The 57,051-nt window shown below is 69.6% G+C and carries 49 protein-coding genes and 9 pseudogenes (1 of these 58 only partly in view); 15 read left to right on the forward strand and 43 right to left on the reverse strand.

Translation table 11 applies throughout. From position 1 onward, the window contains the following. Positions 1–304 precede the first annotated feature (304 nt). A complete protein-coding gene (locus M4J07_RS04645) occupies positions 305–835 on the forward strand; it encodes a CGNR zinc finger domain-containing protein (RefSeq protein WP_255967467.1) in 531 nt (176 codons plus the stop codon). Between the two features lie 183 nt (positions 836–1,018). Here the strand turns inward: M4J07_RS04645 and M4J07_RS04650 are convergent, their stop codons facing one another. The 6 genes from M4J07_RS04650 to M4J07_RS04675 all read right to left on the reverse strand — a co-directional run bounded on the left by M4J07_RS04650 (position 1,019) and on the right by M4J07_RS04675 (position 8,704). Further along, a complete protein-coding gene (locus tag M4J07_RS04650; RefSeq protein WP_255967469.1) occupies positions 1,019–1,909 on the reverse strand; it encodes a DUF1963 domain-containing protein in 891 nt (296 codons plus the stop codon). Between the two features lie 703 nt (positions 1,910–2,612). Further along, positions 2,613–4,292, reverse strand: a complete 1,680-nt coding sequence (locus tag M4J07_RS04655; RefSeq protein ID WP_255967471.1) for a glycoside hydrolase family 13 protein — start codon at positions 4,290–4,292, stop codon at positions 2,613–2,615. 97 nt (positions 4,293–4,389) lie between these two features. Beyond that, positions 4,390–5,286 carry a carbohydrate ABC transporter permease gene (locus tag M4J07_RS04660; RefSeq protein ID WP_255967473.1) on the reverse strand — a complete coding sequence of 299 codons (897 nt, stop codon included), beginning with the start codon at positions 5,284–5,286 and terminating at the stop codon, positions 4,390–4,392. Beyond that, the gene (locus tag M4J07_RS04665; protein WP_255967475.1) at positions 5,283–6,410 is read right to left on the reverse strand and encodes a carbohydrate ABC transporter permease; all 1,128 of its coding nucleotides are present in this window, start codon (positions 6,408–6,410) and stop codon (positions 5,283–5,285) included. The genes M4J07_RS04660 and M4J07_RS04665 overlap by 4 nt, the downstream gene beginning before the upstream one ends. Beyond that, positions 6,407–7,648: a sugar ABC transporter substrate-binding protein gene (locus tag M4J07_RS04670; RefSeq protein ID WP_255967477.1), complete on the reverse strand. Its 1,242-nt coding sequence runs from the start codon at positions 7,646–7,648 to the stop codon at positions 6,407–6,409. The genes M4J07_RS04665 and M4J07_RS04670 overlap by 4 nt, the downstream gene beginning before the upstream one ends. Before the next feature lie 57 nt (positions 7,649–7,705). Next, positions 7,706–8,704 (reverse strand): LacI family DNA-binding transcriptional regulator, encoded by a 999-nt coding sequence (locus M4J07_RS04675; protein WP_255967603.1) that lies wholly within the window; start codon positions 8,702–8,704, stop codon positions 7,706–7,708. A 197-nt stretch (positions 8,705–8,901) separates the two neighbouring features. Here M4J07_RS04675 and M4J07_RS47800 point away from each other — a divergent pair, with 197 nt between their 5' ends. Together M4J07_RS47800 and M4J07_RS48450 are read left to right on the forward strand one after the other, a co-directional pair. Further along, positions 8,902–11,022, forward strand: a complete 2,121-nt coding sequence (locus M4J07_RS47800; RefSeq protein ID WP_305127270.1) for an amylo-alpha-1,6-glucosidase — start codon at positions 8,902–8,904, stop codon at positions 11,020–11,022. A 551-nt stretch (positions 11,023–11,573) separates the two neighbouring features. After that, positions 11,574–12,071 (forward strand): Scr1 family TA system antitoxin-like transcriptional regulator, encoded by a 498-nt coding sequence (locus tag M4J07_RS48450; protein WP_374214991.1) that lies wholly within the window; start codon positions 11,574–11,576, stop codon positions 12,069–12,071. Here M4J07_RS48450 and M4J07_RS04685 read toward each other — a convergent pair. Continuing rightward, a complete protein-coding gene (locus tag M4J07_RS04685; RefSeq protein WP_255967479.1) occupies positions 11,986–13,092 on the reverse strand; it encodes an Lrp/AsnC family transcriptional regulator in 1,107 nt (368 codons plus the stop codon). The genes M4J07_RS48450 and M4J07_RS04685 overlap by 86 nt on opposite strands. A gap of 143 nt (positions 13,093–13,235) precedes the next feature. Between M4J07_RS04685 and M4J07_RS04690 the strand changes: the two genes are divergently transcribed. Both M4J07_RS04690 and M4J07_RS04695 read left to right on the forward strand, forming a co-directional pair. After that, complete coding sequence (locus tag M4J07_RS04690) at positions 13,236–14,525, forward strand: MFS transporter (protein WP_255967481.1); 1,290 nt, start codon at positions 13,236–13,238, stop codon at positions 14,523–14,525. Positions 14,526–14,576: 51 nt separating this feature from the next. Then, positions 14,577–15,905, forward strand: coding sequence for an amidohydrolase (locus tag M4J07_RS04695; protein WP_255967482.1), 1,329 nt, complete (start codon positions 14,577–14,579; stop codon positions 15,903–15,905). A gap of 524 nt (positions 15,906–16,429) precedes the next feature. Here M4J07_RS04695 and M4J07_RS04700 read toward each other — a convergent pair. Further along, complete coding sequence (locus tag M4J07_RS04700) at positions 16,430–17,020, reverse strand: TetR/AcrR family transcriptional regulator (protein WP_255967484.1); 591 nt, start codon at positions 17,018–17,020, stop codon at positions 16,430–16,432. Between the two features lie 85 nt (positions 17,021–17,105). On the opposite strand from M4J07_RS04700, the gene M4J07_RS04705 reads away from it, so the two are divergent. Next, the gene (locus tag M4J07_RS04705) at positions 17,106–18,011 is read left to right on the forward strand and encodes an alpha/beta fold hydrolase (protein ID WP_255967486.1); all 906 of its coding nucleotides are present in this window, start codon (positions 17,106–17,108) and stop codon (positions 18,009–18,011) included. Positions 18,012–18,049: 38 nt separating this feature from the next. Here M4J07_RS04705 and M4J07_RS48175 read toward each other — a convergent pair. Both M4J07_RS48175 and M4J07_RS04710 read right to left on the reverse strand, forming a co-directional pair. Beyond that, a pseudogene (locus M4J07_RS48175) lies at positions 18,050–18,142 on the reverse strand (IS5 family transposase); the annotation flags it as partial. A 342-nt stretch (positions 18,143–18,484) separates the two neighbouring features. Next, positions 18,485–19,330, reverse strand: a complete 846-nt coding sequence (locus M4J07_RS04710) for an alpha/beta fold hydrolase (protein ID WP_255967488.1) — start codon at positions 19,328–19,330, stop codon at positions 18,485–18,487. 117 nt (positions 19,331–19,447) lie between these two features. Here M4J07_RS04710 and M4J07_RS04715 point away from each other — a divergent pair, with 117 nt between their 5' ends. Beyond that, a complete protein-coding gene (locus M4J07_RS04715) occupies positions 19,448–20,380 on the forward strand; it encodes a LysR family transcriptional regulator (RefSeq protein WP_255967490.1) in 933 nt (310 codons plus the stop codon). Between the two features lie 516 nt (positions 20,381–20,896). Here M4J07_RS04715 and M4J07_RS04720 read toward each other — a convergent pair. The 4 genes and pseudogenes from M4J07_RS04720 to M4J07_RS04725 all read right to left on the reverse strand — a co-directional run. After that, complete coding sequence (locus M4J07_RS04720) at positions 20,897–21,931, reverse strand: Lrp/AsnC family transcriptional regulator (protein ID WP_255967492.1); 1,035 nt, start codon at positions 21,929–21,931, stop codon at positions 20,897–20,899. Positions 21,932–22,092: 161 nt separating this feature from the next. Beyond that, a complete protein-coding gene (locus tag M4J07_RS48455) occupies positions 22,093–22,368 on the reverse strand; it encodes a carboxypeptidase-like regulatory domain-containing protein (RefSeq protein ID WP_374214993.1) in 276 nt (91 codons plus the stop codon). A gap of 39 nt (positions 22,369–22,407) precedes the next feature. Beyond that, positions 22,408–22,593, reverse strand: a pseudogene (locus M4J07_RS48460) (carboxypeptidase-like regulatory domain-containing protein); the annotation flags it as partial. Positions 22,594–22,629: 36 nt separating this feature from the next. Then, a pseudogene (locus M4J07_RS04725) lies at positions 22,630–24,408 on the reverse strand (DHA2 family efflux MFS transporter permease subunit); the annotation flags it as partial. A 382-nt stretch (positions 24,409–24,790) separates the two neighbouring features. Here M4J07_RS04725 and M4J07_RS04730 point away from each other — a divergent pair. Beyond that, on the forward strand, positions 24,791–24,970 hold the full coding sequence (locus M4J07_RS04730; protein ID WP_255967613.1) for a hypothetical protein: 180 nt from the start codon (positions 24,791–24,793) through the stop codon (positions 24,968–24,970). A 155-nt stretch (positions 24,971–25,125) separates the two neighbouring features. Here M4J07_RS04730 and M4J07_RS04735 read toward each other — a convergent pair. Together M4J07_RS04735 and M4J07_RS04740 are read right to left on the reverse strand one after the other, a co-directional pair. Continuing rightward, positions 25,126–25,191, reverse strand: a pseudogene (locus tag M4J07_RS04735) (hypothetical protein); the annotation flags it as partial. A 94-nt stretch (positions 25,192–25,285) separates the two neighbouring features. Further along, positions 25,286–25,516 (reverse strand): annotated as a pseudogene (locus M4J07_RS04740) (carotenoid oxygenase family protein); the annotation flags it as partial. Between the two features lie 204 nt (positions 25,517–25,720). Here M4J07_RS04740 and M4J07_RS04745 point away from each other — a divergent pair. Beyond that, entirely contained in the window at positions 25,721–28,564 is a 2,844-nt protein-coding gene (locus tag M4J07_RS04745; RefSeq protein ID WP_255967494.1) for a family 43 glycosylhydrolase, read from the forward strand. A 370-nt stretch (positions 28,565–28,934) separates the two neighbouring features. Here the strand turns inward: M4J07_RS04745 and M4J07_RS04755 are convergent, their stop codons facing one another. Both M4J07_RS04755 and M4J07_RS04760 read right to left on the reverse strand, forming a co-directional pair. Beyond that, positions 28,935–29,864 carry an ADP-ribosylglycohydrolase family protein gene (locus M4J07_RS04755; protein ID WP_255967496.1) on the reverse strand — a complete coding sequence of 310 codons (930 nt, stop codon included), beginning with the start codon at positions 29,862–29,864 and terminating at the stop codon, positions 28,935–28,937. A gap of 113 nt (positions 29,865–29,977) precedes the next feature. Next, positions 29,978–30,532: a DinB family protein gene (locus M4J07_RS04760; RefSeq protein WP_255967607.1), complete on the reverse strand. Its 555-nt coding sequence runs from the start codon at positions 30,530–30,532 to the stop codon at positions 29,978–29,980. Between the two features lie 855 nt (positions 30,533–31,387). On the opposite strand from M4J07_RS04760, the gene M4J07_RS04765 reads away from it, so the two are divergent. Further along, positions 31,388–32,056 (forward strand): ThuA domain-containing protein, encoded by a 669-nt coding sequence (locus tag M4J07_RS04765; protein WP_255967498.1) that lies wholly within the window; start codon positions 31,388–31,390, stop codon positions 32,054–32,056. After that, a complete protein-coding gene (locus M4J07_RS04770) occupies positions 32,041–33,153 on the forward strand; it encodes a Gfo/Idh/MocA family protein (protein WP_255967500.1) in 1,113 nt (370 codons plus the stop codon). The genes M4J07_RS04765 and M4J07_RS04770 overlap by 16 nt, the downstream gene beginning before the upstream one ends. Positions 33,154–33,381: 228 nt before the next feature. On the opposite strand, the pseudogene M4J07_RS04775 reads toward M4J07_RS04770, so the two are convergent. The 9 genes and pseudogenes from M4J07_RS04775 to M4J07_RS04815 form a co-directional block, all read right to left on the reverse strand. Continuing rightward, a pseudogene (locus tag M4J07_RS04775) lies at positions 33,382–33,754 on the reverse strand (AraC family ligand binding domain-containing protein); the annotation flags it as partial. A 261-nt stretch (positions 33,755–34,015) separates the two neighbouring features. After that, positions 34,016–34,197 (reverse strand): annotated as a pseudogene (locus M4J07_RS04780) (ISKra4 family transposase); the annotation flags it as partial. Positions 34,198–34,230: 33 nt separating this feature from the next. Next, entirely contained in the window at positions 34,231–34,485 is a 255-nt protein-coding gene (locus M4J07_RS04785) for a hypothetical protein (RefSeq protein WP_255967502.1), read from the reverse strand. 2 nt (positions 34,486–34,487) lie between these two features. After that, positions 34,488–34,943 (reverse strand): hypothetical protein, encoded by a 456-nt coding sequence (locus tag M4J07_RS04790; protein ID WP_255967504.1) that lies wholly within the window; start codon positions 34,941–34,943, stop codon positions 34,488–34,490. Between the two features lie 52 nt (positions 34,944–34,995). Continuing rightward, positions 34,996–35,823, reverse strand: coding sequence for a tyrosine-type recombinase/integrase (locus M4J07_RS04795; RefSeq protein ID WP_255967506.1), 828 nt, complete (start codon positions 35,821–35,823; stop codon positions 34,996–34,998). Positions 35,824–35,844: 21 nt separating this feature from the next. Then, positions 35,845–36,126: a hypothetical protein gene (locus M4J07_RS04800; RefSeq protein WP_255967516.1), complete on the reverse strand. Its 282-nt coding sequence runs from the start codon at positions 36,124–36,126 to the stop codon at positions 35,845–35,847. Between the two features lie 62 nt (positions 36,127–36,188). Further along, positions 36,189–36,359 (reverse strand): hypothetical protein, encoded by a 171-nt coding sequence (locus M4J07_RS04805; protein WP_255967518.1) that lies wholly within the window; start codon positions 36,357–36,359, stop codon positions 36,189–36,191. 89 nt (positions 36,360–36,448) lie between these two features. Continuing rightward, positions 36,449–36,661, reverse strand: a complete 213-nt coding sequence (locus tag M4J07_RS04810) for a hypothetical protein (protein WP_255967520.1) — start codon at positions 36,659–36,661, stop codon at positions 36,449–36,451. Between the two features lie 157 nt (positions 36,662–36,818). Next, the gene (locus M4J07_RS04815) at positions 36,819–37,118 is read right to left on the reverse strand and encodes a hypothetical protein (RefSeq protein WP_255967522.1); all 300 of its coding nucleotides are present in this window, start codon (positions 37,116–37,118) and stop codon (positions 36,819–36,821) included. A gap of 167 nt (positions 37,119–37,285) precedes the next feature. Between M4J07_RS04815 and M4J07_RS04820 the strand changes: the two genes are divergently transcribed. Continuing rightward, positions 37,286–38,641: a protein kinase domain-containing protein gene (locus M4J07_RS04820; RefSeq protein ID WP_255967524.1), complete on the forward strand. Its 1,356-nt coding sequence runs from the start codon at positions 37,286–37,288 to the stop codon at positions 38,639–38,641. Between the two features lie 87 nt (positions 38,642–38,728). On the opposite strand, the gene M4J07_RS04825 is transcribed toward M4J07_RS04820, so the two are convergent. The 3 genes and pseudogenes from M4J07_RS04825 to M4J07_RS04835 form a co-directional block, all read right to left on the reverse strand. Further along, positions 38,729–39,370 carry a hypothetical protein gene (locus M4J07_RS04825; RefSeq protein WP_255967526.1) on the reverse strand — a complete coding sequence of 214 codons (642 nt, stop codon included), beginning with the start codon at positions 39,368–39,370 and terminating at the stop codon, positions 38,729–38,731. A gap of 786 nt (positions 39,371–40,156) precedes the next feature. After that, positions 40,157–40,539: pseudogene (locus M4J07_RS04830) on the reverse strand (nuclear transport factor 2 family protein). Between the two features lie 147 nt (positions 40,540–40,686). Then, complete coding sequence (locus tag M4J07_RS04835) at positions 40,687–41,217, reverse strand: peptidoglycan-binding domain-containing protein (protein ID WP_255967527.1); 531 nt, start codon at positions 41,215–41,217, stop codon at positions 40,687–40,689. Positions 41,218–41,572: 355 nt separating this feature from the next. On the opposite strand from M4J07_RS04835, the gene lpdA reads away from it, so the two are divergent. Next, a complete protein-coding gene (lpdA, locus tag M4J07_RS04840; RefSeq protein WP_255967528.1) occupies positions 41,573–42,985 on the forward strand; it encodes a dihydrolipoyl dehydrogenase in 1,413 nt (470 codons plus the stop codon). Between the two features lie 83 nt (positions 42,986–43,068). On the opposite strand, the gene M4J07_RS04845 is transcribed toward lpdA, so the two are convergent. From M4J07_RS04845 to M4J07_RS04855, 3 genes are all read right to left on the reverse strand, one after another. After that, positions 43,069–43,239: a hypothetical protein gene (locus M4J07_RS04845; protein ID WP_255967529.1), complete on the reverse strand. Its 171-nt coding sequence runs from the start codon at positions 43,237–43,239 to the stop codon at positions 43,069–43,071. Continuing rightward, positions 43,239–43,397, reverse strand: coding sequence for a hypothetical protein (locus tag M4J07_RS04850; RefSeq protein WP_255967530.1), 159 nt, complete (start codon positions 43,395–43,397; stop codon positions 43,239–43,241). Before M4J07_RS04850 ends, M4J07_RS04845 begins: the two co-directional genes overlap by 1 nt. Before the next feature lie 119 nt (positions 43,398–43,516). Continuing rightward, entirely contained in the window at positions 43,517–44,203 is a 687-nt protein-coding gene (locus M4J07_RS04855; protein WP_255967532.1) for an SDR family oxidoreductase, read from the reverse strand. A gap of 138 nt (positions 44,204–44,341) precedes the next feature. Between M4J07_RS04855 and M4J07_RS04860 the strand changes: the two genes are divergently transcribed. Further along, on the forward strand, positions 44,342–44,956 hold the full coding sequence (locus M4J07_RS04860) for a TetR/AcrR family transcriptional regulator (RefSeq protein WP_255967534.1): 615 nt from the start codon (positions 44,342–44,344) through the stop codon (positions 44,954–44,956). Positions 44,957–45,224: 268 nt separating this feature from the next. Here M4J07_RS04860 and M4J07_RS04865 read toward each other — a convergent pair whose 3' ends face one another. The 4 genes from M4J07_RS04865 to M4J07_RS04880 form a co-directional block, all read right to left on the reverse strand. Continuing rightward, positions 45,225–45,665 carry an OsmC family protein gene (locus tag M4J07_RS04865; RefSeq protein ID WP_255967536.1) on the reverse strand — a complete coding sequence of 147 codons (441 nt, stop codon included), beginning with the start codon at positions 45,663–45,665 and terminating at the stop codon, positions 45,225–45,227. Positions 45,666–45,848: 183 nt separating this feature from the next. Next, on the reverse strand, positions 45,849–47,234 hold the full coding sequence (locus M4J07_RS04870) for a cation:dicarboxylate symporter family transporter (protein WP_374214992.1): 1,386 nt from the start codon (positions 47,232–47,234) through the stop codon (positions 45,849–45,851). Between the two features lie 298 nt (positions 47,235–47,532). After that, the gene (locus M4J07_RS04875) at positions 47,533–48,474 is read right to left on the reverse strand and encodes a virginiamycin B lyase family protein (RefSeq protein WP_445276297.1); all 942 of its coding nucleotides are present in this window, start codon (positions 48,472–48,474) and stop codon (positions 47,533–47,535) included. Next, a complete protein-coding gene (locus M4J07_RS04880) occupies positions 48,471–49,094 on the reverse strand; it encodes a CatB-related O-acetyltransferase (protein WP_305127272.1) in 624 nt (207 codons plus the stop codon). Before M4J07_RS04880 ends, M4J07_RS04875 begins: the two co-directional genes overlap by 4 nt. Before the next feature lie 259 nt (positions 49,095–49,353). On the opposite strand from M4J07_RS04880, the gene M4J07_RS04885 reads away from it, so the two are divergent. Then, entirely contained in the window at positions 49,354–50,247 is an 894-nt protein-coding gene (locus M4J07_RS04885) for a LysR family transcriptional regulator (protein WP_255967543.1), read from the forward strand. Between the two features lie 230 nt (positions 50,248–50,477). Here M4J07_RS04885 and M4J07_RS04890 read toward each other — a convergent pair whose 3' ends face one another. From M4J07_RS04890 to M4J07_RS04920, 6 genes and pseudogenes are all read right to left on the reverse strand, one after another. Further along, complete coding sequence (locus M4J07_RS04890) at positions 50,478–50,771, reverse strand: VOC family protein (RefSeq protein WP_255967545.1); 294 nt, start codon at positions 50,769–50,771, stop codon at positions 50,478–50,480. Between the two features lie 253 nt (positions 50,772–51,024). Then, entirely contained in the window at positions 51,025–51,333 is a 309-nt protein-coding gene (locus M4J07_RS04895; protein ID WP_255967547.1) for a type II toxin-antitoxin system PemK/MazF family toxin, read from the reverse strand. Positions 51,334–51,810: 477 nt separating this feature from the next. Then, a complete protein-coding gene (locus M4J07_RS04905) occupies positions 51,811–54,441 on the reverse strand; it encodes a valine--tRNA ligase (protein WP_255967558.1) in 2,631 nt (876 codons plus the stop codon). A 370-nt stretch (positions 54,442–54,811) separates the two neighbouring features. Next, positions 54,812–55,027 (reverse strand): annotated as a pseudogene (locus M4J07_RS04910) (dienelactone hydrolase family protein); the annotation flags it as partial. 101 nt (positions 55,028–55,128) lie between these two features. Beyond that, on the reverse strand, positions 55,129–56,661 hold the full coding sequence (locus M4J07_RS04915; protein WP_255967560.1) for a hypothetical protein: 1,533 nt from the start codon (positions 56,659–56,661) through the stop codon (positions 55,129–55,131). 37 nt (positions 56,662–56,698) lie between these two features. Then, positions 56,699–57,051 carry the 3' portion of a hypothetical protein gene (locus M4J07_RS04920; protein WP_255967562.1) on the reverse strand. Its footprint extends 208 nt past the window's final position, so 353 of the gene's 561 nt are visible here — the last part of the coding sequence; its start codon lies beyond the right edge, outside the window — the gene reads right to left on this strand; the stop codon is at positions 56,699–56,701.

A 57,051-nucleotide genomic window follows, 5' to 3' on the forward strand; every position in this document is an offset into this window, starting at 1 on the left:
TGAATCCACCGCGTGGCTCGCCGCGGCCGCACTCTTCGCCGTCACCACCGGCGCTTGGCTCATCCGCCGAAGCCGACGAGGCCGTGGACACCGGACGCACTAGTCGCACAGAGACATGGCCTGGGCCCGGCGCTGCACCTCGTGCGCCGGGCCCAGGCCATGTCGCCCACCAGAGCATCACCCCCTTCACACGGCACCCCGCCGGACCGTCTGGCTCACGGGCCCCCAGCGAGCCGAAAGGACCAGCGCTCCACCAGAAGAGTTCGCTGGGACAGCGCAGTGCGCTCTCCCGGATGGGTTAGCGGTGACGGAGGTTGCGGATCTGGTCAACCTGACCGCGCCGCCACCCCCTGAGCACCTGGAACCACTACTCGCCACGCACGGCGTGGTACAGCGCGCGCTGACCGCCGCGCAGGCCGAGACGATCTGGACATGGAGCCGGCGCCTGGCCGCGTGCTTCGGACCCCAGGACCTCGAAGAGCGGTGCCAGGAAATCAATACGCTTCTCGCCGACGCCTCCAGCCCCCCCCCCCGGATCTCCCTGCACGACGGCCGACCCCATCTGCACTACAGCGCCACCGGCGCCGACGCAGCCGCGCACATCCAAGCCGTCACCGCAGCCGGACTCGCCTACGTGGTGTGCTCCGCCGGCGCCGAACGGCTCGGGCGCTGCGCACGCCACGACTGCGGTCTGGCATTCGTCGACACCTCCCGCAACGGCCGACGCGTCTACTGCTCCGTACGCTGCGCCAACAACGACGCCGTCGCACGCCACCGCGCGCGGGCCCACGCCGACGCCCAGCCGTCGACCACGCGCAAGACCCGGCGAACGTAACCATCCCGGACACCGCCATTCCACGCCCCACACCCACGGGCGCCCCCGCAGACCTCGTTGGTCGCACCGGCCATGACCACCTCCCTCCTGGCCCGCCAGGGTTCGCCGACCATAGTCCCGTTCACCGACCCGGGCCTGGCCCGCTTCGGGTAGCGCCTGCCTGCAGCGCAAGGCCGAACCTGGTCACGGGGCCTCGAACCTCGTGACGGCCAGGGCCCTCTCCACCCGGGCCGCGGCAAGGTCGTCGTGGCGGATCACGAAGCTCGTGCAGTACTCCTCGTAGACCCTGGCTTCGCTGGCGAGCGACATCCATTCGTCCGTCAGCCGGTGCACTTCCTTCTCCAGGTGCGAATTCCAGTTCGCGACCGGAATGGCGGGGATCTCGCCTGCCTTCTCGCGTCCCGCGAGGACCTGCTCCGCGATGCTCTTGATCACGTCTTCACCGGCATACCCGCCGATGACAAGGCCGGCGCCAGACGGCCAGAGGTCGTGGGACAGCGCACGGAGCTCGCCCAGGTGTGGCAGGTCGCGCTCAATGTATTGGACCAGCTGCTGCTGGAAGGAAGACATGTCGTCCCATTCGAGATCCTCCCAGTACTCGTGCCAGTCCTCGTCCTCGCTCTCCTGGAGCCACAGGGGCAGCTCGGCCCTGATCTCGGCACTGACGTCGAACTGTTCACGGACATGCGCGGAGTCGGGGGCTTTTGCGACTGCGGTTTCGGTGCCGTTCGGTACCCACATCACCCGCGCGTACCTCCCGGTCCTGTCCCTGTGGTCCATCTCCTGGTCCACGAAGAAGAGCAGCGCGCCGTCCGCGGGCAGGCCGAAACCGTCGATTCTCGGCAGCGCCCCGCAGTCGACGGAAAGGAGAAACGGCAACGGGCTGTCCCCGGCGGACGGCCACGTCATGTCCACCGGTAGCCGGGGCTCCCCGCCGAACTGGCCGACCGGAGAGCCACCGGACGCCCTCGACAACCCGATCGTCAAACGAAGGTGCTGGCTGAACCTGCTGATCTCCTCGTCCGGGATGCCCAACTCAAGCGCTGCCCGGCGAAACTCTCCCCTGTGATCCATGCCCGAGAGAATAGAATCTTCTCAACTCTGCTCTGCCAGCGGCCTGTTACTGGGCTTGGGTGGCCCATACCCGCAGGCCCCGATCGAGGGACTCCACGATCGGGGCGGCGTGCGCTGCCACGGCTCAGCGCCTTCCGGCCGCCGCGGTGCAGGGGTGCTGCTGTCCTGTCGGGCGGCCGGGCGCGGGCATTCGTGGAGTCCGCGGCGGACGAGATCCTGGACCTCACCCGACGCGAGCACGGCACCCCTGGCCGACACGGTGCCAACGTCCCCGAACACACCCAGCCACCCGGTTCCTGGGACTGCCTCGCTGACGAAGGAGAACTCGGCAACGCCCGCGGTCACAGCCTGTGCCCGCTGCCGTGCATAGTGTGTCGCTGAGTGGTTCGCGATCACCCCAGGTGGCGTCTTCGCCCGTGGGTCCTTGTTCGCCGTGCGCGCCCAGGGTGTCGCTCTGCGACGAGTCGCGCTGATCAGTGTCGGAGTCCTGAGGGCCCACGGCAACGGGTCGCGGCGGGTCCGCCACCGCGACCGCCGGCAGCAACCGCTGTCCCTGTGCGGGACGTTGTCATTGCTCCTGCATGCGTCGTCACGTGATCGCGACCGCTATACGGTTGCCCCGTATGCAGTTGCGGGTCTGGCCCGCTTCGCCGGTGAGGTGGCGGTAGTGCTCGCGCCCAGCCATGGTCACGAGCACTACTCCCTACACGAGCCACCAGGCAGCGGAATGCGGTGGCTGCTTACCTTCCTCGAACTCCTCTACGGAGGACAGCAGCAGCGCCGCCGCCTCCGGGGCCGGCACCGGCGCGGGACCGCAGTTGACGGTGCACAGCAGTCGTCCGCGTCGGAAGGCGACGACGCCGTCCGGGCTGTCCGGGGGCCGGTGCCAGACCAGGTCATCGTGGCGGAGGTCCGGGAGCGCCGAGCGCAGCGCGAGCGCGGCCCGGTACAGGTGCAAGGTGGATTCGGCCCTGCCCTCCTGTTCATCGGCTCCGTACGACGCGAACCACCGCGGTTGCGGCAGCCATGCGGCCGGAGCCGAGGTGAACCCGTACGACGGGGCGTCCGCCTGCCAGGGCAGCGGGACCCGGCAGCCGTCGCGGCCCCGGCGCGCACCGGCCGAGCGGTGGTACATCGGGTCCTGCAACACCGACACCGGAAGGTCGACCACCTCGGCCAGGCCCAGCTCCTCCCCCTGGTACAGGTACACCGATCCGGGCAGCGCCAGCATCATGAGCAGGGCGGCCCGGGCCCGGCGCTCGCCCAGGGGCACGTCGCCCGCGTCGCCACCGGGCTCACCGCCCGCGTAGCGCGTCACGACGCGCGGCATGTCGTGGTTGTTGAGCACCCAGCTGACCGCGGAGCCGGACGCCGTGACGGCGTCCACGCCGCGCCGGATGACGTCGTGGAAGGCCGTCGCGTCCCAGTCGGTGCGCAGGAACTCGAAGAGGAAGCTCTGGTGGAGCTCGTCGGGGCGCTGGTAGAGCGCCACTTGGCGGGGGTCGAGCACGCCAATCTCCCCGACGAGGACGCGGGCGCGGCCGTCCCGCTCCTCGTACGCGTCGGTGAGCGCGCGCCACCGGCGCCAGACGTCGTGGACCTCGGGGCGGTTCCAGGCCGCGGAGTTGACGGGGTCGCCGGTGGTCTCGTCGAGCGCAGCCTGCGGGTCGTCCGGCAGTCCGGGCTGCTTGTGGAGGCCGTGGGCGACGTCGATCCTGAAGCCGTCCACGCCCAGGTCCAGCCAGAACCGCAGGACCGACTCGAAGTAGTCGCCGACGCGTGGGTCGGCCCAGTTGAAGTCGGCCTGTTCGGGGGCGAAGGAGTGCAGGTACCACTGGCCGGGCCGGCCGTCGGCCGTCGTCGTGCGGGCCCACGAGGAGCCGCCGAAGATGGAGCGCCAGTTGTTGGGAGGTTCGGCTCCGTCCGGGCCCTGGCCGTCGGCGAAGTGGAACAGGGCGCGCTCGGGGCTGCCGGGAGCGGCCGTCAGTGCCGCCCGGAACCAGGGGTGGTCGGTGGAGCAGTGGTTCGGCACGATGTCGATCATGACGCGCAGCCCCAACGCGTGGGCCCGGTCGATGACTTGACGCATCAGGTCCAGATCACCGAAGCGGGGGTCCACGCCCTCGTAGTCGGCGACGTCGTACCCGTGGTCGTGCTGGGGCGAGGGATAGAACGGGCTGAGCCAGATCGCGTCCACGCCGAGGCGGCGCAGGTAGGGAAGGCGGTCGAGGACGCCGCCCAGGTCACCCGTTCCCGTGCCGGTGGAGTCACGGAAGCTGCGGATGTAGATCTGGTAGACGACCGCCGTGCGCCACCAGGGATCGTCGCCCGGGGCGGACAGTGCGAGGTCGCGGGTGGCGGGAGCAGGTGCGGTGGTGCTCATGCAGGATTCGCTTGGCTCTCTGAGGAGTCTGAAAGGGGGCAGTGCGGTACGGGGGTCGGTCGCGTGGGGCGGCGCTGTCCGCCGCCCCACGGTGGGCTCACTCCTTGAGTGCTCCCGCGTTTCCGCCGCGCACGAAGTGGCGTTGGAAGACGAAGAAGACGATCGCGACCGGAACCGTCGCGAGCAGGGCGGCGGTGAGCTTCAGCGGGTACTGGGTGCCGGCTCCGAGACCGCCCGAGACGAACTGGGCCAGACCGGTGGTCAGCGTGGCGTGGTCGGCGGACTGGGCGGTGACCACGAAGTGGGTGAACTCGTTCCACGAGCCCTGGAAGGACAGGATCGTGAGGGTGATCAGCGCGGGCCTGGCCATCGGCAGTACCACCGACCAGTAGGTGCGCAGGATGCCGGCGCCGTCGACGCGGGCCGCCTCCTCGATCTCCCGCGGAACGGACTCGAAGAACTGCTTCATGACGAAGACACCGACGGCGTCCACCAGCAGCGGCACGATCATCGCCGTGTAGGTGTCGTAGATGCCCAGGTACTGCACCACCAGGAACTTGGGGATCATCAGGATGACGCCGGGCACGGCCATCACGGAGATGAGCAGCACGGTCAGCAGTCCGCGGCCGCGGAAGCGCAGCCGGGCGAGCGCGTAGCCGGCCAGCGAGTCGAAGAAGACCCGTCCCGCGGTGACGACCAGGGCGATGAACACGGAGTTGCCCAGCCAGGTCGGGAACGCCACGCCCTCCGCGCCGCTGAACAGCTGCCGGTAGGACGCCAGCGAGAACGGGTCCGGTACGAGACCGAGGGGCGAGGCGGCGGCCTGCGGATCGGTCTTGAACGACGTCGCCAGCTGAAGGACGAACGGCATCAAGTAGGCCAGCGCCACCGCCGACATCACCAGCGTGGCCACGAGCCGCGCGGTGCGCCGCCGCTCACCCGACCGGCTCCGCGCCGTGTCCGGTGCAGGCTTGGTCATCGTCGGAGCGGTCATCGGGCGGTCCTCCTCGTGCGGCGCCGTCCACGGCCGTCGCGCTCCCGCAGCACGAAGCGCTGGATCCCGGTCATCACGAGGATGATCGCCAGCAGGACGAAGGAGATCGCCGCGCCGGTCCCGTACTGCGCGTCCTTGAAGCTCAGGCTGTAGGAGAGGAAGGCGGGGGTCAGGGTGGTGTTCGCGGGCTGGCCCTGGCTCATCACGTACACCTGGTCGAACACCTGCCAGGTGCCGATCAGACCGAGCGTGATCACCAGGAAGAGGACGGGGCGCAGCGCCGGCAGGATGACGTGGCGCAGCGTCTGCCGGCGGTTGGCGCCGTCGAGGCGGGCGGACTCCAACTGGGCCTCGGGGATGTCCTGCAGGGCGGCGAGGAACATCAGCATGAAGGTGCCGGACGTCGTCCAGATCACCAGCAGGATGATGGTGCACATCGCGACGGACGGTCCGGACAGCCAGTCCCACCAGGACAGACCGAGCGCACCATGGTCGGCGAGTGCGGCGGGCGGGCTGTCCGGGTCGACGAGACCGATCGAGCCGAGCGCCACCCACACGAGTCCCCGTGCGTCGGTGAACCAGTTCGGGCCCTGGATGCCGACCCACTTCAGCAGACTGTTGACGGCTCCGCTGCTCTGGAACAGGAAGAGGAACACCGTGGACACAGCGATGGAGCTGGTGACGGACGGGAAGTAGAACGCCGTGCGGAACACGCCCTTGCCCTTGAGTCGCCGCTGGTTGACGGCGAGGGCCAGGCCCAGCGCGAGCGCCGTCTGCAGCGGGACGACCAGCAGCACGTAGTAGAGGTTGTTGCGCAGGGACGTCATGAACAGCGTCCGGGTCAGGCCCTGGTCGGCGAACAGGCCCTTGTAGTTGTCGAGGCCGACGAAGTCGGCGGCTCCGGAGAACGGGTTCGACTGGCCGTCCCAGTTCAGCAGGCTCACCCACAGGGCCATGACGACGGGGAGCGCCAGGAACAGGCCGAGCACCACGACCATGGGGCTGACGAAGGCCCAGCCCCACAGTCCTTGGCGGCCCTCGCGGCGCGATCGGCGCCGCACGGCCGAGGGGACGTGCCGTCCCGGATCGGTGCCCGATGTGCTGGTGGCGGTGACGGTGGTCATCGTGCGTTACCGCCCAGGACGCTCGCACCGTTCCTCTGCAGGTCGCTGAGCAGCTTCTTCGGTTCGCTGTCCGCGAGTTGCGCCAGGGAGGTGTTGAACTCCGCCATGACCTGCCGCATTCCGGGTGCGGTCACGGGCAGCTGGGCGTGGGCGGCGCCGTCGGCCCATGCGGTCGCCCCGGGGTTCTGCTGCTTGTACGTGTCGAGGAGAGTCGTCTTCGACGGCATGACGCCGAGCGTCTTGGCGAACTTCAACTGGGTCGCGTCGGCGGTGAGTTGCTCGATCAGGCTGACGGCGGCGTCGTGGTGCCTGCTCTTGGCGGCGACACCCCAGCAGTTGGTGAAGGCCATCGTGCCCTGGCCGCCGGGGCCCTCCGGCAGGGGGAGCACCTTGTACGCGGTGTCGGGGTAGTCCTTCTTCATCGCCCCGGCCAGCCAGTTGCCCTCGACGGTCATCGCGGCCCTGCCCTTGCCGAAGGCCTCGCCGCCCCACCCGGACCCCAGGTCCTTCGGGTACGTCAGGACGCCTTCGCCGAGCAGCTTCTTGACGAACGTCAGCGCTTTCACGTTGGCGGCGTCGGTGGCCGTCATCCTGGTCTGGCCGGGGTTCGTCAGCCATGACCCGGACTGCTTGAAGAAGGCGCCGATCTCGGCGTAGTCGGGGTTGAAGGAGAGACCCGTGACGCCCTTCCCGGTGAGCTTCCCAGCGACGCGTTCCAGCTCTTCCCACGTCTTGGGATAGTCGGCCTCGGTGAGCCCGGCCTTCTTCCACAAGGTGGTGTTCACCGCGAGCCCGAGGGTCGACTGGTCCTTCGGCGCGCAGTACAGCTTGTCGTCGTAGGTGAAGGCCCGGGTGAGGACGGGGCTGAAGTCGTCGCGGTCCTCGAGCTTGTCCCCGTAGGCGTACAGCGCGCCACGCTGGGCGTACGTGGAGAACTGGTCGCCGGATGTGTAGAACACGTCCGGCGGGTTGCTGCCCGCGAAGGCCTGGCCGAGCTGCTGGTCGATGTTCTGGGCGACGTCCACCGTGACGGAGTTGCCCGAGTCCTTCGCCCAGGCGGCGGCCGCCTCCTTCACCGCACTGGTCTCGGCGGGGCCGGAGGTGGCTATCAGGACCTTGATCTCCTGCTTGCCCGAGTTCTCCTGCCCGGAGCCCTGGTCGAATCCCGACGAGCAGGCCGTGGAGAGCAGACAGACCGACAGAACGCCGGCGACAAGAGGCAGTTGGGTGCGGCTCATGATCGTTCCTTTGATGAAGGCGAGTGCCGTGTGGCGACGGGGGAAGGGGCTGCGGGGTCAGGCGCCCGCGGCAGTGGGTCCGGAGCTGTCCCTGACCACGAGCCGGGGCGTCAACAGCCGTTGCCCATAGGGGCGCCGGGGGTCGGCGATCCGCTCGACGAGCATCCGCACGCATTCCGCGGCGGCCCCTTCGAGCGGCTGCTCGACGGAGGTCAGCGGCGGGTCGAGGAGCTCCGCGAAGGGCGAGTCGTCGAAGCCGGTCACCGCGACGTCCGCGCCCGGCCGTTGCCCGCGCTCCCGCAGCGCGTCGTAGCAGCCCAGCGCCAGCGCGTCACTCACGGCCACGATCGCGGTCACACCCTGGTCCAGCAGCGCGCTCGCGGCCCGGCGGGCGGCGTCGGGCCGGTTGGCGGCCGCCGCGGTGAGCCCCCGCACGGGCAGGCCGTGCCGCTTCATGGTGCGCCGCCAGCCCTCCGTACGGTCGTCACCGGTTCCACTGCCGGCAGGCCAGCCCAGCAGACCGATCTTCCGGTGCCCGGCCGCGACCATGTGCTCGGTCGCGGCCTCGATGCCCGCCGCGCCGTCGACGTCCACCCAGTCGCCGAAGTCCTCGTCGCTCCAGGAGCGGCCGAACGCGGCGAAGGGCACGGACCGGTCGTGCAGCCAGCGGTGGCGCGGGTCGTCGATGCCGGTGCGGTCCAGGACGAACGCGTCGACGGCCTGCTCCCCCAGCAGTTCGTCGTAGCGCTCGATCTCCTGCTCACGGGAGTCGACGGAGAACACCAGGAGCCGGTACCCGGCCGCGGCCGCCAGCGCGTGCAGGAAGCGGTCGTTGACCGCGTTGGAACGCCCGGCGACACTGCGTTCGAGGGCGAAGCCGATCGTCCGCGACTCACGCCGGCGCAACGAGCGGGCCGCGGTGTGCGGCCGGTACCCGAGCTCCTCGATGGCGGCCTTCACCCGGGCCAGTGTCTCGGGCCGCAGCAGCTCGGGGTTGTTGAGCGCATTGGACACCGTCTGCTTGCCCACCTCGGCACGGCGGGCCACATCGGCCATCGTCGGCGGCCGCGACCCCGATCCTGAACTCCCGCCGGGAACATCTTTGTTCATTTCAATCCATACAGAACGTCGGGTACGGTGTGGACACGAACCGAATTGGATCGATCCAACGCTTGATTGGATCGATCCAAGCACGATTTTCCGACACTGTACATGCCGTACACGGCAGCAACGAAGGTCAAGGTCCCGTCTCGATGACGCAGCAGATACCTCAGCAGACGCAGTCCCCGACGCACTCACCCGACCTTGCCGCGCCCGTCTCCGAGTCCGGCGGCCAGCCGTACGTCCACGACGCGACGCTCGTCCTGTCGGCGCCCTCCTTCGTGGCGTCACGCCCCGGCGGCGACCTCGCGGCGCCGGTCGACGGCTTCTACCACGGGGATCGCCGCTTTCTGCGCTCCTTGCACATCGCCGTCGACGGCGGCCGCCTGACCCCGACCAACTCCGCGCTGCAGAGCGCCGACCGGGCCACGTTCGACGCGGTTCTGCGCGGAACGGCGCAGCAGACCGCCGACCCCGCAGTGACCTTGCTGCGGGAACGCACCGTCGCACCGGGCCTGTTCACCGAGACGCTGTCCGTCACCAACCACGGATCCCTGCACGCCCGGTTGACCGTCGCGGTCAGCGCCGAGAGCGACTTCGCCGCCATGGACACCGTCAAGAGCGGGGCCACCACTGCCCCGTGCGAACCGCGCGGCGAGGACAGCCGTCTGACGTGGTCCGTGCACGACGCGCAGATGACGCTCACCGCCCGCACCGCTGCCCGGACCGACGTCTCCGTCCTCGGCCCCCGCGGCACCTTCACCTTCGAGGTCTCCCTCGCTCCGGGCGAGCACTGGACCTGCACCCTCGAAGGCCGCGCCATCACCGACACCCCCACCCCTTTCGGCCCGGCGGCGCATCACGACCGCCCCTGGGCGGACCTCCGGCTCGACAGCGCGGACGGCGACTTCACCCGCCTCGTCAGCCAGGCCGAGCAGGACCTCGCCCGGCTCCTGCTGTCCGACCCCGAGGCTCCCGGCGACCTGTTCGCCGGAGCGGGCGCGCCCTGGTACCTGACCCTGTTCGGCCGCGACTCCCTGTGGACCGCGCGCATGCTGCTGCCGCTGGGTACGGAACTCGCGGCCGGCACGCTGCGCACGCTCGCCCGCCGGCAGGGCCGCGACGTCGTGCCCGCCACCGAGGAACAGCCCGGCAAGATCCTCCACGAGGTACGCGCCGAGACGCAGGAACTCGACGACGGCACCCGCCTGCCCGCGCAGTACTACGGCACCATCGACGCCACCCCGCTGTGGATCTGCCTGCTGCACGACGCCTGGCGCTGGGGCATGCCGACCACGGAGGTCGCCGCTCTGCTGCCCCACCTCGAGGCGGCCCTCAACTGGCTGGTGGAGTACGGCGACCCGGACGGCGACGGCCTGCTGGAGTACATCGACTCCACCGGCACCGGCCTCGCCAACCAGGGCTGGAAGGACTCCGGGGACTCGGTGCGCTTCCGGGACGGCTCCCTCGCGACCGCGCCCATCGCGCTGTGCGAGGTGCAGGCGTACGCGTACGAGGCGGCCGTCGCCGGCGCCCGACTCCTCGACGCTTTCGACCGACCCGGCGCCGACCGCTACCGGGCCTGGGCCGGACGCCTCCAGGCGGCCTTCCGGCGCACCTTCTGGGTCTCCGACGAACACGGCCCCTACGTGGCCATCGCGCTCGACGCCGACAAGCAGCCGGTCGATGCCGTCACTTCCGGCATGGGGCATCTGCTCGGCACCGGCCTGCTCGACACCGAGGAGGAGGCCGCCATCGCGGATCGGCTCCTCTCCCCCGCTCTGGCCGACGCGTTCGGTCTGCGCACCTACGCGACGAGCAACGGCGGCTACAACCCGCTCGGCTACCACATCGGCAGCGTCTGGCCGCACGACACCGCCATCGCCGTGCAGGGTCTCGCCCGCGCCGGATTCCCGGACCACGCCCGGCGGCTCGCCGAGAACCTGATCGCGGCCGGGCCCGCCTTCGACTCCCGCCTTCCCGAACTCTTCGCGGGCACGGCCCGTTCCGCGTCCGCCCGCCCGGCTCCGTATCCGGCGTCGTGCCGCCCGCAGGCCTGGGCCGCCGCGTCGTCCTTCGCCCTGCTCCAGGCGCTCCTCGGCCTCCAGGCGAACGCGCCGGAAGGAACCCTGACCGTCCGCCCGGCCGAGAGCCGCCTGCTGCCGCTCACCGTCTCCGGACTGAGCGTGGCCGGGCACGAGTTGACGGTGTCGGTCGCCGCGGACGGCACAGTGCGCACGCGCACGTCGGCGCCGGTCGAGGTGACCGGCTGACCGCACCGTCCGACCGCGCCGCCTGAGCGGCCGCCCCTCGGACCAGGCACGAAGCACACGGCACAGGTCCATGTCCCCGCCGGCGGTGTGCTTCGTGCCTGCCCTCGCGCGGGTGGGTCGCATCCGCGCGAAGGGGTGCGCCGCGGAACAACTCTCCGCATCAGACGTGGCCGAGCGGCCCGCCGGAGCTGGTGCCGGACGGATAGCGCCTACGAGGGTCCCGCACGTCCCGCACCGGGGCATCACCCGACAACGCCTGCCCCCTGAGCCTGTGTTCGACTCCGGACAGGCCTGGCGATGGCGGCTGGGCACCTGCCGGGAGGCTCAGGGCCTTGCTCACCTCGCCGAATCCCCAGGTGACCGGCGGACCGCTCCGGCGACGGCACGCGGTCGGGAACTCGGCGGGCTTCGGCGTCGGCCACGTGCGGGAAGTCGAGGCCGTCCGCAGGCCCCAGCGTCGGATACGCCCGCGCGATCGATCGCACTCTCGGCGCCCAGGACCTGCTCGTCACGGTCGCCCGGACGTTCTCGGACAGCACCAGGCAACCCGGATGTTCCAGGACCACGCCGACACCGAGAAGCACGCGCGGCGCCCCGACAAGTACGAGACACAGGTGGTCCCCTGTCTCCTTCAGACCGCGGACTACGCTCGGTCCATCCCGTCTGCGCAGGTGCCCACACTCGACGACGAGAACGTGGAGCGGCGCCTCGCCCGCGGTCTCCGACGCCAGGAACTCCTCGAGCGCAGGCCCTTGCCGATACTGGGCTTCATCCTGGAAGTGGCCATCCTCCGGCGGCCCATCGGCGGCCGTGACGTACTCAAGGACCAGCTGAACCATCTCCACGAGTGCGCCCTGAGGAGGAACATCACGATCCGGCCGCGTCCGCAGCAGACGATGACAGCGCGCCGAGCCGGAACCTGCGTCGCACCGCTCCGATTCGGTGTCGTGCCACCGCCGTGCCTCATGACGTCTGGTGCGGGACCAGGGGGACATGACCCCGGGCCCGCCCAGCGTCGTCGAGGAGGCGGCCCATTCGTTTGGTGGTGAGGAGCGTGACGTCCCGGCGCAGGATTCGGGCAGCGGGGAGCCGGGTTCCGAGGCGGACTTCGAAGGCCGCCGATTCGCTCAGCGAGCTGGTCCAGGTCGAGACCAGCAGATTGGTCTCGCCGGTCACCGCCATGCACAGCCGGACCCCGGACAACCCGGCCACCAGATGTCCCGCGGCATCCAGTTCGGCGGACGGCACGGCGATGCGGTAGGTACTGATGACGGGGCGCCCCGCCGCCAGGTGGGAGACGTCGCAGCGGAGCCTGACCTGCCCCGAGGCCAGCATCCGGGCCACGCGGCGACGGACCGTCGCCTCACTGGTGCCGGTGTCTCGTGCCAGCTCGCTGTAGGGGCGACGGGCGTCGAAGGCGAGCGCGCGCAGGAGGGCCCGGTCGGCTCCACCGCGGTGCAGGCCCGACGCGCCGCCGACCCTGGCTGACGCCAGTCGGGAGCGTTGGCCGCGGTCGAGCGCGTGGACCTTCCAGTCGGCGCCCTCCCGGTAACTGTGCAGCATCACGGCGAGTTGGATGTCGCGTACGCCCGGCAGCTCGGCGAGTGGGCCGTCGGCGAGACGCGTCAGGGCCGCCGTGCTGGAACAGAACAAGGTGAGGAAGAGCGCGGCGTCTCTGCCGCTGGTGCCACCGGTGGTGCGTTCGACGCTGGCCACGCGCGGATCCGCGCAAGCGGCCGCCGTGGCGGCGGTCAGGCTGCCGGGAGCGACGGCCACTTCGGCGAAGGCGATACACAGCCCGTCCCGTGGCTCGTGCCGCTCCCACGTCTCGTACGCCGTGCTCCAGGCGAGGCCGGCGGCGCGCAGCCGGTCCCAACGGCGGGCAGCGGTGGTGGCGTCGATGCCGAGGACCGCGCCGATCCGTGACCAAGGGGCGCGGGGACTGGTCTGCAGGGCGTCGACGAGTGCCATGTCCATCTCGTCGAGCTCACGCAGGTCGGCGGTGGTGGAGACGGAATCCTGCACGCCAACGGCGATGGATTCCGGCATCGGTGCGGCAACGGGTGGCATGACGACCATTGTGGGGCCACTCACACCCGCTGGTACGGCGGCCCCGACGCAGGAGCGGACGGTCGCCGTACGCCTGCGCGCGCCTGCTCGAACAAGGTCCGGGCGTGCGCCCACCCCGTCGCGACACACACCGTGGAGCCGCCGTGAACGCTGCCTCGACACCGTCCCCGCCTCCTTCGCCCGCCCCGCACACCGTGCGTCCCGCGCCGACCGAGGGACGGGTTCGCCTCGACCGGGTCGCGAGGACGACCGTCGGCCTGCTGTTCCTGGCCTGGATCGTCGACTACATCGACCGGCTCGTGATCAACCTCGCGCTGCCGCACATCGGCGCCGAGTTCGGCATCGACCGCACCCAGCAGGGCCTGGTGCTGTCCGCCTTCTTCCTGACGTACGCGGCCTGCCAGATCCCCGGCGGGCTGCTCGCCGACCGGTTCGGATCGAAGCGGATCCTGCTGTGGGCGATGCTGATCTGGTCGCTGTTCACGGCGCTCACCGGAACCGCCTGGTCGTTCGCCGCACTGGTGGTGATCAGGGTGCTGTTCGGTGCCGGGCAGGGCATCTTCCCCGCTGCCGCGATGAAGACCGTCGCCGAGCGGACCAGTCCTCGCGAGCGGATGACGGCGAGCGGTTGGATCTCCTCGTCGAACTCCTTCGGCGCGGTCGTCGCGCCACTCATCGCGGGACCCGTCATCGCGCTGTGGGGCTGGCGCATGTCGTTCTACGCCGTTGCCGGACTCGGCGTCATGACCTTTGTCCTGGTGCAGTTCCTCCTCCCGCCGGCCCAGCCGACCGCCCGGGCGGAGGCCGCCACGGGTGGTGGCGGAACCCGTGCGCTGCTCGCCACCCCGGCCATGTGGCTCTATGTGGGGATGCTCTTCGGCTACGGCATGCTCGCCTGGGGGCTCAACTCCTGGGTGCCGTCCTATCTGCAGACCGAGCGCGGGCTCTCGCTGGAGAGCTCGGGCCTGCTCGCCGCGCTGCCGGCGGTCTTCGGTGGACTGGCCATGATCCTCAGTGGCCGGTGCGCGGACAGGCTGAAGGGCCGTCCCGCACTGCTGGTCGCCACCTCCATGTCGGTCGCAGGCGCGGCGGTACTGGCGATGACCCAGGCCGAGAGCCTGCCGGCCTTCGAGGCCCTGCTGTGCGTCGCCTTCGCCGCCTGCACGTTCTGCTTCACCCCGATCTTCGCCGTACCGCTGCGGACCCTGTCCACCCGGCTGAGCGGCGCGGCCTCCGGAATGATCAACTTCGGCGGTCAGTCGGCGGGCATCCTGGTGCCGGTCCTCATGGGATACCTCGCGGACACCTACTCGTTCACCGTCGCCTTCGCCGTCCTGGCCCTCGGGGCGGCCCTCACCGCTGTTCTGGCACTGATCGCCCCGCAGACCTCCGAGGCACTGCGCTCCCGGCTCGGCCCCGCCGTCCGGAACTGACACGGCCGTCCACCGCACCCACCTGTCCTGCCTCCGGCAAAGGAGTCTTGCATGACCCTCTCCACGTCCCCCGTCGCCGCCTGTCCGGTCGCCCCCGGCCAACTCGCGTTGCCCGCCGGCACCCCGGCCGCCGACGGCCTCGCGCAGCTGCTGCCCGCCCTGGGAGAGCTCTACCGGGACCTGCACGCCCACCCCGAGCTGTCCATGCACGAGACCCGCACCGCCGCGATCATCGCGGCCACGCTGCGCGCCCAGGGCTGGAAGGTCACGGAGAACGTCGGCACCACCGGAGTGGTGGGCGTTCTCTCCAACGGTGAGGGCCCGACGGTCCTGCTCCGCGCCGACACCGACGGGCTGCCGTTGGCCGAGGACACGGGCCTGCCGTACGCGTCGACCGACACCGCGATCGGCCCCGACGGCACCGAGGTGCCCCTGATGCACGGCTGCGGCCACGACCACCACGTCACCGCGCTGCTCGGCGCGACCGCCCTCTACGCGGCGGACCGCACGGGCTGGACCGGCACCCTGATCGCCGTCTTCCAGCCGGGCGAGGAGATCGCGGCGGGTGCCCGCGCGATGATCGACGACGGCTTCGCGGAGCGCTTTCCGCGGCCGGACGTCTGCCTCGGCCAGCACGTCAGCCCGCTGCCCACCGGCACGGTGGCGCTGCGCCCCGGCACGACCATGGCCGCCGCGGACAGCTTCCGGATCCGCCTCTTCGGCGCCGGGGGGCACGGCTCACAGCCCGAGTTGACGATCGATCCGATCGTGCTCGGCGCGCATGTCGTGACGCGGCTGCAGACGGTGGTCTCCCGGGAGATCGCCGCCCAGGACGCGGCGGTGGTGACCGTCGGATCGTTCCAGGCCGGCCACAAGGAGAACATCATCCCGGACAGCGCCGAACTCAAGGTCAACGTCCGGACCTTCGACCCGAAGGTCCGCGAGCGCGTCCTCGCCGCGATCGAGCGGGTCGTCCGCGGGGAGGCACAGGCCGCGGGCGCCCCGCGCGAGCCGGAGTTCGAGCCGCTGAACGCCTTCCCACTCACCGTCAACGACGACAGCGCCACCGAGCGTGCGCGCGACGCCCTGCGAAGCGTCTACGGAGAGCAGGGCGTGCAGCACATGGCGCGTCCGCTCTCGGGCAGCGAGGACTTCGGAGTCTTCGGCACGACGCTCGACTGCCCCTCGGTCTTCTGGATGTGGGGCAGCTTCGACCCCAAGCACTACGAGGACGAGGACCCGTCACAGACCCGGCCGGGCATCCCCGGAAACCACTCCCCGCGCTTCGCGCCGCAGGCGGAGCAGGTCATCGAGTACGGGGTGCGCGGGCTACGTGCCGTGGCCGCCGCATTCCACGAGCCGGGGGCTCGGCCGATCTGATCGTGAGCAGGGCTTTGCCGGGACCCGCTGCACGCCGTGGCCGTGGCCTGCGAGGGCGCAGCGGTCTCGGCGTGGCCGGTGTTCACACGGAGGTTCGCTCAGGTGTGCGCGAGGCCGCCGTGACCGACGGCGGGACGGGCGTGGATGCGGCGGCTCGGCACCGCCCTCCCCCGACGCGATGACGCTGGTGAGCAGGCCTGCGAGCAACCCCAAGAACGCGGACCCGATGCCGAGCAGCGTCACACCGGAGGCCGTGGCGAGAAGGGCTGGTGCCCGGTCTCGGCCACCGTATGGCAGCGCGTCGTCCGCCTTGTCCAGGCGCGCCTCCGTGCAGCAGCGGCTCCTGCAGCACAGCCTCGGCATCGAAGGCGTCGGGGAGCGGTGGGTGGCGGGCGGACAAGCTTCCCGCTGCCCGCGCGACGCCCTCCACGCAGTGGGCATCCGCTGACGGCCGCGGGGCAACGCCCGCGCGGGCGTTGCCCCAGCAGCTGGCCCTCTCCGCTACCGCCGCTGCCGTATGCCGGCTATCCGGCCGATCTCAGCGCCCGCGCGAGCGCGTCGATGGTCACGCCGACAATCGCCCGGAGTTGCTCCGGGCTCGACCCGGCCCTGCCCATCACCGCGAGAGACTGGTTCACGGCCGCTACGTGTACGGCGAAGTCCTCAGCGTTCTCGTCGGACATTCCGCCGGCTTTCAGCGCGGTGCGCAGGCGCGGGCGCTGGAGGCTGAACATCTCCTTGACGTGCTCTGCGACGCTCGGGCTCAGCGCCGGACTCGCCATGACCGACTGGGCCATCAGGCATCCGTCGGGCACGGCGGGATCGGCGATGCGCTCCAGGGTGACATCGAAGAACGCACGGACGGCGGCGACGGGGTCCTCGGCCGCGCACGAGAGGGCGGCGTCGAACTTGTCGCCGTAGCGCGTGGCGTAGCGATCCAGGCAGCGCAGGAAGAGCGCGTCCTTGTCGCCGAGCGATGAGTAGATCGAGCTGCGGTTCAGGCCAGTCGCCCGGGACAGGTCGTCGAGCGAGGTGTCGGCGTAGCCGGAGCGCCAGAACTGGGTCATCGCGGCGTCGAGCACCGTGTCCATGTCGAACTGCTTCTTGCCTGCCATAGGGCCCATCCTCTCATCTTGAACTGATCAGTTCAAGATGTGCTAGCGTCGCATCACGGCTCACCCGCCTCGATGGAGGATTCCCATGACCAGCCCCGTCCCCGCCCGCGACCTGCCCCTGCATGACCTCGCCGGATTCACGCACCGGTGGGTCGACGCGGACGGCGTCCGTCTGCACGCCGTCGAAGGCGGCCGGCCGGACGGACCCGCCGTCGTCCTGCTCACCGGGTTCCCGCAGACGTGGTGGGCCTGGCGAAAGGTCATGCCCGCTCTCGCCGATCGGTTTCGGGTCATTGCGATCGACCGGCCGGGCCAGGGCAACTCCGAGCATCCGGAGCTCAGCTACGACACGCACACGGTCGCCACACACATCCAGGCCGCCGTCGACGCTCTCGGCGTGCGGGACTACTGGCTCGCCGGGCACGACATCGGCGCCTGGGTCGCCTTCTCCCTCGCCCTGAACTACGAGAGCCGACTGCACGGGGTCGCGCTGCTCGACGCCGGAATCCCCGGGATCACCATGCCGGAAGCGATCCCCCTCGACCCGACTCTGGCGTTCAAGACCTGGCACTTCGCGTTCCACGTGGTGCCCGACCTTCCCGAGACGCTGATAGCCGGCCGCGAGCGCGAGTACGTCAGCTGGTTCCTCAAGACCAAGTCCCTCGCGCCCGACGCGTTCGAGGAAGCAGAGCTCGACCACTACGGCACGGCCCTCGCCGCCGACGGCGGCCTGCGCGCCGGCCTCGCCTACTACCGCGATGCCGCCGAGTCCGCGCGCAAGAACCGCGCGGCGCTCGAACAACGGCGACTGACTGCGCCCGCCCTCGGAATCTCCAGCAGCCACGGCTCGATCCCGGACATGGCGGCCTCCATCAGCCCGTGGGCCGAGAACGTGACCGGCATCATCGTGCCCGACGCCGGTCACTACATTCCCGAGGAGCAGCCCGAGGCTGTCGCCGCCGCCCTCACCGACTTCTTCAGCGGCCGTTGAAGAGTGTTCTGTCCTGGTGATGTTGTTTGGTTCGAGGTTCAGGAATTGCGCCAGTTCGGGGTGGACCCGCGGGTGAGGCGTCGGCTTGTGAGGTCGATCATCGCGAGGTGGATCATGGCTTCGGATCGGTGCCCTTCCGGGGCCTGACGTCCCACCATCGCCATCACGGCCGCCAGCTCAAGCGCTCAGCCGGCTCGACCGCCTGGGGCAACGCGATTCTCTCTCGAGGCACGGCCGGCGCGACCGACTCCGTCGCGCACCACGAGGCGGATTTCAACGGGAAGAGCTTCGCGGACGCCGCGTTCTCCGTCGGCAACTCCTCTGCGTCCGGTCAGGAGAACACCGGGGACTTCGCCGCCCTGTACGGATCGGCGAACGGCATCTCGTGGGCCAAGCGCACCGCCGTCGGCCACAGCGCTGCCGGCACACCTGGCTCCTCGGAGGCGGTGAACTCGTCACGGGCCGAAGCCGGCTCACGAGGCGAGGGCCGCGGCGAGGTCGCCCGGCCGGGCGGCGAACGGGCTGTGGCTGCCGGGCAGCGTCTGTACGGTGAACGGGCTGCCGGGGAAGGCCCGATCGGCTTCCGCGATCATCAGGTCCTGCGCGGCCGGGGCCAGCGCCCGGTCCTCGGCGCAGCGCAGGAAAGCGCGTGGGATTCCTCCCCACCGCGACGCGGTCAGGGTGACCGGAGCCGTCGGAATCGCCAGGGGCAGATCAGGGCTGAGCGCGGACCGCCACCGGTCGAAGCGGTCCAGTGGGGTGTCGTGGTAGTGGGTTTCCCGCAGTTCGTCGAGGTAGGCGGGATCGGTTGAGAGCGGATTGATCCGAATGGCGCCCAGGGCCTCGGGGTCGCCGAGGTTCAGGTTCTGGCCCAGCGCGGTGGCGTTCTCGGGTGCGCCCAGATAGTCGGCGAACCGCGGCCGCCCGCCCGGGACGAACGCGGACAGGTAGACGATCCGGTCCACCAGCTCGGGCGAGCGCTCCGCGGCCAGAGAGGCGGGACCGCCGCCCGCGCTGTGCGCGACGAGCACGACAGTGCGATGGTGACGCACCTCGCGCAGCACGCTCAGTACCGCCTCGGCGCAGTCGTCCATCGTCAGGGTGGCGAGTGGTGACTTCTCGGTCAGCAGGCCCGGCTGGCCGGGCAGCAGGTACCCGGTGGGCAGGGGTGCGTCGAAGCCGTGCCCCGGCAGATCGACGGCCACGCTTGCCGCGCTCCGTCCGGCGAGCGCGCGCTGCGTCGCCGCCCACTGTCCGGAGCTGTGCCAGGCGCCGTGCACGAGAACGAAGACGGTGCCGGTCAGAGATACGTTCGTCATGGCTCCATTCCAGACGGGAACCACAGCACCATCCCTTCAAAGATCTCGCACATGGCGTGGCAATATCTCTGAGGTATCGCCAGCAGTCGCTGGGATCGACGGGATCGAGGGCGGGTCATGGAAGCGCGGCACCTGCGGTACGCGGTTGCTCTCGCCGAGCAGGAACACTTCGGCCGGGCGGCCGCCACGCTGGGCATCGCTCAGCCGCCGCTGTCCAAGCAGATCGCCGACCTGGAGCGCGAGGTCGGGGCCCGGCTGTTCGACCGCACACGCCAGGGGGTGTTCCCGACCGCCGCAGGCGAGGCGTTCCTCGCGCGGGCACGCCGGGCGCTCGACGAGATCGCGGCGGCCACGGTCGACGCGGGACGGGCCGCGCGCGGCGAGACGGGACGTCTGCGCCTCGGCTTCATCGCCTCGGCCCTGCTAGACCCGCTGCCGGGCGTACTGAGCCGGTTCGGCCGTGAACGGCCTGACGTGAGAATGGAACTGCACGAGATGGCGACCAGCCGCAGCAGCCCCGCTCTCATCGCCGGGGAACTGGACGTGGCCCTCACCCTCGGCCCGCCCCGAGGTGCCGGAGCCGAACACCTCGTGTCCGTTCCCGTCGGAACCGACCACGTGATCGCGGTGGTCAGCTCAGCACACCCCTACGCGGGCCAACCGTCGATCAGTGTCGACCAGCTGCGGCAACAGCCGCTGATCGTGTCGGCCGGCGAGGACGAGCCCGCCGTAGTCGCCGCACTGCACGCCCTGCTGGGCACGGACTCCACGGCGCTCGGCGGCGCGGCCGTCGCGAGGGACGTGCACACGATCATCGGCCTCGCCGCATCCGGAGTAGGCGTCGGCCTGGGGCCGTCCCGCATGCGGGCGGCCCCACGTCCAGGAGTCCGGTTCTGTGAAGTGACCCCACGCACTCCCCTGCCCGATCTCGTCCTGTCCTTCACGGCCCGCGATCACACCCCGGTGCTGCGTGCCTTCCTCGACACCATCCGGAAGAACTGCCCCGAGGTCGGGGCCGCGCTCAACGACCGGATCCGGCCCCGCTCTTGATTCGACAGGCACCTATGAACGTCCGGACAGGGACAGGACGAGTTCCATCAGAGGACCACACGTCACCTCGCTGCCCCGCCCCACCTTCGCCTTCCGCGCCACGCCAAAAGCGCCACCCAGCCGGGGACTTGCAGAGACTGGAGGTTCTGAGTCGTCACCAGACAGCCTGCGCCAGAACGCCGCAGTCCGCCGGGAACGGTATCCGAATCGGACGGCAGGGTCCCGGACTTGGTGTGGTGCATCCGACCTACGCGGGGGCCACCACCTTAGCGACATCGATGAGCGCAGGACGCCGACCTTCCCGTCGCCGTGGAGCTGCGCGGGTCGAGCTGGTCCGGTCGGCGGGCCCCACCTGCCATATCGTGACGCTTCCCGGCTCGCCAACAGCACCTGGCGCTGAACACGCGGTCGACTCCACACGCGCCGCAGACACAGCCCCGGGCGGACCTGCCCGAACTCGCCGCCGACCGCGCCGCGTTGACCCAGGCGCCGCGCGAACCGACCCCCTGTCGGCCGTCAGCGGTGGGGCGGTTCGTAGGCGAGCTGTTTGACCTGCCGGACGATGAGCGCCGGCTCGACGGACTGGATGCCGTCGAGCGCGCCGATCCTCTCGCTGAGGTAGGTGTACAGCTCTTCCGTGCCGCGGTGCAGGGTCGCGGCGAAGACGCCGGCCCGCCCGGTCGTCGCTGCGGCGAAGCGGACCTCGGGGTGACCAGAGAGGGCTCGGCCCACGGAAGCGAGCGAGGACGGGGCGACCGTGAGCCACAGGGCGGCCAGGACGTCGTTGCCGAGGAGTTCGTGGGTGTGCTGTACGTCGAAGTAGAGGACGCCGCTGGTCTGCAGCCGGGTCAGGCGGCGTTTGACCACGGACTCGGACTGTCCTGTGGCTGCCTGGAGTTCGGTGAGTGGTGCGCGGCCGTCGCGATGGAGCAGGGACAGCAGGGTCTCGTCCAGGTCGTCGAGTTCGGGAAGGGGTGACGACAGGTCGGCGGGCGGGAGGCGGAGGGCGTCCTCCTGGTCGGCGTCAAGGGCGTTGATCTTGTTGAGCCAGCCGAGCGGTCCGCCGTAGAAGTGCCGGAGTACGCAGTGCGCGCTGACCGAGGTGACGCGTGGTGTCCGCTGCAGACGGTCCAGGAGCAGTTCGTCGCGCTCCTGGCTGCTTCTCGGTCGCATCGCGCATATCACTTCGGTGCCACCGGAGAGCAGGCCGACGTACGAGGTGTCGGCCCGGCGTGCGAGGGCATTGCCGAGTTGCTCGGCTCCGTCGGGTGTGCACTGCAGGCGGACGATCCAGCTGGTGCGGCCGAACCGGGCCTCGTCGGTGATGCCCAGGATGCGCAGACCGGTGCTGGCGTGCAGTCGTCGAAACCGGCGCGCGACGGTCTGGTCGGACACGCCGAGGACCTCGGCGATTCGGCTGAACGGTGCCCGGCCGTCGAGCTGAAGCGCCTGCATCAGCTGCAGGTCGAGTGAGTCGATCACGTGGCGCTCCAGCGGGCTGGTCCAGTGCGATGAGGCGGGCCGTATGCCGATCGTAGGGGTGCTGATCACGTGCGGCCTGTAGGAGGGCAGCCGGACCCCGGGGACTGTGTGGCGCGGTCGCGACCTCCGGCCAAGCTCCGGTTCCAGGTGGCGCGGGTGTGTGGCCGGTTCCGTCCGGGGTCTTGTGGGTGCGGTCGCGCCCACAAGACCCCGGGCCGGGTGAACGGTCCTCAGCTCGTCCGGTGGGCCAGATCGAGGTCGAGGTCGTCGAGTCCACCGCCCTGGACGGACACCGTCCTGGTCACCGCCGGATATCCGCTGGCGATCACCGAGTAGTCGCCCGCATCCAGATCGCTGAACACGTACGCCCCGTCGGGGCCGGTGGCGGACGTGTCGACCACGTTCCCGGCCGCGTCGACGAGGACCACGCGCGCATCGGCCAGCGGCTGGAGACCGGACATCGTCCGTACGACGCCTCGCAGCAGGGCGCCGGGCCGGAGCGCGATCTCGGGGCCGGGTGAGCCGTGCCCCGTCGGCGGAACCGTGACGGCGACGGCGACGGGGCGGAATCCCGCGGCGCTGACGGCGACCGTGACATCCCCGGTCGTCAGCTCCCCGAAGGTGAAGCCGCCCGCGCCGTCGGTGGTGCCCGAGGCCAGCACCTCACCTCGCATGTCGGTCACCGACACGACGGCGCCGGCGACGGGCTGCCCGCCGTCCGCGCTGACGACGGTGCCGGTGAGCCCCCTCGTCGAGGTGAGGCGGACGTCGTGGGTGAGGGGTTCGCCGGTGAGGACGAGATTCGATGCCTGGGGGCTGTGACCGTCGGCGGCGGTGATGAGGACGTGGGCTCCCGGCGCCGGGATGTCAAGACGGAACTGTCCGTCCGCCCCGGCCACAGTGCGTCCGAGCTGGCGGCCCGCGGGAGAGATCAGCGTCAGCACCGCTGCGGGTATCTCAGCACCCACCGCGTTGCGTACGGTGCCGGACAGCGCCGGCGCAGCGGTGACCACGGGGGCGTCGCCGGCGGACGCCGCCGGAGAGGGAGCGTCGGGGGCGCCGTCGGGCTGGGGCGCGGGGCGACGGCGACGCAGCAGGACGACGCTGACCAGTGCGGCGAGGAGAGCCAGGCAGGCTGCGACGATCAGACAGAGCCGCATGCCGTCGAGGAATGACTCCGACAGGGCTCCCAGGGCTCGGCCCCTGTCGGCCCCGAGGTCCATCTGAGCGACCGCCCCGAGACCCTGGGCGTCGACGGCCGAGACGATCCGGTCGGCGGCCGGACCCGTAAGACCGGCGTCGGCCAGGTGGTCGGGCAGCGCGCTCACGGACTTGGAGGTGAGCAGCGCTCCGAGCACGGCCGGCCCGAGCGCACCGCCGACCTGGCGCAGGGCGTTGTTGCCCGCCGCGGCCATGCCTGCCAGCTGGTGCGGTACCGAGGACACGGCGGTCGCCGTCATCGGCGTGACGACGAGACCGAGGCCCAGACCGAGCAGCACCAGGCGCCATGCGAGCGAACCGAACGAGGTGTCCGCGTCGATCGAGGTCAGCGCGAGCATGGAGCCCGCGGTGATCAGCAGACCGGTCGTGATGAGCAGGCGCGGGGACATGCGGTGCATCACCCGGCCGGCCAGGGGCCCGACGACCAGACACACTCCGGTGACCATCAGCAGCCGGTATCCGGCGTCGAGCGTGTTGAGCTGCTGCACCATGCCGAAGTACAGGCTCAGCACGAAGAAGAATCCGATGAGCCCCAGGAACGAGATCATGGCGATCAGGCTCGTCGCGCTGAAGCCGGGGCTGCGGAAGAGGGCCAGGTCGAGCATCGGGGCGGCACTGCGCCGCTCGACGAGGACGAAAGCGATGAGGCTCACTGCGGCAAGGGCGAAGGCCACGATCACCTGAGTGTCGGTGAAGGACTCGGCGCCGCCCTCGATCACCGCGTACACGAGCGCCGTGACGGCCACCGTAGCGGTGATCTGTCCCGGCCAGTCGAGGCGACGTGTCCCCGGTGCGCGCGAGTCTCCGACGAGCCACGCGGCGACCACGGTGGTGATGAGGGCCACGGGGACGGACGGCAGGTAGATCCAGCGCCACGAGAAGTGCTCGACGATCACTCCGGAGATCATGGGGCCGAGCGCCAGTGCCGCCATCAGGGACGCCGCCCACAGGCCGACGAACTTGCCGCGCTCACGCGGATCGGGCACGGCATGGCTGACCATCGCCAGGGTCGTCGGCAGGAGGGCCGCGGCGCCGAGCCCGGCCAGCGCCTGACCGACCCAGAGCACATGGATCGACTGCGCGGACAGGGCGACGGCGGCGCCTGCGGCCGTGCACAACAACCCTGCCTGGAAGACCTTCTTTCGCCCGTGGACGTCACCGAAGACGCCCGCGGTCAGGATCAGGGCGGCCATGGGCAGCACGAAGGCGTCCGACACCCAGGACAGCTCGGACGTGGACGCGTGCAGCGCCCGCTGGATCGCTGGAAGACTCACCGAGACGGCGGTCACCGGCAAATAGGCGACGAACACCCCGATACAGGCCATGACGAGCGCGACGGCTCGCCCCCGTCGCCTGTGCTCGCGGTTCGTCGTGGTCGCGACGTTCACCAAGGCTCTTTCCTGCGGCGCGGTGCGCCGGGCTCGACTGCAACAGCGAGCACCTTCTGACGCAAGACGACGTCACAGCCAGTCAGCGTCGTGAAAGCCCGGAAATCCGACACCTGGCGCCTCGGGAATCCGGATTCCCGACAGGACGTCCGCGGTCGCGTCGCAGGAGGTGGCCCCTCGGGTTTCGCAGGGTCTGCGTTCGGCCGAGCCTCCGGCTGGCGTGCCGGCCGAGGCCGTCCGGCCTGTCGCACTGCGGATGCGCGGCCGTTCAGGATCCGGTGAAGGCCGCTCCCTGAGGGCCGCCATGTGGCCTTTGGTGATGGCCGGCGATCTGGCCACCAGCCCGCGGGAGACCCTCGACCTGCTCACCGATGCGGAGGCCCTGCCCGTGCTCCGGCACAGCCGAGACAACCAGGAGGTGCTGAGCGAACGCGACCACGTCGTGTGGACCGCCCAGGACACCGACGCCCGTTCGACTGCTCCGCCCGCAGCCGTGTGAACGTCTCCCCCGCACGCGTTCAAGTCCCCACACCACCGCCGCGCACGGGAGAGGGCTGGCCAGAGCTCGGTGCGGCCCGCCGTCCATGCGTCCGCCACCCAGCTGCCGCGGAACTCCAGGGGAACCCTGCCCGGCAGGTGGATCCGGGCCAGCGGGTGACCGCCGAAGTCCTGGGCCGAGAGGATCACCAGGTCGGTCGCGCCCCGGTCGGGGTCGTCCACGTACGACAGGACGTAGCCGTCGTCCTCGTCCCGCGCCCCGCGTCCCGCGCCGCGGGACGAACACCGGCTCGCTGACCGCCGCGCCGTCGGGGAAACGGATCAGCTGCCTGCTGCCGAGCAGCATGTCGTGCTTGATCGGGTGGTTGGTGAACTTCCCGTCCGGCAGCACTCCGTCGACCGTCTCGTACGCGCGCCACATCTCGGCCGCGCTCGCCGTGTAGGCGTAAGGGTGCCGGCGGGCGACCAGGGATTCGTTGATGCGCGGGAACTCCTGCGGACGGTCGTCCAGCCGGCTGCTGCGTACCCGGCCCGCGCGCGGGCCGATCGAACACCACCCAGAAGGTCCTCAACCCCGCGGGCATCCTCCAGGTCGCTCCAGCGCGCGGTGTCACCGCAGACTTCGTCCGAGGCCCCGTTTGGGTGGCTCACCCTCATTGTCGTTCGACATCCCGGACGGCCTTCGATTTTTCGGACCAATCCACGTCAGGGATCTTGACCGCCCCGGCTCCCGCTTTCTTGACTGGCCCGCATGCCGCCCCGTAACGGAATGTCCCGCCGCCATGTCCTCGTCGCCGGAGCCCTCACCCTGGGGGCCACCGCCATCTCCTCTCCGGCCCGCGCGAGCGCCGTCCCCACGAGCAGCAGGAGCGCCGCCTACGAGGGCTACCTGTTCGTGTACTTCACCGGAGAGGGCACCGCCGACGGCGAGCAGATCCACCTCGCCCTCAGCAAGGGCAACGACCCGCTGCACTGGCGGGAGCTGAACGGCGGGCAGCCCGTACTGACGTCCACGCTCGGCGACAAGGGCGTACGCGACCCCTTCGTCATCCGGTCACCCGAAGGCGACAAGTTCTTCCTCATCGCCACTGACCTGAGGATCTACGACGGCGCCGGCTGGGACTACGTCCAGCGGCACGGCAGCCGGTCCATCATCGTGTGGGAGTCCGCGGACCTCGTGAACTGGTCCGAGCCGCGATCCGTACAGGTGTCGCCGGAGACAGCCGGCAACACCTGGGCGCCGGAGGCCTATTGGAGCGACGAGGCCGGTGCGTACGTCGTCTTCTGGGCGTCGAAGCTGTACGCGGCCTCCGACACGGAGCACACCGCGGACACGTACAACCGGATGCTGTACGCCACGACGAAGGACTTCGTGACCTTCAGCGAGGCGAAGGTGTGGAACGACCCCGGGTACTCGGTCATCGACTCCACCGTCATCGCGCACGACGGGACCTACTACCGGTTCACCAAGGACGAGCGGTCGGCGTCGCAGTCGCCGTACGGGAAGTTCATCCTGGAGGAGAAGGCCGTCGATCTGCTCTCGACCTCGTGGACGACCGTCTCCGAGGGCATCGGCATGGGTTCCATGGCACAGGGCGAGGGGCCGCTGGTCTTCAAGTCGAACACCGAGGACAAGTGGTATCTGTTCATCGACGACTACACCGCCACCGGCTACATGCCCTTCGAGAGCACCGACCTCGCGGGCGGCAATTGGATCAAGTCCGCCGCGTACCGGCTGCCGTCGGCACCGCGCCACGGCACCGTACTCCCGGTCACCGCCGAGGAGTCCGGCCGGATCGAGGAGAAGTGGGGCGTCGCCCCCGTGCGCGCCGACAAGGACGGACTCATCGCCCACTGGCCCCTCGACGGCAGCGCCGACGACACCTCGGGGCACGAGTACCACGGCACCCTCAGCGGCGACACGGGCTGGGTGGACGGCGCCCTGGTGCTCGGCGGGGCGAGCGGGCACGTGAAGCTGCCCGACAACCTGCTCTCCGGCGTGGACTCGGTCACCGTGACCGCCGACGTGTGGGTGGACACCGACCAGAAGACGCCGTATTTCCTCTACGGGTTCGGGAACACCGGCTCCGACGGGAAGGGAAACGGGTACCTGTTCGCGACCGGCGGCAGTCCCGACGACGGCTTCCGCGCTGCCCTCTCCGACGGCAACTGGACCAAGGAGCAGGAGGCGAAGGCCGACAGCGGTCTCGGGCGCGGGCGTTGGGCGAACGTCGCGTACACCGCCGACGGCGACACGGCCCTGCTGTACCTCGACGGAGCGGTCGCCGCCCAGAACACCGCCGTCACCCTCATGCCCTCCGACATCGGCGGCGGCCGCACCACGGCCAACTACCTGGGCCGCTCCCAGTACGCCTCCGACCACACCCTCAAGGGCCGGCTGCGCGAGGTGCGGCTCTACAACCGGGCCCTGTCCGCCGACGAGATCGCCGCCCTGCCCTCCAACGCGACCCGCATCCGGGGCGTCGAGCTGGCGTCGCTGAAGGCGCCCGCCGTGATCGAGAACGACGGCGGCACCGTCGTCCTGCCGGTGCGGCCGGGGACCGATCTGCGGCGCCTGCGACCGGAGTTCACGCTCGCGCCCGGCGCCCGGATCAGCCCTGCGAACGGGAAGCGGACGGATCTGCGGGCGCCGGTGACCTACACGGTGACCGCAGCGGACGGCGCACAGCGCCGGTGGAAGGTGTCGGCCGTGGAGATGAAGACGCCTGTGCTGCCCGGGTTCCACGCCGACCCCAACATCGTGGCTTTCGGCTCGACGTACTACCTCTACACGACCACCGACGGATTCGACGGCTGGAGCGGCACCACGTTCGGCGTCTGGTCGTCGACGAACCTCGTCGACTGGACCGACCACGGCGTCATCCTCGACCTCGGCAAGGACGTGGGCTGGGCCGAGTCCCGGGCCTGGGCCCCGACCATCGCCGAGCGCGACGGCAGATACTTCTTCTACTTCTGCGCCGAGGCGAAGATCGGCGTCGCGACCGCCGACTCCCCCGCCGGCCCGTTCACCGACAGCGGCCAGGTGCTGATCGCCGCCAACCCGGACGGCGCCGGACAGGCCATCGACCCGGCCGTGTTCACGGACGACGACGGGCAGACGTATCTGTACTGGGGCAACAGCTCGGCGTGGGTGGTGCCGCTGGGCGAGGACATGGTGTCGTACGACCCCTCGAAGGCACGGCAGATCGAGGGGCTCGAGGACTTCCGCGAGGGCCTGTTCGTCGTACGGCGCAAGGGCGTCTACCACCTGACGTACTCCATCGACGACACCCGCAGCCCCGACTACCGCGTCGGATACGCCACGTCGAACTCGCCGTACGGGCCCTTCACCACGCACGGCGTCATCCTGGAGAAGGACCCGGCGCAGGGCATCCTCGGCACCGGGCACAACTCCCTGCTCCAGGTGCCCGGCACCGACGACTGGTACATCGCCTACCACCGTTTCGCGATCCCCGGCGGGGACGGCACGCACCGGGAGACCACGATCGACCGGGTCGAGTTCGGCCGGGACGGGCTACTGCGGCCGGTCACGCCGACACTGAACGGGGTGCAGCCGCGCCGCATCCCTCGATAGCGACTGCTGTGCAGGAGGAGGGCCGACATGGCGCGGGGGGGGCAGGCAGCGTCAATCGTGATCGGCCGGCCTCCGCGCAGGACGACGGGCGGCGGGTGCCCGCAGGAGATCATCTCCACCTGGCCACGCGCTGGTACTCCCGCCCGCCGCTTTCGGGCGGTCGGTGGCCTTGGTCGTGCGCCACCTAGGTGTTCTGAAGGTGCCGTCAACTGCGGCGCATCGCCACGTCATCGGGCGTTGGCGGGCGTCCTGAACGAGCCGCTGCTGAGCGGGAGTTCCTTACGTTCACCCGGCAAGTGCGGCGATGACGCGCCGATTGAAGACCGAGCCGATGCCGAAGAAGACCGCACGGGTCGGATGACGCGCGAATTCAGCCCGCGAGGCGGTCCGCCAGGTGGAGCAGATCCGTCAGGTGAAGAACGCGTCGGTCGAATCCCGGGAGGGGGACGTGGAGCGGCTGGGTCCACCGGTCGGGGATCGCCTCCAGACCGTAGTACGCCCCCGCGAGGCCTCCGGTCACCGCTGCCACGGTGTCCGTGTCGCCGCCGAGGTCGATCGCCGCGCGGATCGCGTCTTCGAAGCCGGCATGGGTGCGTAGAGCCCAGACAGCGGAGCCCAGGCAGGGCCAGACGGCACCGTTGAACTCCGTCGCCTGATCGGGGTGCCAGCCGGGCGCGAGGACGGTGGCGTAGCGGTCTCGATGGCCGGGATGGACATGAGCCAGGATGTCCGGCAGCGCGGCGAGCGGATCCTTGTCCTCCAAGGTCACGCGGATGAGTTCATGGAAGATCGCGGTGCCTTCCCAGGCTGCGCGGTCACCATGGGTGAGGGCCGCGATCCTGCGTGCCGCGTCCATGGTGGCTTCCTGGCCGGCGGCAGCGAAGTGGACCGCGGAGGTCGATGCCCGCATCAAGGAGCCGTTTCCCGCTGCGTGCTGGTTGACCTGGAAGTGGATCGCGGCGGCGAGATCCCAGGGCATGCCGTTGTTCAGGACGTCTTCGGTCTGCAGTCCGATGTCCTTCGGTTCTGCGACCGCCCAGCGCTGGAAGCGGACGAAGATGTCCGGTAGATCCAGTCCACCCCGCTCCAGCAGTGACTCCCCGACCAGGACAGCCATCTGCGTGTCGTCGGTCGCCTCCCCCGGGTCCCAGCCACCGCCTCCGCACATCTCGTCACCGGTTCCGGGCGCGGGAAACCGTGCGGAGAACGCTCCCTGTGGACCGAACTCGAAAGGCCCGCCCAGCGCGTCACCCACAGCTGAGCCGACGATCGCGCCGGCGGCGCGCTGATGGCGCTTCATCGGCGCAGGATAGCTGTGCCGTTGAGGACAAACCATCGGCGCGCGCCTGCGACGACCTCGGAGTCTCCCCCACCCGCCGCAGCGTCCCACCGAAGTCCTGGCCCCCCATCGAATCAGCCGGCGTAGGGGTTGCCGCCGAGCCAGGTGGTGCCGTCGATCAGTTCGCGGACCGCATCCAAGTGGCCGCTGTGGCAGGCGACTTCGGTGATCACGTGGATCACGATGTGCCGCACGTCAGGCAGCCGCCAGGTCGGCCAGAGTTCCACCGGCCAGGCGGCAGGCTCCTGACCGGGCGTGGCGGCGGCCAGCACGGCGTCCGCGCGTGCGATGGCCGCCCGGTAGTCGGCGAACACCTCGTCGGCGCCCATCCCCTCGGGCACGTACCAGTGCGCCTCCGCGCCTGCGGCGAGCTGTCCGACCACGTCGGGATCGCCGGAGATCACTCCGGGGAACCAGAATCGTTCGACATCCAGGGTGAGGTGGCGCAGCAATGCCAGACAGCTCCAGCCGCTGGGCAGCACCGGCCGCCGCAGGTCTTGCTCCGAGAGCCCTTCGAGGATCCCGAGGACGTGCTCGCGCTGGCGGTCCAGGGCGCCTTTGAGTGCCGCGAGTTCGGCGTCCGCCGGGCGCGCGGACAGTTCGGCGAGGCGATCCAGAGTGGTCACCATCTGCGTGCGCCACCAGGCGCGCTCGCGGTCGACCTCCGTGCCCTTGTCCGCCGGCAGGCGCGATCCGTCGAAGATCTCGGTCACCACGGTCGCCCCGGCTCCGTCCGGGACCAGGTCGAAGATCCACCGGTGCCCCCACGCGGCCCCGGACACGGTGGCGTCCGGATGTCCGAGGCCGGGCCTCGGCTCCCAGGCGATGCGACGGTCCGGCTCGTACTCGACGATGTGGTTGTTCATCTCGTAGTCGCCGTGGCGCTCATTGTGCATCCGCATCACGAAGACGTCCCCGATGCCCGACACCATGGCGTCGAAGTCGCCACCCCGCAGCATTCCCGATCCGTCGAGGTCCGGGTGCCGGCCGGGGTCGGCCAGGATCCGGAAGATGACCTGCGCCGGGGCCCCGATACGCCGGGACACCGCCACCACGGCCTCGCCTGTCGTACTCGTCATCCGCACGCCTCCGTCAACAGCAGAACATGACCCTGACTTCGGTCCGAACGCTACAGCGGGGGTACGACAGCCACCCCGTGGAGCCTCACGGACGACCGTGGTGACGGTCATCCGTAGGAACAGGTTCACATCCCGACCTCCCCCGCGCAGAAGGCAGTTCCCTGCGGTCAGTCCCGACCTGTGGGGCCATCCGCGCGTACGCCGGAGAACCTGACCCTCAGGCCCAACCACCTGTGCGCCACCCGCCCGTACGCGCCATCCCGCGAAGCCACGACTGTCACACCCCCTTCCGGCTGACCGACGCACCCTCGACGGCAGCCCGATCATGACCGAGACTGCCGTGGACCCCGGCGCACGGGACGCCCGTGCCCCATCCGCCGAACCGGCCGACCTCCTGGAGGACCGATGATCTCCGCCGGTGCCAAGCGTGCCCTCGTCGTCCGCGGCGGCTGGGAAGGGCACGCACCCGTCGCCGCCACGGACCGCTTTGCCACCGCCCTCAAGGAAGACGGCTATGAGGTGACGGTCTCCGACACTCTCGACAGCTACCTCGACGCGAGCCTCCTCGCCGCGACCGACCTCGTGGTGCAGTGCTGGACGATGGGCGACATCACCGCCCCGCAGCTGGAAGGCCTCAGCCAGGCCGTCCGCGCTGGCACCGGCCTGGCCGGATGGCACGGCGGCATCGTCGACGCGTTCCGCACCGAGACCCGTTACCACCTCATGACGGGCGGCCAGTTCGTCCACCACGCACGGGAGTTCAGCACTTTCGAGGTGACACCCGTACCCGGCAAGGAAGACCACCCCGCAGTGGCCGGGATCAACGCCTTCACCGTCACGACCGAGCAGTACTACGTGCACGTCGACCCCGCGATCGAGGTCCTCGCCACCTCCCCGTACGCCGCCGACCCCGACCACCCCGAACTCCTGGGCACAGTGGTGCCGGTGACCTGGACCCGGAACTGGGGCGCGGGCCGGGTCTTCGTCACCACGCTCGGGCACGGCGTCGCCGACCTGGACGTACCCGAGACTCACGCGATGATCAGGAAAGGCATGACGTGGGCGACGCGCTGAGGCAACAGCCGCCGCTGCGTATCGGAGTGGTCGGCACCGGACAGATCAGCGGCGCATACCTGCGGACGTTCCGTGTCCTGCCCGAGTTGTCCGTCACCGCGGTCGCCGACCTCGACCAGTCCCGTGCCACCGCCGTCGCGGCCGCAGTTCCCGGCACCCGCGCCCTCACCACGAAAGAGCTGTACGCGGCCGAGGACATCGACCTCGTCCTCAACCTGACCGTCCCCGCGGCGCACGCCGACGTCGCCCACGCCGCCATCTCCGCCGGCAAGCACGTGTACGGAGAGAAGCCCCTGGCATCGACCACCGCCGAGGCACGGGCCGTCCTCGCCGCCGCCGACGCCGCGGGCGTCCGCGTGGGCTGCGCCCCGGACACGGTCCTCGGCACAGGAGTGCAGACCGCCCGCGCTGTCCTGGACACCGGGCGCCTGGGCACTCCGGTGGCGGCGACCGCCTTCATGGTCACCCCGGGCCACGAGCACCCTGCCCCGGAGTTCTACTACCAGCGCGGCGGCGGACCGCTCTTCGACATGGGCCCTTACTACCTCAGCGCTCTGGTCACGCTCCTCGGCCCGGTGCGCGCAGTGTCCGGCATGGCGTCCACCTCACGTCCGGTACGCACCGTCGGCAGCGGTCCACGGGCCGGGAGCGAGTTCCCGGTGGAGGTGGCCACCCATGTCACGGGCGTACTGGAACACGAGAGCGGGGCGCTGTCCACGCTGGTGATGTCCTTCGACGTCTGGGCCGCCGACCTTCCCCGCATCGAGGTGTACGCAACAGGCGGATCTCTGTCCGTGCCCGACCCCAACGGCTTCGACGGGCCCGTGCGGCTCTTCGATCCCGGTGTCGGGCACTGGCAGGACGTCCCCGTCCGGGGTGGCTATGTGGGAGCCGACCGCGGCTTCGGCGTCGCCGATCTCGCTCGTGCCCTCACGGACGGCACCGAGCATCGCGCGAGTGGTGAGCTCGCCTTTCACGTTCTGGAGATCATGGAGTGCCTGCTCACCTCGGCTCGAACCGGGCGCAGCACCACCGTCACGAGCGAGGGTGAACGGCCGGCCGCAGTCCCCCTACAGCCGCTGCCCGAGCCCGGGTGAGCCGTCCCCGCACCTCGGCGTCGGCGTCCAGACTCCGACCATCGCGGAGCCCTGCATCCGACCGGCCCGACCGGCTTCCTCGGCTACGGAACCCGGACTCGGACGGGTCTTCCTCGCACCTGCCCGGGTCAATCCGACGGCCCTGGCAGGTGCCATGACGCGCCGCGTGGTCGTCGACGGACAGCGCCAGGAACGCACCCCTGTCCTCGGCCGATACCAGCGGAACCACGGGCGGTCCGCCGTGATGTAGCCGAGTCTGGTGACGGTCGCCGTCGCCGTGCCGGTGCATGCCACGAACGTCTCGTCCCAGCCTGCGCCGGGCTCGGGGCCGTAGTGGCGCACGACCCCGGGGGACCAGCCAGAGCAGTGCGGGCGCCGTGACGGCGGTCCGCTCACCGCGCCCGTGCCGGTACCAGCCGCCGTCGGCAGTGACGACGACCGCCACATGCCGGTCGACGGTACGCGGCCCCACGACAGGCGGGGTGCCGCGCTGCACACCGGTGCCCAAGCAGACCCGTCCGAGGTCCTTGTGCACCGCGTCCGGTGTGAAGAAGCGCACCCACTGCAGCGGCCCCTGATCGGCCGCCTGATCCTGCCGCATCCGTTCGCAGCCAGCGGGTACGAGGGAACCTCCATCGACGACCTGACCGTCGCCACGGGCATGCATCGAGGCAGCCTCTACAACGTCTCGGCGTCAACCGAAACGGCGGGAGCGCCGACTCCGTGAGGGTCTTCATCGAGTGAAGTCCTCCCCTCCGTACAGCTGAGAACGGGGCACCGTCCAGCGATCCGCGCACGCGCATCTCAGACAATGTTGTCGCTCCCAACTGGGTGTGGATGCCTTGGAGTGAGGGTCGGATGAGGCAGTGAAATTGTGATTTCGCTGGTCGGCGCTCGGGTAGAGGCGCTGCTGTGCGCGGGTTGAGCGGAAGGTCCCGTAGTCGTCGAAGTCGCCGTTGGTGATCAATGCACGGAGTCGGAGGACGCTTACGGCGCGTTGAATCCCCAGCGGGCGCCGGTGATGTCGAGGCGGTCCGCGATCATTATCTGAACTTGCGCCGGTGCACTTGTCGTTGGTCAGTCCGCGTCGCTGACGGTTGTCCGGGCGGAGCTCGTGGCCACGATGTCGGTGGCGGTGCGCAGAGACGTCTCTTGCCAGCCGAGCAACGCGCGGGTGATCGCGATCGACTGGATGATGCTCATGCCGCGTTCAGCCAGCAGAACCTGAACGGCTGCCATCCCCTCATCCACGAGGACGGGCCGGCATTGCTCGACGAGCGCAGTCCATCGCGCCGCTTCCTCAGGCCGCAGCCCGACGACATCGTCGAACATGGCTAGACCTCCCCCTCTGATCTTGCGCGAGCGCTAGTCCGGGGCTGCCTGCCGTGGGTCCGTTCGTAGTGGGTGCGGAAGTCGAAGAAACCCAGACCGTCAACCTTGTGCTCGCTGTCGATCTCTTCGAGCGTCCAGCAGTGGTCGGAGTAATCGTCGATGGCGACGCCGCCAGCATGGAGGATGTGCGACAGGAAGCTGCGGATCTCGGCAGTACCGTCAATGCGGCCGGAGACGTTGACCTGCAGGGCCCAAGTCGGGTGATAGCCGAGCGCGGAGTCCAGAAGGCGGACGTCCTCGGGTTCCCAGTCGGTGAACAGCTGACCGCACTTCTCGTCATCGAGGTCAACCATGAGCTTTTCGTCCGTCCAGTACCCGTCCTGACCAGGCATCAGCCGATCAAGACGTGCTGCGGTCGCGGTCGACTCGCCGGAGGGGAAGACGAAGACGGTGAGCATGGAGAGAGCGTAAGTCGCGGCGCAGGGCTCTGGCCAAGAAGTTTCGGCCCAGTCATCGGTTGTCTCCGTCGATGGTGGCAGTGCGAGCGGCGACCTCGCTGAATGACGGGATGCCGAGGTCGGTGGTCCGGCGTGCTGATTCCCCAAGTTGGGCGATCTTGTTATTGGCGGCGGAGAGGCTGACGTTGAGGTCATCGACCTCGCCGAGCCAGCCGTGCTCGCGGGCTTCGTCGATCCGGGCGAGGAGGTTGTCGCGGATCTCGAGGAGACGGGGCAACTGGGCGGAGTCGGGCCGCAAGAGCGGGCATCGGATGCTGGCGTGCTCGTGGATGCAGCCGGTGCCGTAGGCGCGTCCGCAGCTGCCCAGGGAGACCTTCCGGTGCTCGAAGTGGCCCAGGAACTCCTCCCACTCCTCGTCCGTGGGCGACCGGTATTCGGTGGAGGGCCGCAGGTCACGTCGGCGGGCGAGGTAGGCCCGGTGGCCGGTGATGGCCTCTTCGGGATAGACGGCCTTATAGCCCATGGTCGTGTTGATGTTCGCGTGCCCCATGATCAGCTGACAGATGTGCGGCGGCATCCCATTCATGATCGCTTCGGTGGCGACGATCCGGCGGAAGTCGTGGGGCTTGTAGTCCAGCGGCCCGCCGGAGGGATCTGTCAGCCCCATGCTGTTGGCCGCGTCGGTGATCCAGCGGCGGACCGTCACCGCGCTGAAGGGGCGGCCATCGGCGCCGTGACGATGCTGGAAGAGGACCGGCATTGCCGGGGTGAACTCGTGCTCGTGGACGTCATAGGGGACGACAAGAGGGACCGCTCCGTCCGCGTCGCGGACACGGTGGATGATCGCGGCCAGGACGTCGGCGAGCTCGGGCGAGATCACCAGCAGCCGTTCGAGGTCGTTCTAGGACGGGCCGATGTGCAACAGCGGGATCAGTTCGCCGCTGGACGGCAGCCGGCATTGGACCAGGCTGTGATGGGAGAGCTCGGTGAGCTCCTCGATGCGGATGCCGGTGGCATGCAGGACTTCCACCGCGGCCCAGGTCCAGAACGCGGCATCGTCCTCGCGCGTGAGGTCGCGACGTGATCCGGTGTCGGGGCCCTCGGCCCAGACGCGGGAGCTTTCCGTGGAGATCCGGGTGCGTCGCAGCCGTACGGCCGACCGGGAACTCGCGCGCCGCCCCATCGGGAACCTCTCGGCGCGAGTGGCATCGCACACCTGAGGCCGGCGGCTGGTGGCTGGTGGCATCACAGGTTGCTGATGATCAGCCAGGCGGCTGCGCCGATCACCACTGTGTACCCGCCGATGGAAATCACCTTTCCAGCGGCGCCATGGCCGGCGTCCTCGATCCAGTTACCCATGAGGCCGACGAGCGGAGCGCCGAAGACGATCAAAAGAAGGCCTATCAAGTACCCCATCTGTCCCCCCATCACAGATCACCCCACCGGTGACCAAGGAGAGCGATCGTAGAGGTGGCTCCGCGCCCGCAACAGGGCTCGAATCGTGCCTACGCCGCTTCGTAGTGGTGGGCACGGCCGCCGCGCCACTTCACCCACGACGGGTCGTCGAGCAACCCCTCCGCGCCCGGGAGCCCGGCCCGCCTCAGGAATTCGATGACATCCGCGTCGGAGTGCGCGAGGCCGAGAATCTGCCCGCGTGCCGTCACGCGCCGGCCGCCGGTTCCGAGCGGCGGGTGGACGGTGATCGGTGCTGTGGGCATACCTCCAGGGTGCAGCCGCGGTTCAGCGGTGGCATGTGGATCTCCGTCTCGTACTTCAATCAATCGAGGTCAGGTGTTCCCCGGCCGCCGACAGCCGGGGAACCCTGATCATTCAGCGCGGCGAAGCCTGGGGGTGTTACACCCGGCAGTGTTCCGACTACAGAATGCCGAGCACCGAGTCCGGCCGGCACTCAGCGCACGACCGGTCGCCGGATCCTCGTTCGATGAGCCAGTCCGGCTCGGGTGGCCGGTTGGCCACGCCGAGGGCATGCTCCGCCTGGCGTCGTTCCTCGTCCGCGATCCAGCGGCGGGTGCGCGCCAGGTCCCACTCCTGTGAGCGCTCCAGGAAGCGCAGCAGGTCGAGGTGGGTACGCGGAGCAGGTCCGTTCGCATGCTCGGGTCTTGGTCGATGGGCGAACTCCAGCTCAGCACCAACCGGTGCTCCCGTGCGGCCCACCGCGCGAGGATCGAGCGGGCCGCCAGGTCGGCCGCAGAGATGCAGACGGCCTGACGGCCTGACGGCATTGGCCTCCGCGCTGCGCGTGCCAGGCGTAACGTGACGTGCGTGTGGCTCCCTGGGGCAGGGGCCGGGCTCGGGCCACCGGCGTGAGGGAAGGGGACGCTGTGCGGGCGGGGGACGTTCTGGAAGGCCGCTATGAGCTCGTGACCCCCTTGGGAGCGGGCGGCTTCGGCGAGGTCTGGAAGGCCCGGGACCCTCGGGTCGACCGGCACGTCGCCGTGAAGATACTCCACCGTGAGCGCGGGGAGAGCAGCCAGGAGGCAGCCCGCTTCGCCCGCGAGGCGGCCGCGGCCGGCAGACTCGCGCACCCGAACATCGTGACCATCCATGACTTCAGCTCCGTCTGGCACGAAGGCCACCCGCTGATCTACCTGGTGATGGAGCTCGTGCCGGGCCAGCCGCTCAGTTCCCGGATCGCCACGGGGCGGCTCGCACCGGCGGAGGCCGTCGGCACCGCCTTGTGTGTCGCGCAGGCCCTGACCGCCGCGCACGCGGCAGGACTTGTGCACCGGGACATCAAGCCGTCGAACGTGATCCTGTGTCCGGGGTCGGCGAAAGTGGTGGACTTCGGCATCGCCCGAGGGCATACCCCGCAGCACAACATCACCACCGAGGGGCGCATCGTCGGGACGCCGGCCTACATGGCACCCGAGTGCTTCTCCGGACGCTTCGATCACCGCTCGGATCTCTACTCCCTGGGCTGCCTCCTGTTCGAGATGTGCGCCGGCTCCCCGCCCTTCCAGGGGACACTGTGGGACATCATGCGCCGGCATCTGTCCGAGCCTCCGCCTTCGCTCGCCTCCGTCGCTCCTGATGTACCGCCGGAACTCCAGCAGTTGGTCACAGCTCTCCTGGCCAAGAGCCCCGAAGACCGGTTCAGCGACGCGAGCACGGTGGCATCTCGACTGCGGTCTGAGCGGGACCGGCTACGGCGCGCCGTTCGTGAGGAACGCTCGGCGGCTGTCGGCACAGGTCACCCTCCGGCGGACCAGAAGAAGGCGGCCGAGCAGCAGAACCATGACGCTCGCGTGAGTCGGGGAACGGGCACAGCCTCGCGAGGCAAGGACATCGAGACCGAAGTCTCCCTGAGCGCGGCCGAAGCCGCGGACGGTTGCCTCATCCCGCTCAGAATCACCAGCAAAGGCCCCTGCGAAGCCTGTGCGGGCACGGGGTCCGCCAGCCGCAGTCCGAGACTGTGTCCCGAATGCATCGGAACCGGGGTGACCGCCGGTCCTGGCAGTTCATCGTGCTCGCACTGCGAAGGCCGAGGACTCGTCGCGTTGGACCCCTGCGGGACCTGTACGGGCCGGGGCCGCGCCGCGACGTCACGCACGATCCAGGCGCGCTTTCCCGCCGGGATCCGCGCAGGTCAGCGCATCCGTCTGGCAGGGCAGGGCGCCCCAGGACCCGGCGGGGGCGAACCCGGGGATCTGTACGTTCACGTCAAGGTCGACGGGTAGGGGCTCAGCTCGGCGGGCTCGGAGACGGTGTGGGCCGAGGAGACAGCAGCGTGGGGATTCGGCTCAGGCCAGGCGTACCCGTCGCGTTCAGATGTCCTCGCACAGAGCCGCCTTCTTGACGGGGAGCTTTCCCGACACCTCCGCGTTGACCCGCAACGCACGAATCTTGATTCTTCTTGCTCCCGGCTCGGGTTCGGTCTCGAACTCCACCACCCCGTCCGGCAGGTTCTCCAGGAACGGCAGAAGTCTGCCGTCCTGCCGCAGCCACTCGTGGGAGTCCCTGTCCACGAATCCCATCCACTGCATCGACACGATTCCGTCGCTCGGCAGCTCTCGTTTGCCGGACTTGTCGAACTCCTGCCAGCGGAGCAGCGCAGGCGTGAGGATCGTTTCGCTGCACGGGGCCAGGTTCGGCAGTTCGACGTAGAGGTCCCCGTATCTCCTTGGTTCCTTCACCCGCTTCGACGCGTCGTCCGGAACGACCTTCTCCACGTAGAGGCCGAGCGACACGCCGGTCACCGGATCGGGTGACCTGTTCATGATGTGCAGCCGCAGGGTGTCCGCGACCGGGTTCTCGGTCCAGTAGGAGACTCTCATCGCCTGCCCGCGCCGGTCGCGTTCCGCGTCAGCCTGGGACTGCATCAACTGGTCCTGTGCCACCACGGCGTTGAAGTAGGTGGCGACCGCCGTGAAGACGAGGCCGCCGATGGCCGCTGCGGCACCCAGCACGGCGCCGACGTGCGCCCACGGAACACGGCGCCATGGCCTCCGTGACGGTTGTGGTCGGGAGGCGCGCCTCAGCGCTCGGACGCGGTCGGGCCGAGGCTGCCGGCCGGCCCTTCGCGGCCGACTGCGGCGTTGTGGACCGCCGACCATGCGCCCCCTCCTCCGTCCGCCTGCTCGGGCCTGAAGGCGGAGACACGGCAGCGGCATCACGGGCTGTGCAGGGACCACCCCATCGGCCCCCCGCGACTCCACCGCCGCCTCCTTCCGAAGTACCGGTCGGAGTCGTCGATGGCAACTCCCTCTGCCCTGCGGGTTCTCTGCTCCTCGCGTAGGGCGAGATGCCTTCCCCGATGCCGGATGCTCGTCCTACGGTGCCACCGGTCATGCACGACTGGGCTCCACCCCGAACGAGGTGGGGCCCAGCAGGTTCACGGCCGGGTCATGACCGAACGGAGGCCTGGCCACGACTGGTTACGGCGTGGCCCAGGAGCGGCTGTCGTCGCACTGTCTCAGCTGACGCGGGATACCGCTGCCGCGCCTTGGCGCTCTGCACCACGTGGTCGCACATGGCCGGCGGACAGCACGGGCGAGCCGAGCTTTGCCGCCGAGGGAGGGGGCCGGGCCGCGGACGACCGTGCGAAGGCCTGGCGGGCCGGTGACCCCGATGCGCCGGTGCCCGCGAATGCCGGGGCGGACGCTCCTCAACACCGCGGCCTCATCGACCGCGAACCGCAGCCCCCGAACTCCGACGGGGCAGGTTCCGGAAGAGGACTGCGGCAGAAGAACGGCTCAGGAGGCGAACGGCTCGATCTCCCCCGCGAAGACGATGACCTGGTCGATGAGGCTCCGGCGCAGATGGACGACGTCCGTTCCCGCCAGGCGGGGACCTTCATCCGGCGTGGTGAAGACCCACTGGTACCGGGCCCACTCGTCCGGCATGTCCACCGCTGAGCAGCGCACCATGGTGCCGGTCCCCGCCGGGTGGTGTCGGATGTCCAGCACGAACTGCTCGACAGCCCTGATTCCTTCGCTGCGACCCAACGGCCCCCCAGAAGATCACGTCTGAGGTCAGGGCGGGCCTGGGAGAGCAGCGCAGTCACATAGCTGTCGTCCGAGGCGTTGAACGCGGAGATGAACGTGCCGATCGCGGAGCGTGCCGTCTCTTCCTGCATGCCTCAGTAATGCCAACCGCTACGCGTGCGCTCGTCCCACGAGCCGCCTTCCGATCACTGTGCATCTGCCCGGGCACAGCTCTGGGGGTCAACTGCGGCATGCGGCCACGTCGACAGGACAGCACCGCAGAAGGAGCTTCTCAGCGTTCAACTGCACCCGTTTCTGGTGTACGAAGCCGTCCCGTCCTCATACATGTGATACCGGCCGGTGTCGGCGCGGGTCATCTTGAACGTGCTCACCCTGCCGTTGTACCTGAGGGCCCTGTAGTCACCGCTGCCGATGTATGTTGCCGTGACGTTCTTCTGAGCACGACGGAACGTATTGGGGCCCACCTTGCCGTCTGCCGATGCGTACGAGTCCGCCAGCCCCCAGCGCACCTGGAGGAACCGCGTCGCCGCCTTCGTCTCGGCACCGAAGTAGCCGTCGGCCCCCGACTCCAGGATGTAGCCCTCAGCAATGAGGACCTTCTGCCACAGGCAGGCCGCCCCTGAATTGCTGTACGACGTTGTGGACAGGGTTCCCTCGTCGTTCCAGTCATCCGCGAAATTGCCGCTGCCGCTGACATAGCCGTTGGATGCCGCGGCTGTCACGGGCGAAGCCCCCGCAGCGAGCGCCCCTGCGGTGAGACCCGCAAGGGCAACCGTGATCAGCTTGCCCCGTGTGCTACGGATGTTCATAGGTGCCTTCCCCCGGTGACAGTGTTGTGCGTGATGGCTCGCCCAGCATTCCCGCCAGACACGAGCGCGGGAACCTACAACGTTGGAGGGTCAGGCACTCACGCCACCCTGTACTCGCCGACCCCATCTCGATGCACCGGTGGGGGTGACGGCGCCAGAGCGATCAGCACTGTGGAGCCGCGTAGGCAGGCACGTGCATACCTGGTACCCCTGTATCCGGACGGCCGGGCACGGCGGAATCTTCCAGAACCGCGACGCGTTCGCGGAAGGGGCGCCGGCGTTCCTCGCCGCACCGTCCGCATGAGCCTCGGCGGCCTCAGCACCGGGCCGGGCCGCCGCGAGAAAGGAACTTTCCATGGACGCGCAGAGCGCGCACTTCGACGTCGTCGTCCTCGGCGCGGGACCCGGCGGCTACGTGGCCGCTGTCCGAGCCGCCCAACTGGGCAAGCGGGTCGCCGTCGTCGAGGAGAGGTACTGGGGCGGTGTGTGTCTGAACGTGGGCTGCATCCCCACGAAGGCACTCCTGCGCAACGCCGAACTCGCCCACCTGTTCACCCACGAGGCGAAGACCTTCGGCATCCACGTCGAGGGCAGCGTCTCCTTCGACTACGGCGAGGCGTTCCGCCGCAGCCGTACCGTGGCGGACGGCCGGGTCAAGGGCGTCCACTACCTGATGAAGAAGAACAAGATCACCGAGATCGACGGGCGGGGCACCTTCACCGACCCGCACACCCTTCAGGTGGCCCTGTCGGCCGGTGGCACGCAGACGGTCACCTTCGACAACTGCATCATCGCCACCGGCGCCAGCCCCAAGCTGCTGCCCGGGACGAGCCGCAGCGCGCGCGTGGTGACGTACGAGGAGCAGATCCTCGCCGACCAGCTGCCGCAGTCGATCGTCATCGCGGGCGCCGGGGCGATCGGCATCGAGTTCGCGTACGTCTTGAGCAACTACGGCGTGAAGGTGACGATCGTCGAGTTCCTCGACCGGATCGCGCCACTGGAGGACGAGGAGATCTCCAAGGAACTGGCTCGCCAGTACCGGAAGTTGGGCATCGACGTCCTCACCTCCACCCGCGTCGAGTCGATCGACGAGTCGGGACCGCAGGTCCGTATCACCGTGACCGGCCAGAACGGCGCACAGCAGGTCCTGGAGGCCGACAAGGTCCTCCAGGCGATCGGCTTCGCACCGAACGTCACCGGCTACGGCCTGGAGGCCACCGGCATCGCTCTCACCGAGCGCGGCGCGATCGACGTCGATGGCCGCTGCCGCACCAACGTGCCCCACCTGTACGCGATCGGTGACGTCACCGCGAAGCTGATGCTCGCGCACACCGCCGAGTCGATGGGCGTCATCGCCGCCGAGACCCTCGCGGGCGCCGAGACGATGGAACTCGACTACGCGATGATCCCGCGCGCCACCTACAGCCAGCCGCAGATCGCCAGCTTCGGCTACACCGAGGCGCAGGCACGGGAGTTGGGTTACGACGTCAAGGTCGCGAAGTTCCCGTTCACCGCGAACGGCAAGGCCCACGGCCTCGGCGACACGGTCGGCTTCGTCAAGCTGATCAGCGACAGCACGCACGGCGAGCTGATCGGCGGCCACCTCATCGGCCCCGACGTCACCGAGCTGCTGCCGGAACTGACCCTGGCGCAGCAGTGGGACCTCACCGTCCACGAGGTCGCCCGCAACGTCCACGCCCACCCGACTCTGGGCGAGGCGGTCAAGGAAGCGGTGCACGGACTCGCCGGGCACATGATCAACATGTGAGGCGTCCGGATCCGTCGAGGCTGTGGCCCGCCCCCACAGAGTGAGGGGTTCCGAGCCACAGCCTTACGGATGCCGTACATGTGTCAGGCCACCGGCGCGGCAGGGGCGATCATGCGGCCCGTGCCGCCTTGGACGCCGGCCAGGGAAGCGGCAGTCGACTCGTGCGGGACACCCAGCGGTACCACGCTGACCTCGGTGCGACGGTCGTGCTGCCCGGACTCCTCCGCCACAGCCAGTACCTCGAACTCGCCCATCAGCTTCTCCGACTCGGCGAACTGGTACGTGTCTGCGATGTCGACGAGGGGCCGCCCGCCTCGGTGAACCGGTCGAAGATCCGGCGGGCCTTGTCCGGCCCGGTCCCCGCGCCCCAGCGGGTGCCGAAGCCGGCGGTGCCGTGCGCGTACTCGGACACGCGCAGTCCCGTCCTGCGCCGACGGCCGTGTCACGCATCAGCTTGCCCCTTGTCCGTGTTGCCGCGGCTGCTGTTGCTGTCCGTCACGGGGCGGAGCAGGGCGGGACGGGGCGGGGCGATCAGGTCAGGTTCGGGGCGTCGGCCAGCCTCTGCTTGACGTACCGGCTCGTGTCGTCGGCGAGGACCTCGCCGAGGTCCTGTTCGATGGCGTCCAGGGCCTGGGCCGCGACATCGGCGGGGTCCACCTTCTGGTCGGCGGGGATCCGGGCCGCCATGTCGGTGTCCATGTAGCCGACGTGCAGGGCGGTGACGTGGATGCCGCGCGGGGCGAGCTCCTCGCGGATCGCGTTGGTCTGCGCCCAGGCGGCGGCCTTGGAGGAGGCGTACGAGCCGAGGGCACCCGGGTGCAGCCAGGACAGCACGGACAGGACATTGAGGACGGCGCCGCCGCCGTTGGCCTCGATGACCGGCGCGAAGGCACGAGTGACGGCGAGCGGGCCGAAGAAGTTCGTCTCCATCTCTCGGCGCACCGTCTCCAGTTCGCCGCCGAGCAGAGTGGCGCCGGTGGAGGCGCCGGCGTTGTTGATCAGCAGTGTCGCGTCGGAGGCGATGCGAGCCGCGGCCCGTACGGAGTCCGGGTCGGTCACGTCCAGGGCGATGGGCGACACGCCCGGCAGGTCGATGGTCTCGGGGCGGCGGGCGGCCGCGTACACCGTGGCACCCCGCTCGACGAGCTGAGTGGCCAGATGGCGGCCCAGCCCCCGGTTGGCGCCGGTGACCACGGCGACCGCGTGCTTCAGTTCCATGTCTTCTCCCGGTGAGCACGGAGGCCAGGACGGCCGGACCGCACTATAGATTTGGTTCGTAATCTAAGCATGAGCATAGAATAGATGGCCACCGACATCCAAATGGGGCCCGCAAGGGGCCGGACGGGAGACGGGCCCATGGGTCGCGTATCGAAGGTGCAGGCGCAGGAGAACCGCAAGCGGATCGTGGACACCGCATCCCGGCTCTTTCGCGAACAGGGCACACACGTCAGCGTCGCCGACCTCATGCAGGCCGCCGGACTGACCCACGGCGGCTTCTACAAGCAGTTCGCGTCGAAGGAGGCCCTCGTCGACGAAGCGACCGGCCACGCCTTCACCGAACTCACCGCACGCCGGAACGCCGCCCTCGCCCACCACACCGACCAGGGGTCCGCCCGCCAGTCCCTGATCGACGCCTACCTCTCCACCGAACACCGCGACAACGCCGCGGACGGCTGCCCGGTCGCGGGCCTGGCCACCGACATCGCCCGCACCCCGGGCGACCACGAGGCCCGCCAGGTCTTCACCGAAGGCGTCGCCGACTTCGCCGCATGGCTCGGCGGGGACAGCGCCGGCGACAGCGGCAGCAGTCACCGGGACGCGGAGCGGCGCGACGACGGCATCGCTCAGCTGTGCACCCTGTTCGGCGCCATCGTCCTGGCCCGCGCGACAACGGGCTCCCCGCTCTCGGAGGAGATCCTCCGTGTCGCACACCAGGCCCTGACCACGGACCGCGGCAGCGGCCCTTCCTGACCCCGAGCGGGTGCGCGGGAGCCGGTGGGGCTCAGACGCCGGCTCGGCGCTCCAGGAAATGGTGGAGGGAAGCCTTCATACCGGCGAGGAAGGAGTCGCGGGTCCGGTCGGTGACGAGATCAAGGGGCCGGCACGGATTGAGGTCTTCCAGCTCAACCAGGGGAAGGTCGCCTTCTTGGGCACCGCAGGCGGCTACGCGCCGGACGCCGTGGTCGAGCGCGTTCCGTTCGTTGACGCTCTGAGCGAAGAAGACATCGCCACCCCGTCGTCAGGCGTCTCCCTCCGTTCCGGTGACCGTCGCACTGACCGGGGTGCCCGCCTCGACGGTACGGCTGACGGTGCACAGCCGGTCGTGCGACGTCTTCACCGCCCGGGGAAGGATGGCGCGCGCACGGTCGCCTGACGCACCCTCAGGGAACGTGACCGAGAAGGTGACCGCCAGGTCCGACAGGCGGTTGCCGCTCCCGTCCTCGACCTTGTCGCCGGTCACAGTGACGGAGAACGAGGTCGGTTCCGTGTGACGGCTCGTCGCGACGTCCACGTCCGCCGCGGTACATCCGCCGATCGCGGCGAGGAAGAGCTCGACCGGCGTGAAGCCCGCACCCGAGCCGGTGCCGAAACTCAGGCTGTCCCCACGGGAGTTCGTGGCGGTGAACCGGCCCGGACCGGCCCGTCCGACGGTGACGGAACGCAGCGCATCATCAGTCATGACGACGACAGTACTTTCCGGTCCGGCCCACCTGCGGCACGCCGCGCCAACGGCTCGATGCAAGACCTGACGGAGATTCACATCTGCCACAGCGGCAACGCCCTGCGCCCGGCGCCTGCACAGCGCCGGGGCTGTCCCGCAGGGTCTCTCCGCGCCGGGTTCGCCCGCGCTCCCGAGCCTGGATCAGGTGCCGGAGTCAGAACCCTTGACCGTGGCCTGCGCCGATTCGGTGGCCTCCCCGCGTCCGACGGTGTCACCGCGGTCGGGCGTACTGCCGGGTTCCTCGCCGTTCATCACGCGCTTGGCCGTCACCCGGTCCAGGGCGCCCTCCCAGCGGGACACGGCGAAGACGGCAACGCAGTTGCCGAGGAGGTTGGTGGCCACGCGCATCGAGTCCATGATGCGATCGACGCCGAGGAGCAGCGCGACGGCTGCGGCAGGGATGACCCCGAGGGCGGATGCCGTCGCGGAGAGTGCGAGGAACGCCGATCCCGGAACGCCCGCCATCCCCTTGCTGGTGAGCATCAGCACCAGGACCACCGTGATCTGCTGGCCGAGCGACAGATCGACGCCGATGGCCTGCGCGATGAAGAGCGTCCCGACGGAGAGGTAGATGGAGGCTCCGTCGAGGTTGAACGAGTAGCCGGTCGGCAGGACCAGGCCGACCGCGTCGTCCCGGCAGCCCGCCGCGCGGAGCTTCTGCATCATCCGGGGCATCACCGTCTCGCTGGAACCCGTCCCGAGTGCGAGCAGCAGTTCCTCACGTGTGTAGCGGACGAACTTCCACAGGCTCAGTCCGGTGACCGCCTTCAGCGCGCACCCGAGAATCACCAGGAAGAGCAGGGCGACGCCGTAGCAGACGGCGATGAGTTTGCCGTAGGTGGACATGGCGCCCACTCCGTACTCGCCGACGAGGTGTGCTGTGGCTCCGAAGACCGCGAGCGGGGCGAGCTTCATGATGTAGCCGACGATGGTGAACACGACGTCCTGGGCCTGCTCGATGAACGGCAGGATCTGCGGCACCTTGCGCTGACCGAGGTGAAGCAGCGCGGCGCCCACCAGGCAGGCCAGGACGAGGACTTGCAGCAGGGAGTTCTCTGCGAACGCTCCGACCGCACTGTCCGGCAGGGATTCGAGGATGAACTGTGCGGTGGAAGGCAGTTGGCCGCCGCCCGTCGCGTCGTCCACCGCGCTCTGTTCGAGCGTGGACGGATCGACGTTCATGCCGGCGCCCGGAGCGAACAGATTGCCGGCCAGCAGGCCGACGACCAGGGCGATACTGGTCGCCACCTCGAACCAGATCAGGGCTTTCACGCCGATCCGGCCGAACGCCTTGAGGTCACCGGCCTTGGTGATGCCGGCGACGACGACGCAGAACACCAGTGGGGCGATCATCGCTTTGATGAGGCGTACAAACCCGTCGCCGAGCGGTTGGAGCGACGATCCGACCTGCGGCCACAGGCGTCCGACCAGGACACCGAGCAGCAAGGCGAGCAAGACTTGGGCGAACAGGCTGGTGCGCAGCAGACGTCCTGCGCGACGGGCGAAGCCTGCGTTGGTGTGCGGCACGGGCACTCCTACTGGGGCGAAGTTTTACAGAGCGGAAAATTGATTCCACTTTCCGCCCTGCCACTATGATCACCACCGCAGTGTTGTGAAAGAGGCTGAACCAACTTGCCTGTAGATCTTGGAGGTTGATCCAAAGGCCGTACGTCTGTCGCCGGGCCTGCTCCCTGGACCGCTGCCGGCGCGCTGCAGATCTGCCTCCGGTGATGTCAGCGCTACGGCGGCGGATGACCCAGTAGGCGGCGGAAAGCCCGGATCCGGGCACGTGACGCCTCGGTCTCGAAGATGACGAGGGCGTACTTCACGTCAGATTCCTCTTCTCGGTCGGTACGGCAGGGGTCGTGGTTTCGGAAACGGCGGCCGTCGGATCGAGGCGTGCCAGCGCGCCTGTCTCCAGCGCGGTCCACAGCGCGCCGTCCGGGCCCACGGTGATGCCGTGCGGTTCGGAGGCCGGGGTGGGTAGTTGGTGGACGGTGATGTCGCCGTCGGAGGTGATCGACCCGACCCGGTTCGCGCCCCACTCGGTGAACCACGCGGTGCCCTGCGCGTCGGTGGTGATGGCGTGCGGCCGGGCCGACCGGTCCGGCAGCGGGTACTCGCTGATCCGGCCGTCGGGTGTTCTGCGGCCGATCTGGCCGGCCGCGATCTCGGTGAACCAGACGCTGCTGTCCCGGGCCACGGTGATACCGACCGGCGCGGCCGCTTCGGTGGGCAGCTCGTGGACGGTGATACGGCCGTCCATGGAGATGCGGCCGATAGCGTTGGCCTGGTTCAACGTGAACCACATCGCGTCCTGGGCCGCGGCGATTGCAGAGGGGAAGGCGCCGGTACGCAGCAGCGGGAACTCGGTGACCGATCCCTCCGTGGTGATCCGGCCGATGCCGTCGGCGGCGGTCTCGGTGAACCACAGGGCATGGTCCGGTCCGACGGCGATGCCGAAGGGACCGCACTGTGCCGTGGGCAAGGGGAAGGTGGTCACCTCGCCGGTCGTGGTGATCCGGCCGATCTGGTGCGCGCGGTACTGCGTGAACCACAGGGCACCGTCCGGACCGTCGCAGATCACTGTCGGTCCGCTGTCCCGGTCCAGTTGATGACGGGTCGGCTCCTGCCCCGGGACGAATCGGCCGATCTGGCCGCTGTGCACCAAGGTGAACCACAGGGCGCCGTCGGAGCCGGTGGCGATCGCGTACGGGCCGCCGGCGGGATCGGACACCACGTACTCCTCGACTGTCCGCGTCGTCACTGCTGCCCCAGGCCTTCGGCCGCGGCGATGCGCGCGATGTCCTGCGGCGAACCGGCCATGATGGTGCGGGCGTTGGCGGTCACCACGTCGACGGGCCAGTCCCACCAGGCAGCGCGCAGCAGCTGTTCGACGGCCTGGTCATCGAAGCGCTGCCTGATCGCCCTGGCCGGGTTCCCGCCCACCACGGTGTAGGGCGGCACGTCGGCCGTGACCACCGCGCCCGCCGCGATCACGGCACCGTCGCCGATCCGCACTCCGGGCATCACCGTGGCTCCGTATCCGAACCACACGTCGTGGCCGACCACCGTGTCCCCGCGGCTCGGCATGCCGGAGACGATGTCGAGGGTGTGCTCGGCCCACCGGCCTCCGAACATGGTGAAAGGGAAGGTGGACACCCCCATCGACGGGTGGTCGGCACCCGCCATCAGAAATCTCGTACCCGTCGCGATCGCGCAGTACTTGCCGAAGATCAAGCGCTCCGGGCCGTAGGCGTACAGCACATTGCGCTCTACGAAGTCGGTCGCGCCGTCGGGGTCGTCGTAGTACGTGAAGTCACCCGCCACGACATGGGTCCCGGTGACCAGTGGCTTCAGGAAGACGACCCGTTCGTGAGCCGGCAATGGATGGAGGGTGGCGGGGTCGGGGGTGTGCACAGAATTCCGGTCAGACGTCACGCGGGAATCTCTCCATATCGGTTCCGACGGGGCAGGCAGGCAGCCCAAGGCGTGGGGCCCGAGGCTGCCGAACTGGCTTCGTCCCAGCATGCGGAGGGGGCGGCCCGGGAACAACAGCCGATCTTGTTAGGGTCGTTAACTCAGAAGTTCATGATCCGGGGCGTCCGAAGGCCGGATTCAGAGCCGAGCGGAGGGGCGGGGCGGGATGGAACTGCGGGACATCGAGATCTTTCTGACGCTCGCGGAGGAACTCCACTTCGGCCGCAGCGCCGAACGCCTGAAGGTCTCCCCGGCACGCGTCAGCCAGGCGATCAAGAAGCAGGAACGTCGCATCGGCGCGCAGCTCTTCGAGCGGACCAGCCGGCACGTGCGCATGACTCCCCTCGGGGAAGAGCTGCACCAGAGGCTGAAGCCCGCTTACGACGACATCCAGGCGGCCATAGCTGAGGTGACGTCCATCGCCCGGCGGCCTGCCTCCACGCTGACCCTGGGCGTGATGGGCGCGCAGATGCATGAGATGCGCCCGGCGCTCGCCCGCTTCCGGGCCCGTCACCCGACCGTCGAGCTCCAGTTCAAGGAGGTGTTCTTCAGCGATCCGTTCGGAGCGCTGCGGGCGGGTGAGGTCGATACGGTGGCCACCTGGCTTCCGGTGCGTGAACCGGACTTGACCGTCGGCGTGGTACTGCGCGAGGAACCCCTGCGCCTGATGGTGGCCACGGACCATCCGCTTGCCGGGCAGGAATCGGTGAGCATGGAAGTGCTCGGCGACCACAAGTTGCCGCGCGTGGACGGCCCGCTTCCCGCCTATTGGGAGAGCACTGTCCTGCCGGTCTGTACACCGGCAGGGCGTCCGATCCGCCGAGGCCCAGCCGTCTCCACGTTCTACGAAGTCCTCGCTCTTGTCGCGGCTGGGGACGTCGTGTGCACCGTCCCAGATGAGGGGCGGCGTTACCACGCACAGCCTGACATCGTCTTTCTGCCCGTCCCCGATGCACCGCCCGTCCAGTGGGGCCTGGTCTGGCGCACGGACGGCGCGACCCCTCTGGTGCACGCACTCGCCGAAGCGGCGACGGAGCACGAGGGCCCGACGGCGCGGTAGGGGCGGCACCTTCGCCCAAGGCAACGCCGTCGTCGTCGAACTCACCGACGACGCCCCGTTCCACCGCCTCGTCGTGGAGGCTGCCGCCCCGCGAGCCACCCTGGCCCTCGTCGATGACGCCGTCCCGAACTGACCCGCTGGCCGCAGGCCTTCGGCACAAGGACAGGCGTCGCAGCCGTCGCGGCGCCAGTGGCGGGCACGCCAGCGGTGGGGTCTCGGCCTGGCTGCAACTACCGCGCAGTGTCCGTGCCGTTCGGGGGATCGAATACGCAGAACTCGCTACCCTCCGGGTCGGCAACGACGATCCAGCGAAAGCCGTGATCGCTGAGATGCATGCGGTTCTTGCCCAACTTCGGTTCTGGAACGTGTTGCAGGAGAAGGGTCGGTGCAGGAGTGGCCCGACCAGGGCTCAGGTAGGGAGGTCCGTGGAAGCCGCGCTGGTAGTCCAACGGAGCGAGCGCGGCGAGCCAGAAGTCGGCTTGCGCTTCGGTGTCGACACAGTCCAGCGTCACAACGATCTGCATGGCGGAACGGTAGGAGGCTCAGTCCGCCCTGACGACCCATTCTTCGGCAGCCCCGACGATGCTGTCACTCTTCAGGCCCCGGGCATCCTCTGCGAGCCCGATCGACTGCGAGTTACCCATGGGGCCCCAGCCCCTGATCATCCAGCCTTGGTTGGTGATCTCGATTGTGAGGGGCGCCGAGGAGGCAACTGGCAGCGTCGATCACCTGGACGAGACCGACCATGCCGTCGTGAGCGTCCGTTTCCTTCTCCGCCTACCCGAGTCCACCGAGACGGAGGGCGTTCTCAATCTCGCTGAGTTTCGCGGAGGACAGGGCGCCCGCCCGCTCGATCAGGTCGTCCCGGGACACGGTGGTCAGCCACGTGCAAGGGGTAAAGCCCGGACGCGGGAACGCGACCCGAAGCACGCCTTCAAAGGGCAGCCCTTCCACGTCGCCTACTGCCACTTCGACGCCCAGACCGGTGATGTCGACACCCGCCCGAGCGACAACCTGCATCACCCTGATCCCGGACGCGTCGTCTCCCGACAGCAGCACGACCGGCCGCCGCTCGTCGAACTCCACCCACCAGACTTCGCCACGTTGCACATGACCTCCTGACACAGGACGGCGCGCGGACGCTACGCAAGTGCGACGCGCTCTGGAGACGGGTGCGGCCATCCGTTGATCATCGGTGTGTGAAGACAAACGATCTCACTGCGGCCGCATGTCTCAGCGTAGGCCCTGCCCGCTGGCAGGAGGCGTTCTGGGGCCTGATGAGCCGGACAGCAGGACGGTGTGCACGGGTCGAACCCCGTATCCCGGTCTGGAAGTTGGCGCTCGTACCGCTGTCTGACCTGCCGCGCAAGAACTGCTGGACTTGTCGGTCTGATCCGCATGGCGGAGTTCGGTCTCGACCAGGCCATGACGGTCGCACGCCAGCGGGACTTCTCCCTGGCCAACCCTTCGAGAGCCTCGGAATCCCGTAAGAGCGAAGTGACTCGACGCAGCGATCCCCGGACGAGTCGTCGTCCGGGGATCGCTGAACTGCCTACCCGACGGTTACGCGGGCGGCAGGGTGTCGATCTGGTTCTGCAGCCGGACGATGTCCGCCTCGGCCTTCGCCAGGCGGCCACGGATCTTGTCCACCACGTTGTCCGGCGCCTTCGCCAAGAACGCCTCGTTGCCGAGCTTGCCCTCCGCCTGCGCCTTCTCCTTCTCCGCCGCGGCCAGATCCTTGGCCAGTCGCTTGCGCTCGGCCGCGACATCGATCGTGCCGGACAGGTCGAGCGCGACCGTGGCACCCGCGATCGGGAGCGTCGCGGTGGCGCTGAAGCTGTCGCCTTCCGGCTGCAGACGCAGCAGCTGACGGATGGCTGCCTCGTGCGCGGCGAGCGACGTGTCCGGCAGGTCCAGACGCGCAGGAACCTTCTGACCGGGCTGGAGACCCTGGTCGGCGCGGAAGCGGCGGACCTCGGTGATCACCTGCCGGAGGTTCTCGATCTCCGCCTCGGCCGCGGCGTCGCGGAAGGCGCTGTCCGCCGGCCAGTCGGCAAGGACAACTGTCTCGCGGCCGGTGAGCGTGGTCCACAGCGTCTCGGTCACGAACGGCACGACCGGGTGCAGCAGGCGCAGCGTCACGTCCAGGACTTCGCCCAGGACGCGGGCGGAAACCTTCGCCTGGTCGCCGCCGTCCATGAACGTCGTCTTGGACAGCTCGACGTACCAGTCGAAGACCTCGTCCCACGCGAAGTGGTACAGGGCGTCGGCGAGCTTCGCGAACTGGTAGTCGTCGTAGAGCGCGTCCGCCTCGGCCACGACCGTGTTGAGCCGGGACAGGATCCAGCGGTCGGTGGCCGACAGCCGCTCCGCCGGGGGCAGATCGCCTTCGATCGTGGCGCCGTTCATCATCGCGAACCGCGTGGCGTTCCAGATCTTGTTGGCGAAGTTGCGGGACGCCTGGACCCAGTCCTCGCCGATCGGCACGTCCGTGCCGGGGTTGGCGCCGCGGGCGAGGGTGAAGCGCAGTGCGTCGGAGCCGTACTTGTCCATCCAGTCCAGCGGATTGACGGTGTTGCCGAAGGACTTCGACATCTTCTTGCCGTGCTCGTCGCGGACCATGCCGTGGAAGGCGATGGTGCGGAAGGGGACCTCGCCGTCCATCGCGTACAGGCCGAACATCATCATCCGGGCGACCCAGAAGAACATCAGGTCGTAGCCGGTGACCAGGACCGCGTTCGGATAGAACTTGGCCAGATCCTCGGTCCGGTCCGGCCAGCCCATGGTGGAGAACGGCCACAGCCCGGAGGAGAACCAGGTGTCCAGGACGTCGGTGTCCTGCTCCCAGCCCTCGCCGCTCGGCGGCTGCTCGTCGGGACCGACGCACACGGTCTCGCCGTTCGGGCCGTGCCAGACCGGGATGCGGTGGCCCCACCACAGCTGACGCGAGATGCACCAGTCGTTGAGGTTGTCGACCCAGTCGAAGTAGCGCTGCGACAGGTCGGCCGGGTGGATGTTCACCCGCCCGTCGCGAACCGCATCGCCCGCAGCCTTGGCGAGCGTCTCGACCTTCACCCACCACTGCAGCGAAAGACGCGGCTCCAGCGTCGTCTTGCACCGCGAGCAGTGCCCGACCGAGTGCACGTACGGCCGCTTCTCCGCGACGATCCGGCCCTCGGCCCGCATCGCGGCGACGATCGCGGACCGCGCCTCGAACCGGTCGAGCCCCTCGAACGGCCCGTGCACGGTGATGATGCCGCGCTCGTCCAGGACCTCGATCGACTCCAGGCTGTGGCGCTGGCCGATGGCGAAGTCGTTCGGGTCATGCGCAGGGGTCACCTTGACGGCACCGGTGCCGAACGCCGGGTCGACGTGCGTGTCTGCGACGACAGGGATGGTACGCCCGGTCAGCGGCAGCGCGATCTGCTTGCCGATGAGGTGGGCGTACCGCTCGTCGTCCGGGTGCACGGCGACGGCAGTGTCACCCAGCATCGTCTCGGCGCGGGTGGTCGCGACGACGACCGTGTCCTCACCCTCGCCGTACGTCATGGAGACGAGCTCGCCGTCGTCGTCCTGGTAGTCGACCTCGATGTCGGAGATGGCCGTCAGACAGCGCGGGCACCAGTTGATGATGCGCTCGGCCTGATAGATCAAGCCCTCGTCGAACATCCGCTTGAAGACTGTCTGGACAGCGCGGGACAGGCCCTCGTCCATGGTGAAGCGGTCGCGGGTCCAGGCAACACCGTCACCGAGGCGCCTCATCTGCCCGGCGATCTGGCCACCGGACTCGGCCTTCCACTGCCACACCCGCTCGACGAACGCCTCACGGCCCAGGTCGTGCCGGGACTTGCCCTCCTTGGCGAGCTCACGCTCGACGACGTTCTGGGTCGCGATGCCGGCATGGTCCATGCCGGGCTGCCACAGCGTCTCGTAGCCCTGCATGCGCTTACGGCGGGTCAGGGTATCGATCAGCGTGTGCTCGAAGGCGTGGCCCAGGTGGAGGGAGCCGGTGACGTTCGGCGGCGGGATGACGATCGTGTACGGCGGCTTGTCGCTCTTCGTGTCGGCGTCGAAGTAACCGCGCTCTACCCAGCGCTCGTACAGCGGCCCCTCTACCTTGGCCGGCGTGTACTGAGTCGGCAGTTCAGGGGTGCTGTTCGGCCCGCTCGTGGGGCGCTGAATGTTGTCGGTCACACCAGCCATTCTATGGCCCTGACATTCCTGGCTTCGCCTGACCGAAGCGGGCGGGCCGCCCCACGATCAGTTCAGAAAGGTGGCCGCACGAAGGAACTTCAAGTGTGACCAAGAACTTTCCCGTGCGGCCATGGTTCAGCCTATCCCTCCATCCCGGACAAGCGGCAATCCTCCCTGTTGGGCGCGGATTCCCGCTCCACGGAACCAAACGACGAGTTGATTCCCGGCGAGCCCTGGGCAGTTGCGGACGCGTCTGGCGTAGCCGGGCACGTCCGCGAGGTCCAAGCGGTCGAATAGGGCGGCACCCGCGGATCAGTCGCGGGAGCAGCGACATGGCCAACTGCTGGACGGAACGGGTGAAGCGGCGCGGATCGTCGGGTGGTGCCATGTGGCGGATGAGGGCGCCGCCGTAGACAGTGAGGCGCCGGTCGACGCCCGCGGTCTGCATCTCGGCGGCGAACGCGTCCCGTTGCGCGGGCGGCATGATCGGGTCCTCCGAGCCGACCCCCGCCCACACGGGGCGGCGGATGCACGCCGCCGCGCCCGGTCGCCCGACGCCGATGCGGGGCACGGCTATCTTCCGCAGGACTGGCTAGAGTTGGGGACCGTCGCCGTAGTGACCAGGAGTCAGCAGGTGGGCGAGGGGGCGGCATCGTCCGTCGGCGAAGCAGCGTCTGGGGCACAGGCTCAGGGCCGGTAACGCACGATCACCGCTCGGCTGAAGTTCGCGTCACCGGACGCTCCGAGTTCGGCCTTCCCTACACCCCAAGCTTCATCGGTGCCCGGCACCGCGGCGATCTCGGACAGCCTGAACACCTGCTTGCGGTCGGCCTCGGAGACCTTCCCGGTCACCCCGGCCAGATACGCGGGCCGTGCGATCCGGGTCACCTTCCCGTCTTCGCCGCGCACCCGCCTGGCGTCGAGAATCCCCGCGGGCAGCTCACTCGACTTGCTCCACTCCTCCCCGTCCCAGTGCAGAGCGCAGGGCCGGTCTCCGGGTGGCGTGTACCGAGGGCCGGTGTACGGGCCGTACTCGATCCCCATAGCCCACACGTCGTCGGCTGCGCGCGCCATGAGGCTGTGCACGGGGGTCCGGCAGCCGGGATACCGCGCGTCGTCCTTGTCCACGTCCGGCATCCTCTCCTCGCGCCAGCGCAGCCCGTCCCATCGCGCGGCCGCCAGCCGGAGTGGGCGCGGTTTCGGGTGGCCCGGGTCAGGCTTGTCCGCCAGATCCGCCGCAGGGTTGGGGGTGTCCCCCACCACCCACGGATCTCCTCCTGCCGTCTGGGCCGTGATGGCTTGGGGCTCCAGGGGCAGCCGGGTGGCGGTCCAACTGCGCCCGTCCCAGTGGCTGGCCGTCCGCTCCTTGTGCTCGCCCAGCACCCAGACGTCCGAGGGCCCGAGCACAGCGACGGCGTTCACTCTCCCCACCCGGGGTACCTCCACAACCCGCCAGCGGTCGCCGTCGAACCGAGCAGTGAGGGCAGTGGAGCGACTGCCAGGCCCGTGATCTGCCTGAGCGAACAACCAGACGCTGCCCCCGCCGGCGTGCAGAGTCGAGGACGCGCTGATCGTGCCGCCGTCCAGAGCGTCACGGAGATCTGCCAGGACGTCATACTCCTGCCAGCGCGACCCGTCGAACCGGAGCATCTGCAGAGCCGGGCGACCGGCCCGGGCATCCTGGCGTACTGCCAAGGCCCAAGCGTCGCGTGGGGACACGGCTGCGATGTCGAACGCTTCGTTGCCGAAGGCGGTCCTGTTCGATACGTACTCGTACGTCCACCTCGCCGGTTGGGCGGTCGATGCCGCCCCGGCGCGGGGTCCGCCGCCGGGGGCACTGGCGGCGGGGCGCCCGTCCCCACCTGTTCCACACCCGGCGAGCAGAGCCACGCCGACGAGCATCACCACGCTGCTGGAGAGACGGGACATCGGCATGTGCGGGATTCTATGCCCGGCAAAGTCGACCCTGTCATGCTGGATTACGGCTGACACTGCGGTTTCGCACGGTTCGAGATCGCTGTCTGGAACCCCGAACGCCCCTGGTTCAGCGAGGGCGAACCGGCGGCTCAGCTCGCGGCCCCGCGCCTCGATCAGGTCCTCCAGATCGTGGTGGGTCAGCGCGGCCGAGGCGGGGTCGGCCAACTCCTCGGTGAGGCGGCCGAAGGCCCTTGCGGCGGCGGCGAACCGATCGACGCCGGGCAAGGCGTCGTAGGGTTCCACCACGGCTCTTCTTTCTTGGGTGCTTCGGTCTGGCTGGTTAACGCCGAAGCCAGAGAGAAGAGCCTTCATCGTTCCGGGAGTTGACCGGTTCCACACCGTCGCCGGGGTGGGCCACCGTGAACCGTCCGGGCTCGTCCTCGGTCAGCCGGCCCCGCTCCGCCAGCCGTTTCAGCTTCCCCCGCGTCCCCTCGATCCTTCCGGTCACCGCGGGCAGCCCGATCCGCGGCACGATCTGCTGGGCCTGCATCGGCTTCGCGGCGTCGGTAAGGACCTCGATGATGTCCCGGTAGACATCCGGCAGCACCGCAGCCGACAGCCCCTGGCGCCAGTGCGGCACTGTGATCGCCCCGACCACCCGCACCCCGGGGTGCACCGGGTTCTCCGGCTCCG

Source organism: Streptomyces longispororuber (genome assembly GCF_024448165.1).
GTDB classification, from domain to species: domain Bacteria; phylum Actinomycetota; class Actinomycetes; order Streptomycetales; family Streptomycetaceae; genus Streptomyces; species Streptomyces longispororuber_A.

Excerpts from the sequence above, each read along its gene's own strand:
- M4J07_RS04650 (WP_255967469.1), bottom strand. The coding sequence starts at position 1,909 with ATGGATCACAGGGGAGAGTTTCGCCGGGCAGCGCTTGAGTTGGGCATC.
- lpdA (WP_255967528.1), top strand. The coding sequence starts at position 41,573 with ATGGACGCGCAGAGCGCGCACTTCGACGTCGTCGTCCTCGGCGCGGGA.
- M4J07_RS04760 (WP_255967607.1), bottom strand. The coding sequence starts at position 30,532 with ATGGTGACCACTCTGGATCGCCTCGCCGAACTGTCCGCGCGCCCGGCG.
- M4J07_RS04845 (WP_255967529.1), bottom strand. The coding sequence starts at position 43,239 with ATGGGCGAGTTCGAGGTACTGGCTGTGGCGGAGGAGTCCGGGCAGCAC.
- M4J07_RS04890 (WP_255967545.1), bottom strand. The coding sequence starts at position 50,771 with ATGCAGATCGTTGTGACGCTGGACTGTGTCGACACCGAAGCGCAAGCC.
- M4J07_RS04655 (WP_255967471.1), bottom strand. The coding sequence starts at position 4,292 with ATGAGCACCACCGCACCTGCTCCCGCCACCCGCGACCTCGCACTGTCC.
- M4J07_RS04835 (WP_255967527.1), bottom strand. The coding sequence starts at position 41,217 with ATGAACATCCGTAGCACACGGGGCAAGCTGATCACGGTTGCCCTTGCG.
- M4J07_RS04710 (WP_255967488.1), bottom strand. The coding sequence starts at position 19,330 with ATGACGAACGTATCTCTGACCGGCACCGTCTTCGTTCTCGTGCACGGC.
- M4J07_RS04665 (WP_255967475.1), bottom strand. The coding sequence starts at position 6,410 with ATGACCACCGTCACCGCCACCAGCACATCGGGCACCGATCCGGGACGG.
- M4J07_RS04730 (WP_255967613.1), top strand. The coding sequence starts at position 24,791 with ATGGCCGGCGATCTGGCCACCAGCCCGCGGGAGACCCTCGACCTGCTC.
- M4J07_RS04785 (WP_255967502.1), bottom strand. The coding sequence starts at position 34,485 with ATGTTCGACGATGTCGTCGGGCTGCGGCCTGAGGAAGCGGCGCGATGG.
- M4J07_RS04865 (WP_255967536.1), bottom strand. The coding sequence starts at position 45,665 with ATGACTGATGATGCGCTGCGTTCCGTCACCGTCGGACGGGCCGGTCCG.
- M4J07_RS04695 (WP_255967482.1), top strand. The coding sequence starts at position 14,577 with ATGACCCTCTCCACGTCCCCCGTCGCCGCCTGTCCGGTCGCCCCCGGC.
- M4J07_RS04705 (WP_255967486.1), top strand. The coding sequence starts at position 17,106 with ATGACCAGCCCCGTCCCCGCCCGCGACCTGCCCCTGCATGACCTCGCC.
- M4J07_RS04885 (WP_255967543.1), top strand. The coding sequence starts at position 49,354 with ATGGAACTGCGGGACATCGAGATCTTTCTGACGCTCGCGGAGGAACTC.
- M4J07_RS04670 (WP_255967477.1), bottom strand. The coding sequence starts at position 7,648 with ATGAGCCGCACCCAACTGCCTCTTGTCGCCGGCGTTCTGTCGGTCTGT.
- M4J07_RS04765 (WP_255967498.1), top strand. The coding sequence starts at position 31,388 with ATGATCTCCGCCGGTGCCAAGCGTGCCCTCGTCGTCCGCGGCGGCTGG.
- M4J07_RS04700 (WP_255967484.1), bottom strand. The coding sequence starts at position 17,020 with ATGGCAGGCAAGAAGCAGTTCGACATGGACACGGTGCTCGACGCCGCG.
- M4J07_RS04790 (WP_255967504.1), bottom strand. The coding sequence starts at position 34,943 with ATGCTCACCGTCTTCGTCTTCCCCTCCGGCGAGTCGACCGCGACCGCA.
- M4J07_RS04685 (WP_255967479.1), bottom strand. The coding sequence starts at position 13,092 with ATGCCACCCGTTGCCGCACCGATGCCGGAATCCATCGCCGTTGGCGTG.
- M4J07_RS04855 (WP_255967532.1), bottom strand. The coding sequence starts at position 44,203 with ATGGAACTGAAGCACGCGGTCGCCGTGGTCACCGGCGCCAACCGGGGG.
- M4J07_RS04660 (WP_255967473.1), bottom strand. The coding sequence starts at position 5,286 with ATGACCGCTCCGACGATGACCAAGCCTGCACCGGACACGGCGCGGAGC.
- M4J07_RS04860 (WP_255967534.1), top strand. The coding sequence starts at position 44,342 with ATGGGTCGCGTATCGAAGGTGCAGGCGCAGGAGAACCGCAAGCGGATC.
- M4J07_RS04755 (WP_255967496.1), bottom strand. The coding sequence starts at position 29,864 with ATGAAGCGCCATCAGCGCGCCGCCGGCGCGATCGTCGGCTCAGCTGTG.
- M4J07_RS04800 (WP_255967516.1), bottom strand. The coding sequence starts at position 36,126 with ATGGGGCGGCGCGCGAGTTCCCGGTCGGCCGTACGGCTGCGACGCACC.
- M4J07_RS47800 (WP_305127270.1), top strand. The coding sequence starts at position 8,902 with ATGACGCAGCAGATACCTCAGCAGACGCAGTCCCCGACGCACTCACCC.
- M4J07_RS04715 (WP_255967490.1), top strand. The coding sequence starts at position 19,448 with ATGGAAGCGCGGCACCTGCGGTACGCGGTTGCTCTCGCCGAGCAGGAA.
- M4J07_RS48450 (WP_374214991.1), top strand. The coding sequence starts at position 11,574 with ATGTTCCAGGACCACGCCGACACCGAGAAGCACGCGCGGCGCCCCGAC.
- M4J07_RS04805 (WP_255967518.1), bottom strand. The coding sequence starts at position 36,359 with ATGGGGTACTTGATAGGCCTTCTTTTGATCGTCTTCGGCGCTCCGCTC.
- M4J07_RS04675 (WP_255967603.1), bottom strand. The coding sequence starts at position 8,704 with ATGGCCGATGTGGCCCGCCGTGCCGAGGTGGGCAAGCAGACGGTGTCC.
- M4J07_RS04810 (WP_255967520.1), bottom strand. The coding sequence starts at position 36,661 with ATGCCCACAGCACCGATCACCGTCCACCCGCCGCTCGGAACCGGCGGC.
- M4J07_RS04745 (WP_255967494.1), top strand. The coding sequence starts at position 25,721 with ATGCCGCCCCGTAACGGAATGTCCCGCCGCCATGTCCTCGTCGCCGGA.